Source organism: Rhizobium rhizogenes NBRC 13257, assembly GCF_000696095.1.
Taxonomy (GTDB): Bacteria; Pseudomonadota; Alphaproteobacteria; order Rhizobiales; family Rhizobiaceae; genus Rhizobium; species Rhizobium rhizogenes.
Window position 1 is genome coordinate 1 of the sequence record NZ_BAYX01000026.1, and the last position, 56363, is coordinate 56363.

A 56363-nucleotide genomic window follows, 5' to 3' on the forward strand; every position below is an offset into this window, starting at 1 on the left:
CACGGATCCTCCAATTTGTAACTCCAGAGCAGATAATCGCCTTCCTCGATCAGGCCGGCACGCGTGACGCCCTGTAGCGCAACGACGTGTTTCGACAGGCGTTGAAAGGCGGACCGGATGGTCGAGGAAGCGGAAAACAAGATGCCCAACGGACCGATATCGGCCGGCTTGAACGAGATGCCGAGCCGGGCGCCAAGCGTCGGCTCACGCAGGATTTCGGCGGCCTCTTCGAAGATGGCGACATAGCGCGCCAGTGGCACAAAAGCGTAGGGATCGTCGAGCTGCGACCGTAAAATCCCGTGGCAGGCGAGAAGAACGTCGGTTTTGCCGTGTTTTTCATCCAGTTCCTGAACCAGAGGGACAAGCACGGAGGCGCGAATTGCGGCAATCGCGGGAGGGCGCCTGCTGAAATCGGATGCACCTGCCATTCAATTCACCTTCATGGCGCCGCGTGGCGCGGTTTATCGAAACTATGGCGTATCCTGCAATTCTTGGACCAGACCAGAATCCCTAGCCTGAGCTGATAAAAGCTAAAAAGAGGGGTTCTCATGTCTGTCGAAACGAGCATGCCCAATCAACCATCAGGCCGGCTTCAGAAGAATTCGATCGGTCTTCTTCACATCGTCTTCTTCGTCGTCGCGGCGGCAGCGCCGCTGACGGCGGTGGTCGGCGCATCACCCGCCGCCTTCGCATTCGGCAACGGCGCGGGCGTCCCCGGCGCCTTTGTGCTGTCCGGATTGCTGTACCTGATCTTCAGCGTCGGCTTTACGGCCATGAGCCGCTATGTCGGCGGTGCAGGCGCCTTTTACACCTATATCGCACAGGGCATCGGCAAACCGGCCGGCGTCGGCGGGGCGATGATGGCGATCGTCACCTATAGCGCCGTCCAGATCGCGATCTACGCGCTGTTCGGCGTGTTTGTCGGCGGGGCTCTCGCGCCGCTCGGCATGACGCTGCCATGGTGGGTCTATTCCTTTGCGGCGATCGTCATCGTGACCCTGTGTGGACAGCGAAACATCGCCTTCAGTGGTCATATTCTCGGTGTCTGCATGATCGCCGAGATCGCCATCCTGCTGCTGCTCGATATCGGCATCGTCTTTTCCGGCGGCGGACCGGAAGGCATGGGTTTGACCTCCTTTGCGCCCGCCACCGTTCTCGGACCCGGTCTCGGCGTAGCGCTCGTCTTCGTCATAGGCTCCTTTATCGGCTTTGAAGCGACGGCGATCTTCGCCGAAGAGGCCGAGACGCCGGAGAAGACCATTCCGCGCGCGACCTATGTCGCGGTGCTGCTGATCACCGTCTTCTACGCATTCTCCACCTGGGCGATCGTGCAATATTACGGGCCATCGAAGGTTTCGGGAGCGGCCCAAGCCGGCCTCGACACCTTCTTCTTCAACGCCGCCGGGGCCGTGCTGGGCAATTGGTCGGTGCAGGTGATGAACATCCTGCTGATCACCAGCCTGTTTGCCTGCGTGCTGTCGTTCCACAACACCATCAACCGCTATTTCTTCGCACTTGGTCGCGAGGGGATCGTGCTCCAAGTCCTCGGCACGGTGCACGCCAAGCATGGGTCGCCCTATATTGCCGGTCTGGTTCAAAGTGCCATAGCCGCAGTCATCCTGGCGGGCTTCGTCATCGGCGAGCAGGATCCCTATGCGGTAGTCTTCTCGTGGATGGCGGCCCTGGCGACGATCGGCATTCTCGCCGTTCAGGTACTCGTCTGCGTGGCGATCATCCTCTTCTTCCGCAAGGCGAAGAGCGACTTGAGCCTCTGGAAGACCCTGATCGCTCCGGCGATCAGCCTGCTTGGCCTTCTCGGTGCACTCGGGCTCGTCAGCGCCAACCTGTCGCTGCTCTCCGGCTCGGAAAGCCTGATCGTCGCATCCTTCCCCTATCTCATTGCGCTTGTCGGCCTGTTGGGCGCTGCGTTCGCAGTCTGGCTGAAGTCCAGCCGCCCTACCCTCTACGCTTCGCTCGGGAAGGTCTTCGAATGATGCAGGCTCTTCTTCCCTCCTTCGATGATCGCGGGTTTCCCGCGGTCATCGCCACCACCGTGATCGCGATGCTCTTTGCAGCGTCCGTTCATTTCCACCTCCTCTGCGGCATCGTCTGCCTTCATGGCGAAGACGCGCTGATGCCTGCCGATATCTGCCACGTCGCCACGGCTGGCCGTTGAGTGCAGCCGTAGGCTGCCATCATCCCAACACCCAAGCCGTCATCGCCGCTTTATTCAGAAAGGACAGTTTCATGGACGCTCAGGTTTCCGTCACCCATCCACTCGATCCCTTGGGCCTCATCGAAATCGAGGAAGCGGTGCTGATCGTCAGGGGGGAGCGCAAGCTCGGACCGCAATGCCGCTTCCCGATCGTCCGGCTGGAAGAGCCGACGAAGGTGGATATCGCCGGTTGGAAATCCGGTGCGACGTTGCCGCGTCTCGCTTTCATTCTGATACTCGATACCCTGTCCGGCGAGGTCACTGAAGCGATTGTCGATCTCAGTCGCAAGCGGGTGCACAGCTTCGAGCGCCTACCGCTCGATCAAGCGCCCTACGGCCAGCCGCCTGTCATGATCGAGGAGTTCGTGCGCTGCGAGGAGATCGTTAAGAACGATCCGGCCTGGCGTGCGGCGGTCAAGCGCCGCGGCATTACCGAGGAAGACATCCCCCTCGTCCAAATCGATCCCTTTTCCTCGGGCTATTTCGGCCGTGACTTCGAGAAGGGCAAGCGCATCGTCCGTGCCGTCAGCTATTGGCGCGAGGATATTCGCGACAACGGCTACGCCCACCCGATCGAGGGCGTCGTCGCGGTGGTCGATCTGATCAGCAACAAGGTGGTCGACCTCGTCGATGACGAAAAAGCGCCTCCGGTTCCGAAGAAGAAGCGAAACTATGGCCGCGAAGCCTTTCCAGAGACGCGAAAGGACGTCAAGCCGCTCAACATCGTCCAGCCCGACGGCCCAAGCTTCAGCGTCGACGGCTGGAAGGTCGAATGGCAGAACTGGAGCTTCCGCGTTGGTTTCACGCCGCGCGAGGGGCTTGTGCTGCACGAACTGGCGATCAACGACAAGGGTCGGCTGCGGCCGGTCATTTTCCGCGCCAGTGTCACGGAAATGGTGGTCCCCTATGCCGATCCGACGGCGAACCATTATTGGAAGAGCGCTTTCGACGCCGGTGAATACGGTCTCGGCCGACTGGCGAACTCGCTGGAACTCGGCTGCGATTGCCTGGGGCAGATCCACTATTTCGACATTCCGGCGGCCGACGACCTCGGCCAGCCCTTCGTCATGAAGAATGCCGTCTGCATGCACGAGGAGGATTACGGCATCCTCTGGAAGCACTATGAGTTCCGCAACGACATTTTCGAAGTGCGCCGCTCGCGCCGCCTGGTGATCAGCTTCTTCGCCACGGTCGGCAATTACGACTATGGCTTCTACTGGTATCTCTATCAGGACGGCACAATCCAGCTCGAGGCCAAGCTGACCGGCATCATCCAGACGGCCGCGATCGCGCCCGGGGAGACCTATCCATGGGGCGGCATGGTCAGCGAGAACCTTGGCGGGCCAACCCATCAGCATTTTTTCAACGCACGCCTGCACATGGATGTCGACGGCGGCGGCAACACGGTGAGCGAGCACGAATTCGTGCCGCGTCCCTGGGGCAAGGACAACCCTTACGGCAACGTCTTCGATACGACGACGAAGGTGCTGGCCCGCGAACTGGATTCGCCTGCCGTCGCCGACGGTATCACCGGCAAATACTGGAAGATCAGCAATCCGAACGAGAAAAACAGCGTCGGCCGTGCTCCCGGCTACAAGGTCGCCGTCATGCCGAGCCCGCTGATGCTGGCACAGGAAGGCTCGACCGTGCGCGAGCGAGGCGGCTTTGCGACCAAGCACATCTGGGTCACGGCCTTCGATCCCAAGGAGAAATATGCAAGCGGCGACTATCCGAACGTCCATGCGGGCGGCGACGGACTGCCGAACTATGTGAAGCAGAACCGGCCGATCGAAAACGCGGATGTCGTCCTGTGGCACTCCTTCGGCCACACGCATGTCTGCAAGCCCGAGGACTTTCCCATCATGCCGGTCGAATATGCGGGCTTCACGCTGAAGCCGAACGGCTTTTTTGGCGAAAATATCGCGATGAACCTGCCGGCCGAGACAAACCATCACAGCATCGACAACCGACAGCCGTCATCTTCGGAAGAAAAAGGGAGCTGCTGCCACAGCAAATGACCGTGACTCGCGACAACAAGCCGACCCTGTATGCAGGGGTCGGCGCGATCTGCCAGCGAACGACAGATCAGCTCACGCGACCATGAGGTCGACCGAGTAACCTCAAGCCGCCTTTCGCGTGAACTCAATATAGGCTGCGGCCGTCCATGAGAAATCGAGGCCGCCGCAGCCTTCGCCGGTCAGTGGATCGAAATACTCCGCGAACCCCTGTCGCTCGACCACCTGAACCGTCGCGGCGCGCAGCCCTTCGGCCAGATCGACACGGCCATTGCGGCGAAGGCCGGCAATCAACAGCCAGTTTATCACGCCCCATACCGGGCCGCGCCAGTAGCGCTTGGCTTCAAACCCGGCAAAGGCTTGCGGTGTTGACGGAAAAGCCACCGCCAGACCACTCGCCCAGCTTTCCATCTCCGCGCAAGCAGCATCAAGAATGGCAGGCTCCAGATCAAGCGCCAGCAGCGGAATGAACCCGGCCTGGGTCGGAGCCTCCACATCCTCTTCAGATATGAGATCGCGCGAGACGAAGCGGCGCAGATGCGGGCGCCACTGTGCCAACAATGCCTTTCTCGACAGTGTATTCATCTGCCGCAGCTCGGCTGCCTCCTCAGTTCGGCCAAGCATAACGGCAAGCCGCTCCAGCTCCTCGCCGGATCTCAGGAGAATGGCGGTCGTCTGCACCTCAGCGATCTTGAAGGGGGCCGCCTTCCACTGGCGCTCGGGATCCCAACCGCAGGCCGCATAGGTGTCGACGAGGTGGATGAACCGCCGGTAGTCCTCGTCGCGCGGGCGCATGGCCTGATCCACATGGCCGGTATCCTTGCGCACGACAGCGGTCTCTGTCGTGGTTGGCACGCGTGCCAGCGCGATATCCCAGGCCGGAGAGTTGTCGCTGCCGCTTTCCCAAGGGTGCAGCAGCGCGACAAGCCCTGTTTGCTCGGGGTCGCGCGCCGCATACCACCATCGATGCCAGCACAGCGCCGCTTCGAACAACGGTGCGGACCGTTCGGTGGCGTTCACAAGGCCGCTATCAACCGCAGCGTCGTGGACGCGTTTCAACGCCATGCCGAAGACGGGTGGCTGAGTGATGCCGGATGTTGCGATAGTGTGCGACGTCCGCCAGACGTCCGGGCCAGGAAAATAGCTATCGCTCGGGGCGTGGAAAACGATATGGGGTATCATGCCATCCGCCCACTGCCCTTCCGCCAGCCGTTCGAGTTCGCGATAGGCGCGGGGCACATCGTAAGCTGCAAATCCCATCGCGACGAAGGCGGAATCCCAGTTCCACTGGAAGGGATAGAGCCGGTCGGTCGGCACCGTGTAGCCGCCGCGATCATTCGTCTTCAGGATGGCGCGGGCCTGGGCGATAAAATCCGTCATGTCGTCGTCCTATATGGAATTCTGGTCAGTTGGCGGCGGCGTTGAGCGCGACGCCGGTGTCCGCCGAGAGCCAGGTCAGACGACTTGGATCCGGCCTCAGCCCGATCCTGTCGCCGGCTCTGACCTTTTCGCCCGGCGGCAGGATCACCCGGACGGGTTGGCCGGCGATCGTTCCGGTCAGCAGCAGGTGCGAGCCCATCGGCTCGGAGACGCGCACATCGAGCGGCAGGCCTTCGGAGAGAGGCGCAAGCGCTACGTCCTCGCCACGCAGGCCAAGCACGATATCGCCGCTTGCCTGCGGCACGGCCTGCGCCTGGCTCCCAAGCTTCACCGCTCCGCCTTCGACCGGCAGCCGGATGAAATTCATTGGCGGATTTCCGATGAAGCCGCCGACGAAGCGGGTCGCCGGATGGCTGTAGATCTCGACAGGTGGCCCCACCTGCTCGATACGGCCGTTGTACAGGACCGCGATACGGTCTGAGAGACCCATGGCCTCCGTCTGATCATGCGTGACATAGACGGTGGTCGTCCCCGATGCCTGCAATACGGCCTTAAGCTCGGTCCGCATCTCCAGGCGCAGAAGCGCGTCGAGATTCGACAGCGGCTCATCCATCAGCAGTACCTGCGGCTCGACCGCCAATGCACGGGCCACGGCCACACGCTGCCGCTGGCCGCCGGACAGCTTATTCGGATAGCGGTCGAGATAGGGCTCGATATGGAGCAGCGCCGCCGCTTTTTCGACCTGCGTCTTCACCCTTGCAGCATCGGCCTTCTGCATGCGCAGGCCGAAGGCGACATTCTCGAAGACTGTCATGTGCGGGAATACGGCATAGTTCTGGAACACCATGGCAAGGCCACGATCCTTAGGTGCCAGGCCGTTCACGGCTTTGCCGCCGATCAAAATGTCGCCCGACGTCTCTGTTTCCAGCCCGGCGATGATGCGCAGCAAGGTCGTCTTGCCACAGCCCGACGGGCCGAGCAGTGATACGAATTCCCCATCGCCAATTTCGAGCGAGATTTCCTTCAGCGCATCGAAGGAGCCGAAGCTCTTCTTGATACGGTCGATTTTGATATTTGCCATGGTCAGATCCCGCTCATTTGCTGGAGATGCCCCAGATCGCGAACAGGTAGCGTCTGATCGCGAAGATGAAGACGACGGACGGAAGGATGAGAAGCAGCCCTCCCGCGAAACGATAGTGCAGCGGACTTTCCGCAAGCACTGTCAGGAGGTAGGCCGTCAAGGTCCTGTTGCGCACGGTCAGCACGGATGCCGCGAAGACCTCGTTCCAGGAGATGACGAAGGCAAAGACGGCGGTTGCCGCAAGCCCGGGAAGCGCAATCGGCGCAACGATGCGAAAGAAGGCCTCGATGCGCGAGCAGCCGAATACCCATGCCGCCTCTTCCAACTCCCGTGGGACGCCCATGAAGATGCCCTGGGTGACGAGCGCGGCAAAGGGCAGCGCCAGCACCGTATGCACCAGACCAACACCGACAACGGTGTCATAGAGCCCCATGCGAATGAAGGAGACGGTAAGAGGCAAGGCCAGGATCGCCAGCGGAAAGGCCCGCGTCAGCAGCACCAGCAATCGGAAGCTATCCTTGCCCCGGAACTGGTAGCGCGCAAGCGCATAGCCTGCCGGCGCACCGATCAGGATCGAGAGCACGACCGTGATGGCCGCCGCTCCGAGCGAATTCAGAAAGGCAGTTGCCACCCCCTCCGTCTTCAGGAAGAGCAGGAACGGGTCGATGGAGATACTGGATGGCAGGATCGATTTCGGCCATTTGTAGACGCCCGTCTTGCCTCCAAGCGCGCCGAGCGCCACCAGATAGATCGGCACCAGAACCCAGGCGCAAAGCACAACGATACCGCTCCAGAACAGGAGGGTACGCGCGCCGGTGAAGCTCGCTGTTCGTGACGCGCTCATGGCAGTCGCTCCGGATCGACCTTGACGGCCTTGAGATAGACGACGGTGGCGGCAAGCGAGATGACCATGATCAGCACGGCATAGGCTGCGGCGACGCCGTAGTTCTGGTTCTGGTTCTGCCAGGTATAGGCTTCGCCGACGAGAACGGGCATGTTGGTCCCTCCGAGCGCATAGACGACGGCGAACACTTCGAAGGCGAGCACCGTGCGCAGGATCAGTGCGGATTGCAGCGCCGGCCGGATCAGCGGCAGCGTGATCCGGCAGAACCGTGTCCAGCGGCTAGCGCCGAAGATCTCGGCCGCCTCGCGGAACTCCTTGGGCACCTGGTTGAGACCGGCGACGATGATAACCATGACGATCGCGGTGCCGCGCCATATCTCGGCGATGGCAATGCCGATGAACAGGGCGACCGGGGTCTGGTAGGTCAGCCAGTTCGCCTGCCGCGAGATGATGCCAAGCTCGAAAAGCAGGCTATTGAGATAGCCGCTGTTTTGCAGGATCGAGAGCCAGACCAGGCCGGCGGCCAGATCGGAAATGCCAAGCGGGATCGTCCAGATCCACAGGATCGTCTCCCGCCCTCCTCCAACCTTGGCAACCATGCTGCCCATGACGAGCGCCATGGCAACCTGGATCGGGACGACGACGATCGTCAGAAGGAACGTATTGCGGATAGCCGACGCGAAATTCAGATCGCCCGTCAGCGTCTGGAAGTTGGCGACCGAAAAGCTCCCGTCCTGCGAAACGGCAAGCCAGATCGTCTGCACAAGCGGAACGATGAACAGCAACGCCAGGAAGAGGACGGCCGGCGCGATCAGCAGATAGGGAACCACGGAGCGGTTTGCAGTCATAAGGATTACTCACGTTGGATCGTGGGCTCCGGCGACAACCGGAACCCACGGTGACCGGACGGCTTATTCGACCGGGCAAGCGCCATCGCTGGCTTTGTCCGGCGCCCAGCACGGCGCCTTGGTGACCGTCATGATCTTGGAAAGAGTGGCGGCCTGCTCGTTCAGCACCTGATCGATCGGCTCGTTACGGATGACGATCCGCTGGAACGTATCCATGTAGACCTTGTTGAACTCGCCGCCCTTGTCGCCGAGGCCGACCGGAAGCAGCGAGACGATGGCGTCCTTGGCATTCTGCGTCGCATCGACACCCCTCGCCAAAAGGGCGATGCCCGGATCGATAGTCTCGGGGAGTTTCGCATCCACCGTCGGGAAGAAGCCGACCTTTTCGGCCGCCGTGAGCTGGATGTCGGGCTGAATGAGATGCTCGATCACAGTCCGTGCACCCGCTTCGTTCGGTGCGCCCTGCGGGATGGCGAGACCGGCAACAACAGGCATATAGCCCCGTCCCTTCGGGCCGGCCGGTGCCGGGAAGACGACATACTGATCGGGATTGCTGCTGACGGCCTCTTTCAGACGCGCCAGATGATCCCAGGCGACCCAGACTTCCTCGGAGAGCAGCGGCTCCTGCATGAAGTTGTAGTTGGTCGAGTTCGGATTGACGACCGTCCAGAGCTGCTTGAAGCTCTCCCAGGCCTTGACCGCATCAGCGGACTTGAACGGCCGCACGACGCCGCCAGTGAAGGATGGGTAGAAATAGCCCTGGAAGAACCGGGGCATCAGCCCCTTGGGACCGGCGGGGAAACCGATGCGCGGCTGGCCGGTCGCCTCCTGCATCTTCTTGCCCCAGGCGATGAGCTGGTCGTAGGTCAGCGCATTGATATCGGCGCCTTCGGGAAGATATTGCAGCGCCTCCTTGTTTGCGGCCATCACATAGGTTGCCTGCATCCAGGGAATGTATTGCTGCTTGTCCGTCCCCAGCTTGCCGAGATCGATCACAGTCTTCGGCATGCCGGCGGCCGCTAGCTTGGCCGCCATATCATCAAGTGGCACGAACCCGCCCTTGGCGGCGATCGGCGACAGCTCGCCGTGCAAAGCGCCGACCAGGCTGATCGTGTGCTTGCCGGCCTGCCGCTCGGCTTCCATGCGAACGGCAAATTGCGGCGGCTCCTCGACCACGTATTCGACGGGCGTCTTCACATCCTTCAGGAGCTGTTCGCGCACCACCGTCGCCTCTTCGATCGGCCGCAACTGCGTGGACAGGAAAATCGTGTCCGCATAGGCAAGCGAGGTGGTCGCAAAGCTCGCGGCAACGACCAGGCCGTATAGATATGAGCGCTTCATTGGTTTCCTCCTCTTTGAAACGTCGGCCGCTTCGGCCGGGCATGCATTCGGCTGTCAGGGACGGCGGCGGTGGCTCTCTCTCGGAACGAATTCCACCGGATAGATTTCTTGAAGTGTCGCGGGGTCTTCGCCGGCGATCGCACGCAGCAGCAGCGATGCCAGCCGCTCGCCGACGTTCGCCCCGGTCATGTGCATGGTCGAAAGCGGCGGGTCGCTATAGGCACCCATCGGCACATCATCGTGCCCGATAAGGCTGACCGCATCCCCACCTTCTATTTCCCGAAGAGCGCTGAGAGCCCCGATCGCCATTTCATCGGTGCAGCATAGGATAGCCGTGGGCTTGTGAGCGCCCGACATCAGCGTCTTCGCGGCCCCATATCCGCCACGCTCGGTCGGATCGCCGACCGCGAAAAGATCCGCATTCAGACCGGCCTCGGAAAGCCCCGCTTCCCAGCCAGTCCGCCGCAAATGCGCGAAATTGTAGTCACCCGGCCCGGCGAGATGCCCAATGTGGACATGGCCCTCTTTCGCGAAACGAAGTGTGGCCTCGCGAAACCCCGCATGGCCGTCCCCATCGATGAAGGCATGCGGCGTCTGGGCCTCCGTCCGGCCATGCGTGACGAAAGGAATGCCGCGCGATTGCAGAAACTCGACGCGCTCGTCGTGCCGCTTCGTGCGGACGAGAACCATAGCGTCGACGCGGTGGCCATCGACGAAGCGACGGCACATGTCCAGCTCACTCTTGCCCCTCGGCACCGGCGCAATCACCAGATTGAGGCCCGCGACGGCGAGATGCTCGGCACAATCGGACAGCATGTCGATGAAGTATGGCGGGCTGATCTGGCCCGGAGCGCTCGGCAGCGGTACGGCGACCAGTTCGGCACGCTGGCGCCGCAACCGTCGCGCCGAAGCGTTCGGCTGATATCCCGCCAGGCGCGCCGCCTCTTCCACCCGCAGGCGTGTTGCCGGCGACACATCCGCATAGCCATCCAGCGCCCGCGAGACGGTCGTGATCGACAGGCCAAGAGAATTGGCAAGTTGTTTGAGGTTTGACATCGCTTCTCCCAAAACGTTTTGGAAATGAACCCCAAAACGTTTTGGGAGTCAAGACTTCGGATTGGCTCGATGGGTCATCCGGGCCATCCTCCACAGCGCAAAGACCGTCCGCACGGGAAGCAGATGAGGCGGCGGTTCGGAGGCTGCAATCGCCAAGCCCGGCATATCCATTTGACAGATATCCTACAAGTGAATATCTAGTTTCCGCACAATGATGAAGTGAGAACCCGCATGACCCTCAAGACGATGAAGCCCCTGACCCGCGCGCCTCTGTTGCATGTATCCGTGCAGGAGAGCCTGAGGGCCTACGTCGCCGACAACGCGTTGCAGCCCGGCGCCATGCTGCCGGCCGAGGGTGAGCTTGCCCATCAGCTCGGGGTTAGCCGCAACTCATTGCGGGAAGGCATCAAGGCGCTGGAATCGCTCGGTGTGCTGGAATCGCGGCGTGGTGTCGGCATTTTCGTCAAAGCCTTCTCCTTCGAGCCGCTGCTCGACAACCTCGCCTATGGGCTTGGCGGCGCGCTTCGTCAGATCGAGGAGGTCCTGGAGATCCGCCGCACGCTGGAAGTGGGCCTCATCGGCAAAACCCTGGAGATCATCGGCGAGGAGGATATTGCCGAACTCAGGGCGACTGTGAACCGCATGTGCGTACATGCCGAGAAGGGAGAGGCTTTCGCTGAGGACGATCAGCTTTTCCATCGCCTGCTCTTCCGCTGCCAGGACAACGAGACGCTCGTCCGGCTCATCGATGTCTTCTGGATGGCCTTCTACAAGGCCTCCGATTTCGTCAACCTCGACAATCTCGATCCGGTCGGCACCTGGAAGGATCACGCGGCAATCGTCGACGCAGTGGAGGCACGGGACCTTGCGGAAGCCAAGCTGCGGCTGGACCGCCATTACCAGGGCATTTCCAGGGTGATCGCCAATAACAAGACGAATTCAAATGTGGGAGGAACACAATGAATCGACTGTTCAGACTGTCATCGGCCATCGCGCTTGCCGCGATGACGGCAACGGTGACCATCCCGGCTATTTCCGCTTCGGCGTCGGCGGCAACATTGTCCGGCGGCTTCGATGTCGGACCCGGCGGTTTCCAGGGTAACTTCAATCCACTGGCGGCCACCGGCGGCTTCACCTGGCTCAGCATCTACTACGAGCCGCTGGTAAGCTATGACGAGAAGCTGCAGAAAGTCGTCGGCGTGCTCGCCTCGTCCTACGAGGTCAGCGCCGATCAGCGCAGCTACACCTTCACGCTCACTGACGCGAAATGGCATGACGGACAGGCGTTCACGGCAAAGGATGCGAAGTTCACCATAGAGCTCGCAAAGAACCCCAAGACCGGCTCCGTTCTCGCCGCCCGGCTGACGGCCGTCTCCTCGATCGAGACGCCGGACGACAAAACGCTGGTCGTCAAGCTGAGCACGCCATCGGCCAGCCTCATGGACACGATGACCAAGATCATGATGCTGCCGGAGCATGCGCTATCACAGATCCCCACCGACCAGCTTGCCAAGAATAGCTGGTGGTCCACGGCGCCGATCGGCACAGGCCCGTTCAAGTTCACCCGCTATGTGGCGGACCAATATGTCGAGCTTTCGGCCAATACCGACTATCGCGGCGGCAAGCCGGCGCTGGAGAAGCTGATCGACCGGTATTTCGCCGACCCGGCGGCGGCGATCTCAGCGCTGAGGGCTGGCGAAATCCAGTTCACCTATGTCGATTCCAACGATGTATCGACCTTCAAGGGCAACGCCGATTTCCGGGTGATCGAGGGTGAGTCCTTCGTGGTGAACTATCTCGGCTTCAACCATGATTCACCGATCTGGAAGGATCTGCGCGTCCGGCAGGCGGTCATGTATGCCATCAACCGCCCCGCCATCGTCCAAAGTCTCTATGGCGGCGCCGCCAAGCAGGCCAACTGCACCTATGTCGCCGACCATCTCGTGCCGAAGGATGTCGAGCCCTATGGCTATGATCCGGAAAAAGCCCGGCAATTGCTGAAAGAGGCCGGCTGGGACAAGATCAATGGCGACAAGCCGATCACCTTGCTGACCTACTACACCACGCCGCTCGCAGCCAATGTCATGGCCGCCCTGCAGGCCATGCTCACCCAGGTCGGCATCAATGTGACGCCGCGCGCAGTCGACACGCCGACCTTCAACAGCATCGTGCTCAATCCGAAGCCGGATGTCGCGCAGTTCCAGATGATCTACGCCGGCCTGCAGAACGGCCCAGATCCCAGCAGCATCAATGCCGGCCTCAACGAGAAGCAGATCCCGCCGGCCGGTGCCAATGTGGTGCGCGCCCGCATGCCGGATCTGACTACTGCACTCGACGCTGCCCTTGGCGAAACAGACCTCACCAAGCGCAACACCCGCTATCAGGACGTCTGCAAGGTCATCAATGGCGAGCTTCCCTGGGCAACGCTCTGGGTGGCAAATCGTTATGGCGTCGTCTCCTCCAAGGCGAAGGACTTCGTCTGGACGCCGGCACCAGGCGGCGGACCTTACCAGGCCCATCCGGAGAAATGGTCGCTCGCCGAATAGGCCTGGCACTCCCGCAGCGTGAGGGTGGCGCATTGAACCGCGCCACCCCAACAGGGGACGTTTTTCATGCTCAAATATAGTGCGCGGCGCCTTTTGATCGGTTTGGGAATGCTGCTCGCCGTGAGCCTGCTGACCTTCATCCTCCTGCGGCTTACCCCCGGCGATCCGGTCGATGCCTATGTCGATCCGAACGTGCCGATGTCACCGGCCGATCTTGTGGAATTGCGGGCCCGGCTCGGCCTCGATCGCCCATTGCCGGTGCAATATCTGGCATGGCTGAAGGAGGCCATCACTGGCAATCTCGGCTATTCGATCAAGAGATTCGACCAGCCGGTGCTCGATCTCGTGCTTTCGCGCATCGGTCCGACACTGCTCCTGATGGGATCGGCGATCGTGATCGCGGTTGTGGCCGGCGTGGCAATCGGGGTTGTCAGCGCCGTGCGCCGCAACTCGCTGCTGGACGTCTCGTTCTCCGTCCTCGCACTCGCCGGGATTTCAAGCCCGGCCTTCCTCAGCGCACTGATCGGGCTCTACATCTTCTCCGTCAGGCTCCACTGGATGCCGTCTGGCGGCATGCTGACACCGGGTGCGGATTTCTCCGTCGGCGATCTGCTGCGTCACCTCATTCTGCCGGCTTCGCTTATCGCCATCGCCCAGGCGGCTCTCATCACCCGTTACATGCGTGCCTCGCTCCTTGAAGTGCTCAATCAGGATTATGTCCGCACCGCGCGCGCCAAAGGCGTCTATGAATTCTGGGTCATCGCCAAGCACGCACTGCGCAATGCGCTTCTTCCCGTCGTCACCCTTATCGGCTCGACCATCGGCCTTGCGATCGGCGGCGCGATCTTCATCGAGAGCGTCTTCAACTGGCCGGGCATGGGGCTGCTATTGGTGGACGCCGTCGGCGCGCGCGACTATCCGGTCATCATGGGCGCAACACTGGTAATCGGCGCCTGCGTCATCGTCGTCAATCTCCTGACGGACATCACCTATGCGGTGATCGATCCGCGCATCAAGGTGGGTTGAGCGATGCTGGCCCGATCCCCCACCCGCAGCCCCGGCCCGCTCGCCCGCGCCTTCGAGCGCTTCCTGTTCAATCGGCTCGCCCTCTTCGGCGTCTGTTTGATCGTGCCCATGCTCGTGCTGATCCTCTCCTATCCGCTATGGTGGAGCTTCAAGCCGAACGACATCGACCTGCTCGCCATGAACAGCGGGCCAACCACCAAACACTGGTTCGGCACGGACGGCGTCGGGCGCGACGTTTTTGCCCGCGTGCTTGCCGGCGGGCGCATTTCGCTGCTCGTCGCCATCGGATCGACCGCGATTTCCGCCGTCATCGGCTTCCTGGTCGGCGCCATCTCCGCGCTTGCCGGCCGTTTCGCGGATGCGGTCACCATGCGTTTCGTCGATCTCGTCATGACGCTGCCGCCGGTGATCTTCCTTCTGGTGCTCGCCTCGATCGCCGGCACCGGCATCTGGCCGACGGTCCTCGTCATCTCGCTGCTCTCCTGGCCGCTGCTGGCGCGCATGATCCGCTCGCGCCTCCTTGAGCTGCGCGAACGCGACTTCGTGATCGCGGCGCGCGGCATGGGCGCCGGTCTCCCGCATCTGCTTCTGCGTCACGGCCTGCCGAACTCCATCGATATTCTCGTCGTCTTCGCAACGCTGCAGATCGCCAATTCCATTCTGCTTGAAGCCGGCCTTTCCTTCTTAGGGCTAGGCATCGCCCCGCCCGCCGCGAGCTGGGGCAACATGCTGAATGCCGCCCGCTCGACGGCCGTGTTCGAGCAATATCCCTGGCAATGGCTCTTCCCAGGCGGGGCGCTCGTCCTTGCCGTCCTTGCCATCAACTTCATTGGCGATGGTCTTCGCGATGCCTTCGACCCTCATACCGAGCGAAACTAACCACTGAGAGAAAACGAATATGAGTAAATTCAAGGGTGTTGTTCCCCCCGTCGTCACACCGCTGAAGGCGGATCTCACCGTCGACTACGCCTCCTATACGCGGGTGCTGGAACATCTGATCGAGGCCGGCTGCCACGGCCTCTTCGTGCTCGGCTCAACGAGCGAGGTGGTCTTCCACGACGAGAAAACTCGGCAGGAGATCATCGAACACTCGGCCAAGGTGATCAACGGCCGCGTGCCGCTGATCGTCGGTGTGATCGATCCGACCACCGACCGCGTCATCAACCATGCAGAGATCGCCAAGGCGGCAGGCGCCGATGCGGTCGTCGTCACCGCCCCCTTCTACACCGTCACCAGCCAATCGGAGATCCTCGATCATTTCCGCTATATCCGCGATGCGGTCGACGTGCCGCTGATCGCCTATGACATCCCGGTCTGCGTACATGTGAAGCTGCAACGCCAGACCACCGTCACGCTCGCCCGCGAAGGCGCGATCATCGGTGTCAAGGATTCCAGTGGGGATGACGGCAATTTCCGCTATCTGCTGCTCGATCTTGCCGACCGGAAGGATATCTTCCTGATGACAGGGTCGGAGATCGTCGTCGACAACGCGCTGTTGATGGGCGCGCATGGTGTGGTGCCCGGCATCGCCAATGTCGATCCGCACGGCTATGTCCGTCTTTGGAACGCCGCTCAACGCGGCGACTGGGTCGCGGCGCGCAAGGAGCAGGAGCGCCTCTGCCGGCTCTTCGAGATCGTTTGGGTGGCGCAGGGCCGTGTCAGCGGCGGCGCGTCCGGCATCGGCGCCTTCAAGGCGGCGATGAAGAGCCTGGGGATCATCGATACCGCGCTGATGCCGAGACCGCGCGCCGCCCTCAACGACGCCGAGACCGGCAAAATCAATGATATCCTGCGCGCCACCGGCCTGCTTGCCTGATGATCATGATGCACGAGAGCACTGAGACCATACTGGACATCAAAGGGCTGCGGACGGTCTTCCGTATCCACTCTGGTGCGGTGACCGCGGTCGACAATCTCGACCTTACCGTCGCGGCCGGCGAGACGCTGGCGCTGGTCGGGGAATCCGGCTCCGGCAAATCGGTGACCAGCCTCTCGGTGATCCGCCTGCTGGCGCGTGATATCGGCGCGATCGCGGCCGGCAGCATCCGCTTGAAGCGCAAGTCCGGCCAGGTGAGCGATCTCGTGCCACTGGATGAGAAGGAGATGCGCTCAATTCGCGGCGACGATATCGGCATGATCTTCCAGGAGCCAATGTCGAGCCTCAATCCAGTCTTTACCATCGGCGACCAGATTTCCGAGCCGATCCGCATCCATCGCAGGGCAAGCAACAGAACAGCGATGGATGCGGCTATCGGACTTCTCGATAGCGTGGGCATTCCCGATGCCAGACGCCGCGCCGGCCAATATCCGCATGAGCTTTCGGGCGGCATGCGCCAGCGCGCGACCATCGCCATGGCGCTTGCCTGCGACCCAACACTGCTGATCGCCGACGAGCCGACGACGGCGCTCGATGTCACCATACAGGCGCAGATCCTCGACCTGTTGCGAACACTGCAACGCGAGCGCGGCATGGCCATGCTGTTCGTCACGCACAATCTCGGCGTGGTCGCCGAAATCGCCCATCGGGTGGCGGTCATGTATGCCGGCCGGATTGTCGAGACCGGGCCGGTGGGCGAAGTTTTCCGCAATCCGAGGCACCCTTATACCGTCGGGTTGCTAGCCTCGATGCCAAGGCTCGGCGATGCCAGCCGCATGAAGCAGGCCGGCGAAAAGCTCGCTGCCATTCCGGGCATGGTGCCTACCCTCATGAACATGCCGGCCGGCTGCTCCTTCGCGCCGCGCTGCACGTTCGCGATCGACGCCTGTCGCGCCACCGTGCCTCCTCTCGCCGAGGTCAATCCGCATCATCAAAGCCGTTGTATCCGCTGGCAGGAGATCTAGATGAACGAGCCCCTGCTCTCCGTTCGCAATCTCGCGAAGCACTATACGACCCGCGGCACGAAGACCTCCGTCCTGCAGGATATCTCCTTCGAGATCGGCAGGGGCGAAGTGGTCGGCCTCGTCGGCGAATCCGGCAGCGGCAAGACGACGATCGGCCGGTCGGTCCTGCGCCTCATCGAACCCTCGGCAGGCAGCATCCGTTTCGACGGCATCGCCCTAACCACCCTCTCAGCATCGGCGATGCGGCGGATTCGGCCGCGCATGCAATACATTTTCCAGGACCCGTTCGCGAGCCTCTCGCCCCGCATGACGATCGGCGAAATCCTCACCGAGGGCCTGACGATCCAGGGTATCGGCACTTCGAAGGAGCAGCTAGATCGTGCTCAAAGCGCGCTCGAGCAAGTGGATCTGCCGGCCGATGCCATCCATCGCTACGTCCATGAATTTTCCGGCGGCCAGCGCCAGCGCATTGGCATTGCGAGGGCACTCACCCTCGCGCCGGATTTCCTGGTGGCCGACGAGCCGGTATCAGCCCTCGACGTGTCGATCCAGGCGCAGGTCATCAACCTCTTGCGCGATCTGCAGCAGCGCCTCGGCCTCACCATGCTCTTCATCTCGCATGATCTCGCCGTGGTCGAATATATCTGCGACCGGATCATCGTGCTCTATCTCGGACGCATCATGGAGATCGCGCCGAGCAGCGAGCTCTATGTCTCGCCGCAGCACCCCTATACGCGAGCCCTGCTTTCGGCGATCCCCTCGCCCGATCCGGATGCGCGGTGTGACCGGCAGATCCTCAAGGGCGATATTCCAAGCCCCGCCAACCCGCCCAGCGGCTGCGTCTTCCGCACCCGCTGTCCCAATGCGCTGCCGGCCTGCGCCAACGCCGTGCCGAAGCTGCGGGAAATCTCGCCCGGTCATTTCAAGTCCTGCTTCCGCGACGATCTCTCCGATTGAGGCGTTGCCTGCTCCCATTTCTGCCGTTTATGGTGATGGAGGCAGCATCGTGAGGGGGCAGCATTGAGCGGAAAAGGGATAACGATCAGGCACATCAGCGCCGACGAGTTCGACATTTTTCGACGGATTCGCCTGGAGGCCCTTCATGCCGAGCCGTCTTCTTTCGCGAGTAGCGCGCAGGACTGGGAGGTGCTGGCCGACGAGGAATGGCGCCGGCGGCTGAGCGATCCCGTTTTCGTGGCGTTTCGGGGCGATCAGCCTGTCGGCGTGATGGGGCTATTACTTCAGCGATCAAGCAAGATGGCGCATCGCGCCACGCTGATCATGGTCTATGTGCACAAAGATCTGCGGGGCGTAGGTCTTGCGAAGGATCTCCTCGGCACCGTGATCGCCTACGCACTGAACGAGGGCATTGTGCAGCTCGAACTGGTCGTCAGCGCGGAAAATCCAAAGGCAATCAGTTTCTATCGCCGGGAAGGCTTCTCTGAAATCGGCAGAATTCCCGGCGGGGTCCGCCATAACGGCCGGGAAATCGACGACATCATGATGGCGCGGCGGCTTACTAGATAATCAAGCAATCAGCCCCTTCATCGGGGCCACGAAGCCCGATCCCGGGAAGACATCGCGGGCCAATGTGGCGGGGGAAGCACCGAGCAAGTCGACGGCAATGCCCTTTATCACGGCACGCAGATCCGTCGTGGCGGCAAGATCGCGGCCGTCGCGCAGTTGCGCTTCCTTCAGGCCCGGCCAATCAGCGATGACGCGTCCTCCCTTGATCGCGCCGCCGGCGAGGAAGGCTGTCGTGCCGGTGCCATGATCGGTGCCCTCCGTGCCGTTGATCCGCGCGGTGCGCCCGAATTCCGTCGCGACGACGATCGCGGTATCCTTCCAGCTTGGCCCGAGCTCCTGCTCGAAGGCGGCCAGCGAGTTGTCGAGGCCGGTTAGCAGCCGCGTCAGGCGGCCAATTTCCCCTGCATGCGTATCCCATCCTTCGAAGGCGAGCGCTGCGACACGCGGTCCGTCGTCCTGCGCGAGCAGGCGTGCGGCCCCTCTTGCCATCTGCTCCATCCCAGCGGGGTCTCCCGGACCACCCCGGGCTTTAACGTCAACGCCAGCCGCAATCTTGCCCGTGGCAATGCCCTCGGCCAGTATGTTTGCAAAAAGAGGATCGGTATGGGTGTAGAGATCCATCAGGCGGGGCGGAAGGTCCGCACTGACGGGCTGCAGGCTCGACGGCGACCAGCCGAGAACGGGCGCATTGCCGCGAATGACCAGCGGCGCGTTCGCGCCAACTGCGAGCCCGCGGAGAGTGGCGCCCGGTGCGACCTTGTCGCCTTTCGGAAGACCTTCGAGCATACGGTTCAGCCAGCCGGAATCCACCCGGCCCGGCGTTTCATAGCCGGATTCCAGCACATCCTGACCGTCGAAATGCGAGCGGTCGCGATAGGACGTGGCGTTGGCATGGACGACGGCGGCCTGTCCCGCCCGATAAAGCCGGTTGAAATTGGGCATCGAGGGATGCAGGGCAAAGAAGTCGTCCAGCGGAAGGGCCGCATTAGGCCCGCTGATCGTCATCGCGATCGACTGGCGCAAGGATTCGTAGTCGGGATCGCCGATCGGCGGGACTGCAGTCAGACCATCAAGGGCGCCGCGCAGGATGATGGTGATGAAGCGTGGATCGCGACCGCCGGCGGCATGGGCAAAACGCGGGATAAAAGCCCAGGCGAACAAGGCGCCCGAAGCTCCAAGTACGGCACGGCGGGTGGGTGTTACGAGTTCACAGGTCATGATCAACGCCTCTGAAATTCGGGGGAAAGATAGGCAATCGCGAGACCCTGGCTGCGGGTTTCCGCGCGCGACACAGCCCGCAAGGTTTCGTCGGAAAGAAGCGGTCCGAGGCTATCGGAGACGAAGCGACGGGGATCGACCTGCGGGGGCGCCGCGTTGGCGATCGTGTTGGCGACATCCATTCGGGTGCTGAGCCCCTGGCCGGACGCCCAGGCGTCGACCGTGTCGGGAAATCCATTCGGGCCGGACGGCGCCCAGAACGGCTGGCCCATGGCGGCCAGGGCACCGACGATGACATTGGGTTTCGGCTTCTCGCCGCTGGCGCGCAAAAGCGCGATGACGAATTCGAGTGGCGACCGGATCTTGACCAGTTTCGGATCCCAGGCTTCGTCGGACCCCAGCAGCGCCAGATAGACCGCTGAGAGATCACCATCGGTTTTGCTGTATGTCGCGGAAAGCTTTTCAACGAGCGCCGGCGGCGGGACGTCCGAAACGAAGTGCCGAACGAGTTTCGTGGCAATATGCCTTGCCGTCGCCGGATGGCGCGAGAGATCATGCAACGCCTCCCTGCCCTGTCCGAAGCCATGATCGGCATAGGTAAGACCCAGGAGTGTCTGGTCGCCCGGCTCGTGGGCATTGGCATTGAAGGCGAAGGTACCGGACGCACCCAAGGGCGACTGACCGCGCACGACCGTCCAGCCGGTGATGATCCTTGCAAGCGTCGTGACATCGGCCTGCGTATAACCGCCATCCACGCCCAGCGTGTGGAGTTCAAGCGTCTCGCGGGCGAGATTCTCGTTCAGCCCGCGCTTTCCCTTCGCATTCGCCTTTGAATCCGGGCCAATCGACTGTCGGTTGTCGAGGAAGGTCAGCATGGCGGGATGGGTCTCGACGGCCAACAGCATGTCGGAGAAGCGCCTGAAGACATGAGGCCGGATGGCTTCCCGCTCGAATGCGCCGGCCAGGATATGAACCTCCTCGCCGCTCGATGTCGAAACCGCGAAATGGTTCGCCCAGAACATTGCCAGGCGTTCGCCGAAACCGATCAGCGGCTGACGGATAGTGCCGTTGAAGCGTGCCTCGGCTTCGGCCAGGAAAACCTGCTGCGGAAGATAGGCTGCAGCAGGTGGCGGTGGACTTGCCATGGCCTTCGGCATAGGTGCCGATTGGCCCGGCTGGCCTGCCTTCATGTCGCCACCCGACATTGCCGGTTGCGGACCCTGGCTGGTCGTCACCGGAGGCGCGGCGACTGCGACCGGCTGTGCCCTTGCTTGTTTGCGCTGCTCCTGAAAATCATAGAGAGCCACAAGAAGATCGGCCGTGGGTTTCAGCTCCACACCCACAGGCACCGGCACGAAACGTTCGGTGATCTCTTCCCGCAACGCGCCACGTGGGTCCGATGCTATGGCGGCGACGCCATTGCTGTCGGCGCCGAGCCCAAAGCGCGAAAGGGCTATTGCGGCATAAACCTCATTTGACGGTTGCGTCATGTCCTTGCCAACTCCTGCGTCAACTATCCGTTTAAACGCAGGCAACCGGCCGATCCGTCGGCCGGCAAATGTGATCATTTTGCGGCAGGGGGTTTCGGGACGCTGCGGCGGATCAGGCTTTCCGCGAGCGTACGGCGCTCGTCATAGGACAGCGTGGCGGCAAAATCGACGGCGCGCTGCTCGAGCTTTGCGCGCAGGGCGATATCGGCGTTGCGGGCTCTCGCCAGTGCCGCAGACAGCGCCTCGGCATCGAGGGTCGGCTGCCCCAAAAGGGAGGCCGCATCTATTTTCGCCTGCTGAGATTCCAGTACACTTGGCCGCTCCGCCTTGCGCGCATCATTGAGCGCCTGGCGGAAGGCTTTTTTCTGCCCGGAAGGAAGTTGCTCGCCGGCAAGCGGCAGCGTCTCGACGTGGGTCTGCGTGCTGCTGATCCAGGTCAGTCCACCACCTGCCAAAGCGCCGATCAGGAAGGTGTTCAGCACCAGCAGAGATAGGGCGAATATCCGAAAGCCGCGTTCGGTCATTGGGTGTCCTGCGCCGTATTCGCGTCGGTTCCGATATCACCGAAAACCGTTGTCGTTTGGTCCGTGGCGACCGTCGTGTCGGAAGTCACACTTGGTGCCAGAACCGCGATGGCAATACTTCCTGCCAGCGCGCCGGCAATGCCCACGCCGACAAGGCCGATACCGGCGGAGGAAAAGCGAAACCACCTGCGCATCCGGGACCTCCGGACAAGCTGCGTGAGAATCCTATCTCCGAGACCGTCATTCCTCGCCTTCAGCGCATAGGCGTCGAGCAGCTGATCCAGGCCGCCGGCAGCCGCGAGTGCGGACAATCCCGCAGGCGTCTTTGCGAACGTCTCGGCCAAGGCCCGCTCCTCTTCGGGCCATCGATCGATCGTGCCTCCATATGCCGCAGCCAGGGCGGCAAATCGATCGGCGTTCATGGCCGTCTCGACATATTCAATCATCGATCCGCTCCTTCAACAACAGCGTTTGCAGCGAGCGCCTTCCGCGCGCGAGCAGGCTTTCCAATGCATCCACACTGATCTCCATGATCGCCGCCGCCTCCGCGTTCGACATCGCCTGATAGTAAACCAAAATGATCGCCTCCCGCTGGCGCGGCGCGATCATCTGCATGGCCCACTCCACGCGCTTGCCCGGATCGTCTTCGCTCAACATGCCAGCATCCGGCGCGGGACCCTCATAGGGGACGTCGGGCGGATCCTCGGCGATCACATGCTTGCGGCGGCGCAGGCGGTCATAGCAAAGATTGATCGTCACACGATGGATCCAGGTGCTGAAGCGCGCATTGCGCTGCCGCCAGCCGCCGGCGTTGCGCCAGACACGCAGGAATGTTTCCTGCGCCACATCCTCGGCCTCATTGGCGTCACCGAGCATGCGTGTCGCCACAGCCAGAATGCGCGGCAACTGCCGTGATATCAGGGCGCGGGTTGCCTTGACATCGCCGGCCGCGACGCGGCCAAGCAAATCCTCGTCCGGATCACCATTTTTGGGTGAGCGATCCCCATTCATTGCCAATCGCCACCATCCGGATTTCGCGCGACGTCCCCATAGCACGCCTGCTCCTCGCCGATGACAAGGGCTTCGAGCCCATCGATCAGATCCGGTGACCTCAGGCTATGTGGTTGCGATGTCTCCGACAGGCCGGTCTTTTCCTTCGAAAGCGAATGGACGTATTTCGGCTTTAACGGCTGACCGACGAAAATCCGTCGGTCGCACTCTGTCAATTTTCAGGAAGGCGTAAGCCACGCCCTCAAGATCAAGACGCCGCTTGTTCGATCTCGCAAAAAGAAGCGAGGATGCGGACCCAGGAGCGGATGCCCTTATGAAAGCTCGAAAGGTCGTATTTCTCATTCGGGCTGTGAATACGATTGTCGAAACGGGCAAAGCCGACCAGAAGGGCGTCGCAGCCGAGGCGTCGTTTAAATTCGCCGATGATCGGGATGGAGCCGCCGGTACCGGCAAGAGCCGCCTCGCGCTGCCATTCGACGGTCAGAGCTTCCAGCGTCTTGCGCAGAAATGGGCTGTCGAGCGGCATGGTGGTAGCAGGCGCCAAGCCATACTCCTTGAAGCTGACCGAACAGTCCGATGGAATGCGCGCCCACACATGCGCCTGGAATGCGTCACGGATAGCGACGGGATCCTGCCCCTCGACCAGGCGGAAGGAGATCTTGGCGCTCGCCTTTGCCGGAATGACCGTCTTGAAGCCATCGCCGGTATAGCCGCCGCTCATGCCGTTGATCTCGCAGCTCGGCCTCGCCCAGACCTGCTCAAGGATCGAGCGGTCTTTTTCGCCCGCCGGGATCGAAAGGCCGATATCATGCAGGAAGCCGTCTTCATCGAAGGGCAGGCTCTTCCATTGCGCCTTAACGGCCTCGGGCAATTCCCGGACGCCGTCATAAAAGCCGGCAATCGCCACGCCGCCGTCCGGCGTCCGTAGGCTGGCAACGATCTCCGACAGGACCTGCAGCGCATTGCGGGCGGCATTGCCGAACATGCCGGAGTGAAGGTCTCGATCGGCGCAGGTGATTTCGATTTCCTGGCTGACGAGACCGCGCAGCATGGTCGTCACGGCCGGCGTGTCGTGGTCCCACATGTCGGTATCGCAGACCAAAACCGTGTCAGAGGCAAGTTCGGATGCGGTTCTGTCGAGGAAGGGAGCAAGGCTAGGGCTGCCGGCCTCTTCCTCCCCTTCGAAGAGAATGCTGACCTGGATCGGCAGCGTTCCGGTCACGGATTTCCACGCCCGGCAAGCCTCGACGAAGGTCATTAACTGCCCTTTGTCGTCGGAGGCGCCGCGCGCGACGATCGCCGTGTCTCCATTCTCCATGGGCTGCAGCACCGGTTCGAAAGGGTCGGTCTTCCAAAGCGGCAGCGGATCGACCGGCTGGACGTCGTAATGCCCATAAAACAGAACATGCGGCCCACCAGCCCGTTTTTCATGGCCGACAACCATCGGATGGCCGCTGGTGTCACGTACCGATGCATCGAAGCCAATCGTGGCCAGATCGCTTGAAAGCCATTCGGCTGCCCGACGGCAATCATCGCGGTAGGCAGGATCGGTGGAGACGCTGGGGATGCGGATGAGATCGAACAGCCGTTGCAGGCTCTGATCCATTGTCTGATCGACATGAGACAGCACGGCTTCGATCTGATCGTTAGTGGGCTTTGGCATTTGGGCATTCCTGGCTGTGGGAAAAGCGGCATTTGCAGGGTTTGGGAGACGATGCCGCCGGCTACGACTTCGGGGCATCGTAGCATCAACCGGCCCGTCATCAAGATGCAGGATCACGCCAGACCCTGCCTAAACAAGCTTTCTCCGCGAGATTTTTTCACGCTTCGACGCGGACATAAGATTCAGGCTATACAACTAACATGTTAGTCTGTATGTACTGACAACATATCCGGGAGGAATGGAACTTGTCGCAGAAATTTGGCCTATCAGTCGCGCTCACCACACCCTTCGACAGCAACGGCGATATCGCCATCGGCCCGATGATCAAGCAGGCCAAGCTGAGCCTTACATCTGGATGTTCCAGTGTCACGCTTTTCGGCACCACCGGCGAGGGATCCTCGATCGGCACGCAGGAGCGTGAAGAGGTGCTCGACGGCTTCCTGGATTTGGGGATCGCAGCAAACCACATCATCGTCGGCGTCATGGCGGATTCCGTCGAGGACGCTGCCGCCCAAACCGGATCGGCACTTTCCAAGGGCGTGCGCAATATCCTGCTGGCACCGCCCTTCTACTTCAAGAATGTCAGCGACGAGGGCCTGTTCCGCTGGTTTTCGGCAGTCTTTGCGCGGCTCGGAAACAAAGCGCGCGACATTATCGTCTACAACATTCCCTCCGTCACCATGGTGCCGCTCTCCGTGGCGCTGATCGGCCGTTTGCGCAGCGCCTTTCCGGGCGTTGTCACCGGCGTCAAAGATTCCTCCGGCGATTGGCCTTACACGGAGGCGCTTCTGAAGGCGCATAGCGACCTCATCATCCTGATCGGTGATGAACGCCATCTGGCCAAAGGCGTTCGGCTGGGCGGTCAGGGCGCGATTTCGGGGATGGCGAATTTCGTACCCCATGAAGTCCGGCTCATGGCTGAAGAGGGAAAGGATGACCCGCGCGTCGAGGATTTTGTCCTGGAATTGCTGAAATATCCGGTGACGGCGGCAGTCAAGGTCATGGTGGCGCAACTCTCCGGAGACGAAATCTGGCTTGCAGTTCGCCCGCCGCTGGTTTCAATATCCGGCGAAGGACGGAATCATCTGGCCGGCGCATTCAATGCGCTTTTCAGATCCAAAGCCGCTTAGGCAAACCGGACAGGGAGGGGGACGAATGGACGGCATGAACGAGCAGCCGACATTGCGGGAAAAAGCCTATGCGAGCTTTACCCAGCATCTGCTTGCCCGTGATGTACGTCCCGGTGAATTCGTCTCGCAGCGCAGGCTCGTGGAGCTGACCGGCCTGCCGCTCGGCGCCATCCGCGAGCTGATCCCGCGGCTGGAGGCCGAAGGCCTGATTAAGACCGTGCCGCAGCGCGGCCTGCAGATCGCCCATATCGATCTCGACCTTATCCGCGAAGCGTTTCAGCTCCGCATTTTTCTGGAGAAGGAAGCCGTCGCGCTCTTTACCCGTTCGGCTTCGGACGAAACCATTGCCGGGCTCCTGAAGCAGCACCGCGATATTGCCGATGCCATCCAGGCCGGCGATACGTCACAAGAGCTCGAACTCCATGCGCAATCGGTCGATTGGGGCATGCATGATGCCTTTATCGATGCACTCGGTAACACCATTATTTCGAATGCCTATCGCGTCAATTCGATCAAGATGCGGCTGATCAGCCAGGACCGGTTCCGGATCAACGGACATGTCGGACCGGTCATGGTCGAACATATCAAGGTGCTTGAGGCGATCCAAAGACGATCGGCGGAAGATGCCGTCGCATCGCTCGTTTCGCACATCAACGGGGCAAGAGACCGCGCATTGAAGATTTGAATGAAACAGGCCGCGAATGAGGAGATTTTCGGCCAAAGGAGGAGGAACAACATGTCATCGTCATTCATCAATCCCACGCGCCGCCATTTCATGGCGGGCACAGCAGCTTTAGGGGCAGCAAGCCTGCTCGGCGTCCGCTCCGCATCGGCGGCCGTGGACTGGAAGCGCTTTTCCGGAACGACGCTGGAAGTCAATCTGGTCAAAAGCCCGCGCAGCGAAATCATCATCAAGTACCTCAGCGAATTCGAGGCGCTGACCGGCATCAAGGTCAATGCCGAAGCAACGCCGGAACAGCAGCAGCGTCAGAAGACGACGATCGAGCTCAGCTCCGGAAAGCCGAGCTTCGACGTGGTGCATCTGAGCTATCATGTGCAGAAGCGCCAATTCGAAAAAGGCGGCTGGCTCGCCGACATCAGCGGTTTCCTGAAGGATCCGTCCCTGACGGATCCTTCGCTGACATTAGGCGACTTTGCAGAAGCCGGCATGAAATTCGCCAAGGATTCCGATGGCGTTCTGCGCTCCCTGCCCTTCTCGGTCGATTACTGGATCGTCTACTGGAACAAGACGCTCTTCGAAAAGAAGGGGCTTGCCTACCCTGAGACCTTCGAGGACATGGCCAAGGCCGCTGAAGCGCTGACGGATAAATCGACCAATACCTACGGCTTCGTTGCCCGCGGACTGAAGAATGCCAATACGCCGGTCTGGACCGCCTTCATGCTCGGCTATGGCATAACGCCGCTGTCTGCGGACGGCAAGTTGCGCACCACATCGCCGGAAGCAGTGGAGGCCGCCAAGCTCTATCAGCGCCTGATGACCAAGGCGGCACCTCCCGGAGTTTCCGGGTTCAACTGGGCCGAGTCCCAATCCGCGTTCCTGCAGGGCAAGATCGGCATGTGGTTCGATGGCGTCGGCTTTGCGCCGCCGATCGAAAACCCGGAAAAGTCTCGCGTCGTCGGCCAGGTCGGCTATAGCGTCATCCCCAAGGGACCTGCCGGACAAGCAGCCGCCACCTTCGGCGACGGCATCGGCGTGACTGCGGCAAGCCAGAAGAAGGAGGCCGCCTATCTCTTCTGCCAATGGGTGATCTCGCACGAGATGGGTGCGCGGCTGTTGCAGGCCGGCGCCGGCGTGCCGTTCCGCCAGTCCGTCCTTGAAGACATGAAAGTCCGCGAGGGCGTCAAGATGCCTGGGGCCTGGCTGGATGCCGTCGTCGGTTCCGGCAAGGTCTCGGCACTCGGCCTGCCCGTCATCATCCCGGTCACCGAATTCCGCGACATCTACGGCGTGGCGCTCACCAACATGATCGGCGGCGCGGATCCGGCAACCGAACTGAAGAATGCAACCGCACAGTTCGAGCCAGTGCTGGCGCGAAGCGAGGGGTGATGGCGTCCGTGAGCATCGAGAATACCACGGCGACCGCCGCGAAGAAGAGGAGCAAACCCAGAGGAGGGCTTGTTCCCAACTATTGGCCCTTCGTCATCCCCGCTCTGGTAGTCATCGCCGCGGTGATCGTTTTTCCGTGGATCTTTACCCTATGGATGAGCGTGAATAGCTGGACGCTCGGGCAATCCCAGAGCTTTGCGGGCCTTGCAAACTACGCCCGCCTGGCAACGGACATGCGGTTCTGGGAGGCGCTGTGGCATACGGTGCTTTATACCGGCCTCTCCGTCATCGCGCCGGTTTTCTTAGGGACCCTTGCCGCCCTGATATTCGATGCGCAATTCCCGTTGCGCGGTTTCCTGCGCGGCATTTTCGTCATGCCGATGATGGCGACGCCTGTCGCTATCGCGCTCGTCTGGACGATGATGCTTCATCCCCAGCTCGGCGTGCTCAACTATCTCCTGTCCTTCGTCGGCATCGGCCCGCAGGAATGGATCTACAATCAGGTCAGCGTCATCCCGTCGCTGGTGCTGGTGGAAACATGGCAATGGACACCGCTTGTCATGCTGATCGTGCTCGGTGGTCTCGCCGCTGTGCCACGCGAGCCTTATGAAAGTGCGGAGATCGACGGCGCCAATGTGTGGCAGAAGTTCCGCTATCTCACCCTGCCGATGATCGCGCCCTTCCTGATGATCGCCGTCATCATCCGCAGCATCGATGCGGTGAAAAGCTTCGACATCATCTATGCGATGACGCAGGGCGGGCCGGGAACTGCCTCCGAGACGATCAACATCTATCTCTACAACACCGCCTTTTCCTATTACGACATCGGCTACGGCTCGGCCATGGCGGTCGTCTTCTTCATCCTCATCGTCGCGCTCTCCTTCGTCCTGCTGATGGCGAGACAGCGCGCGAACTGGTCGGACACGGAGACACGATGATGAAACGCAAGACGCTCGACAAGATCGGTCTTCTCTTCGTGGCGCTGGTGATGATTTCGCCGGTAGTGCTGTTCTTCCTGTGGATGATCTCGCTTTCGCTGAAGTACGAGATCGATAACGGCGCCTATCCGCCGATTTTCATTCCCGAGCGCTTCGCCTGGTCGAACTACGTCAAGGTTTTCGAGGAGAACAACTTCTTCCTCTATTTCTGGAACTCCATTCTGGTGACTGGGGCCGCGACCTTGCTTGCTCTGCTGATCGGCGTTCCCGCCGGCTACGGTATTGCGCGGCTGAAGGCGGAGAGGTCGGCGGTCGTCATCATGATCGCCCGCATGACGCCCGGCCTCTCCTTCCTCATTCCGCTGTTCCTGCTCTTCCAATGGCTGAACCTTTTGGGAACGCTCTGGCCGCAGATCATCATTCATCTCGTCGTGACGGTCCCGATCGTCGTCTGGATCATGATCGGCTATTTCGAGACGACCCCGATGGAATTGGAGGAGGCGGCCAGCATCGATGGCGCGACGCCGTGGCAGGTCTTCCGGCTGGTGGCGCTCCCGATCGCCAAGCCGGGGATCGTCGTTGCTTTTATCCTCTCGGTCATCTTTTCGTGGAACAATTTCGTCTTCGGCATCGTGCTTGCCAGCCGCGAGACGCGCACCCTGCCGGTTGCCGTCTACAACATGCTGTCCTTCGAGCAGGTAAGCTGGGGGCCGCTGGCGGCCGCCGCGCTGATCGTCACGCTACCGGTGCTGGTTCTCACAATATTTGCCCAGAAGCAGATCGTTGCCGGCCTCACCGCCGGCGCCGTCAAGGGCGGCTGAACTCCCTTTCGAACAGGATCCAATCATGGCACCCGTGAACATACAAAACATCCAGAAGCGCTTCGGCCAGGTCAAGGTCATCCATGATATCAGCGTCGATATCGCCGATGGCGAATTCGTCGTTCTCGTCGGCCCGTCGGGCTGCGGCAAGTCGACATTGCTGCGCATGATCGCGGGGCTGGAGGAGGTGAGCGACGGCGAGATCCGTATCGGCGCTCGCGAGGTCAGTAACCTGCCGGCGCGCGATCGCGACATCGCCATGGTGTTCCAGAACTATGCCCTCTACCCGCATATGACGGTTGCCGAAAACCTGGGTTTTGCATTGAAGCTGCGGAAAGCCAGCCCTTCGGAGATTTCAGCGAAAGTGGAGAAGGCGGCCGGCATTCTCGGCCTTGAAGCGCTGCTCGACCGCTTTCCGCGCCAGCTTTCCGGCGGACAACGCCAGCGTGTAGCCATGGGTCGTGCCCTGGTGCGCGATCCCCAGGTCTTCCTGTTCGACGAGCCGCTCTCCAACCTTGATGCGAAGCTCCGCGTACAGATGCGCGCCGAGATCAAATCCATGCATCAGCGCGTCGGCACGACGACGATCTATGTGACGCATGACCAGGTCGAGGCGATGACGATGGCCGACAAGATCGTCGTGCTTCATGGCGGCCTGATCGAGCAGATCGGTGCGCCGCTCGACCTTTATGACCGCCCGGCCAATCTCTTCGTCGCCGGCTTCATCGGCTCGCCGGCAATGAATTTTATCGACGGAAAAATCGAAGAGGGCGTGTTCCGCAGCGACAAGGGGCTTATCCTGCCTCTGCCCGAGGGGCTGCCGATCTCGCGGTATGGCGGGCAACCGCTGGTCTACGGCATCCGGCCCGAACATATCCGCGCGGCAAGCGGCGGCATTTCGGGACGGGTCGAGATCGTCGAGGGCACGGGATCGGAGATTTACGCCAAGCTCGATTGCAGCGGCCAGGAAATATCCTGCCTCTTCCGCGAACGGCTCGATATTCGCTTCGGCGACACGGTCGGCATCGCGATCGATGCAGGTAGCGTGCATCTGTTCGACAAGGCGAACGGCAAGCGGCTTTGATGTCTTCTTCGATTTTCGATCCGCCGACAGGTGCGCCGAGACACGTCCTCTGCGTCGGCGCGGCTGTTCTCGACGCGCTGTTTCGTGTCCACACACTGCCGTCAGGACAAGGGAAAGTCCTGCCCCACGAGATGCTGCAGATCGCCGAGGGCATGGCGTCAAGTGCGGCCTTTGCGGTCGCGCGTCTTGGCGGCAAGGCAAGCCTATGGGGCGCGGTGGGCGACGACGAGACCGGCGAGCGGATTGTCCGCGACCTCGGGGAAGCCGGTATCATCACCGATGGCATGCTGCGCGTCGAGGGAGCGCGCTCGGCGCTGTCGACAATCCTGATCGATGACGATGGCGAGCGGTTGATCGTACCCTTTTACGATCCCAGACTGCATGAGACGGTGAAGCCGGTCACGCCGGACGATATCGCGGCTGTCGACGCCGTCCTGGTCGATGTCCGCTGGCCGGCGCTCGCGCTAAAGGTCCTGCAAGCGGCAAGAGATGCCGGCAAGCCCGCCATCCTCGACGGGGATGTCGCGCCCGATGGCACTATCGAACGACTGGCGCCCGCGGCAAGCCATATCGTATTTTCCGAACCGGCAGCACAACGGCTCACTGGCGCGAACGATGTCGCGGAAATGGTCCGGTATCTGAAACAGAGATTCAGCCACGCCTTCATCAGCGTGACCGCCGGCGCTGCTGGCAGCTACTGGTTTGACGATGAAAACGGCGAGATCGAGCATTGGCCGGCCCTTGCCATCAAGGCCGTCGATACGCTTGCGGCCGGCGATATCTTCCACGGTGCGTTTGCCCTTGCCATCGCGGAGGGCAAACCGCCGAAGGACGCGATCCGGCTTTCATCGATTGCCGCTGCGCTCAAATGCGAGGTGTTCGGCGGCCGTTCAGGCGCACCGACACGATCACAAGTTATCGCCCGGGCAGGTCATCAGCCAACTAGCTGACGCTTTCCATCGTCGCCTCCAGGAGCAGCCGAGTACCGTTGATGGCATCGGCCGGCTCAACATATTCGGCCTCGTTATGGCTGATACCATCGCGGCAGGGCACGAAAATCATCGCGGCAGGCGCCACCCGGGCGATGAACAGGGCATCATGAAATGCGCCGGAAATCATCCGCTTGCAGGGCAATTCAAGTGCCTTTGCCGCCGCCTCGATCCGATCTGTCATGACCTTTGAGAACGAGCCAGGCGGCATATCGAAAGATGTTGATATCTCGACGCTGCATCGCTGAGACGCTGCCGCCTCTTCGCAGGCCGCACGAACTCTTGCTTCGATGGCTGCCAGGGTCACCGCATCCGGATGCCGGATATCGACGGTAAAGGTCACCCGATCCGGAATGGCATTGATCGAACCCGGATGGGCCGAAAACCGCCCGACGGTCAGCCGTGCATCGTCGTCCTGTGGCATGACCGACATCTGCAGCCGGTTCAGCGCCGCAGTTGCCGCAACCATCGGATCACGCCGATAGGCAAGCGAGGTGGTGCCGGCATGGCCAGCACTTCCTGAGAAGGTCACGGTCAGCCATCGCGTGCCTTGAACGGCGGTGACGACACCGGCTGCCAGACCTTCACGCTCAAGCGAAGGCCCCTGCTCGATATGCAGTTCGAGATAAGCGGAGATCGGCGCGCCAAAGGCGCGCATCTTGGCTTCCGGCAGGGCCGCGAGCGTCGCCGCGAGCTCTTCCCCGAAACTTGCGCCATCACTTGCGGTCACAGACTGAAAATCGTCCGGATGTGCCGCACCGACAAAGGCCATCGACCCCATGACGCCGGGCGCAAAGCGGCTACCCTCTTCATTCGTCCAGGCAACGACTTCTATGGCGACCTCCGTCTCATGGCCCGCATCCTCCAAAGCCTCCAGCACTTCGAAAGCGGCAAGCGTGCCCAGCGCGCCGTCGAAGCGGCCGCCTGTCGGCTGGCTGTCGAGATGACTGCCGATCAGCATCGGCGGCAGTGCCGGATTGCGGCCCTCACGACGGATGAAGAGATTGGCGATCGCATCCTGAAAGATCTTAAAGCCACGCGCCGCTGAGAGATCAGCGAGAAGACGCCGCGCTGCCCGGTCTTCACTGCTCAATGCCTGCCGGTTGACCCCACCGGCCTTTGTCTTGCCAATTTCGGCGAATTCGCTCAAACGGCGAAGCAGACGCTCGCCGTTGACCTCAGGCCTGCCTCTCATCGGCGCAATCCGGCGATGAAGGCCTCGACCCTTTTCAGATCGACGGCATTCCACCAGACGCCATCATGTTTGAGCGAGCTTGCGACGATAACGCCATCGACGATATCGAGAATGTCATTGGCATTCTCCGGCGTGACACCGCTGCCAACAAGTGTCGGCAGACCCGCCGCTTCCTTGATCATCCGGATATAACCGAGATCGGCGGCATGGCCGGTGCGCTGGCCGGTCGCGATCACGGCATCCGCATCGAAGAAGACCAGATCCTTCACCTGCTCCTCGACCGGCCTGTCGGCAACGATTGCGTGCGCCCCGTGCTTGACATGGACATCGGCAAAAATCTTGATGCCGTTTGCCCGCAACTTGGCGCGAAAACGCATCGCGCGCGCCGCCTCGCCTTCGATGAAGCCTTCATTGGCGACATAGGCATTGGCCCATTGATTGACGCGCACGAAGCCAGCTCCGGACGCACTGGCGATGGACAAAGCCGGAATGGCGGCATTGGCCAGAACGTTGATACCGATCGGGCGACCCAGCTCCCGGCGGATGCGATCGGACACGACTGACATATAGGCTGCGGTCTCCGGCCCGATATCATCGGGCTTCGAGAACGGGATATCGCCGTGATTTTCGACGATGACACCGTCGCAGCCGCCATGCAGATAGGCTTTGGCGTCGTCGAGGCCGCGTTGATAGATCGCTTCCACCGCCTCGCCGTCGTAGCGCGGCGCGCCGGGCAGAGGTGCCAGATGGACGACGCCGATCACGACCTTCGTCCGGCCGAAGAGCGAGAGAAGTGCATCGCCGGACGCTTGGCCGACAGGCTTCTGGGAGGGTGTCATAGGCTTTCCGCCTCCATTGTGTTCATGAGTTTCGATAGCTCCACCCGGCTCGGGCAGGCTTCCAGTGTCCCAGGACGGCCGACTACCAAAGCGGCAGCCGCAACCGCCAGCCGCGCCGATTGCGCGAGCGGCCACCCCTTCGTCAGGAATCCGGCGAAACATCCGCAAAAGACGTCGCCGGCACCGCTGGTATCGACCACGGCCACCTTGACCGCTGGGATCAGATCGACAGTACCACCTTCCAGCAGGAGACATCCCTCGGCACCCAGCGTGACGATCGCCGCCTTTGCCCCGCGCCGAAGAAGATCCCGCGCGGCCCGCTCGGGATCAGGCTCGCTGGTGATCTCGAATGCCTCGCCTTGATTGACGATGACGATGTCGACCGCCGTAAGATCAGGTGCCGCGCCCGATAAGGGGCTCGGATTGAGGATCGTGGTCGCGCCCACAGTCTTCGCAGCCCGGAGGCACGCATCGGTGACCGTTGCCCTGAGATTGCCCTGCATGACCAGAAAGTCGCCACGAGCGATCAACGCGGCAAGACCTGTCTCCTGCAAGGGGTCGAAATCAGCCGCGCAGGCAACGCCGCTGACGATCAGGTTTTCACCGTCCCGGTTGACGACGATCGTCGATCTGTCGCTTGGCAACGGCTTTTCCGACAACCCGTCCAGATCGAACTCGCCTTTCAGCCGCTCCCTGATGAAGGCGGCGGCGGGATCACTTCCGAGCGGCGCAAAAAACCGGACATCAACACCGGTCCTCGCGGCGGCAACGGCCTGGTTCGCGCCCTTGCCGCCGACACCGTCCGAATGATCGCTCGCATTGAGTGTCTCACCCGGCACCGGAAAACGATCGACCCGAAATGTAGTATCGATGCAGACGTTGCCGACGACATGGACCGGCATGGCGCATCAATCCTTGGCGGTGGCGAAGGCGAGCATCTGTTCGAACAGTGTCTTGTAGCCACTCCAGGCAATGAAGCCTGGCGGCAGCCAGTGCGGCCCGACGTCCGATGTCCAGGCGATGGTGCGCCCCTTGCCATACCGCCCCGTGACCAGCAACGGCAGGGAGCCGTAATCGGAGGAAACCGTCGCCAGAACCTCCGCGTCGTCCTTGACGGTAACTTCGTTGAAACCGAGCAGAACCGGCCAGTCCTTGCCGAGCCCCGCCAGGATCGGGTGGCTCTCGTCGCCAGTGACGACAGGTGCAAACCCTTCCGGCACCTCGACCCGGTCATCGACGGACAAGCATTCTACCGGCAGGACATCCTCGACCGGCGTCTTGCGATAACGCGCACCACCATTGATGCCCTGGAAGCTGTAATAGCCGCCGAACATCAGCAGGCCGCCGCCACCCCGCACATAGTCGCGCAGCAGGCGCAGACGGTTCGGCGTCGTCTTCGAGTGGATCCAGGTATCGGGATGAAGAAGCAGCGTGTTTGCGCCGATATCCGACAGGACAACCGCATCATAGGCGGATAGCGCCTCGATGGTCTGCGGGAAATCACGCTGCGCCTCATGCGCCGGCATGAAGGTGACATCGAAGTCGCTGTTCTTCAGTGCGGCCAGCAATTCGTCAGCGCCGGTGTGATAGGTCACGGTCGGAAACTGATCGAAACCCTTGATATGGGTTGCCGTCGATACCCAGGATTCCCCGGCGAGAAGGATCTTCTTCTTGGACATGTATGCTCCTTGCGATGCAGATTTCTTGGCCGGTCAAGCGGCGGAAAAAACGGATTTCGGATTGTCGGTGAGCATGCGGTCGATTGCCGCCTGCTCGACACCATGGCGCAGCAGCCGCGGCACGAAATGCTTGAGGATGTAGCCGTAGCCAAAGCCGCCATAGCGCGTCAGCATGATCTTCAGGAAGACATCCTGCGACAGCAGCAGCCGGTCGACAAAGCCCATGTCGACCAGCGACTGGATGGCACGGGCATTCTCCTCGTCCGACGGCGATTGTGCGTCCTGATCGGCATAATAATAGTCCATGCCGATCATGTCGTATTCGAGAAACGCACCCCGCTCGGCCAGGCTCTTCTGATAGGTGAGATCGTTGTGGCTCGGGTTCATGTGGCAAAGGACAGTGTGCCTGAGATCGGCGCCCTCCTCCTCGACGACATCGAGCACCTTATGCGCCAGCCTCTCCCAGCCGGGAAGATGGATTGAAAGCGGCAGGCCGGTGATGCGGGAAGCGCGGGCAGAGGCGCGGAGTGACTTCAGCTCCTCGGCGGTAAAATCCTTGCTGACGCCCACCTCGCCGATGATACCGGCCATGATATCAGGCTGTTCGGCACCGCCGCCGACATCGTTGACGATGAACTCCGTGATGGCATCAAGGTCCATACCTTTAAGCCATTCGGGATGGGTATGTTCGAGATAGAACCCCGTCCCCATGATGATCTTCATGCCGGACATGCGTGAAATGCGCGCGAGTTTTTCCGGATCGCGGCCGATGCCGATATTGGTCGCTTCGATGACCGTATGGCCGCCGAGCGCCTGGAATTTCTTTAATTCGGCGAGCGCCAGATCGCTATCGTCCAGCGAGACATTGTCGCGGTTCATATAGGGATTCATCCGCAATTCGCCGACGATCTCGATATTGACCTTCTGCTCGGCAATCAGCCTTTCATCGGGATGGCAGGGGCATTTCCAGGTTCGTGCACCGTCGAGCAGGATATGCTCGTGCATGAGCGTGATGCCAAGATCATCGACCGAGACCGGTCCCAGGACCGTCATGGCGGTGCCGGATGCAATGCCGATCGGCGCCCGCTCCGGCGGTGAGGTTTCAAACAGATGATCCATGCTTCATCGGCTCCTGACGGCACCCTTGAAGATCCGGAAGTTCAGCCAGATCGCAATCAGGATGATGGCGCCGGTGACGATCGGCGTGAGAAACGGCGACATATGCGCAAGGATCAGCCCATTGGCGATGACGGCGACAGTCAGCGCACCGAGAACCGTACCCAGGATCGTACCACGCCCGCCGAACAGGCTGGTGCCGCCGAGAACCACCGCGGCGATGACGTCGAGCTCGAAACCCTGGCCGGAATTGGAGGATCCCGAGCCGAGCCGGGCTGCGAGAATGATGCCCGCCAGGGCCGCTGCCGTACCGGACAGCATATAGACGCAGAGGGTGACGAAGCGGGTGTTGACGCCGGCGCGGCGCACCGCCTCGGCATTGGCGCCGACGCCGGTCACATATCGGCCGAAAGGCGTCTGATTGAACACGATATAGGCGAGAACCAGGACAAGGAGCGCGATCAGCGCCGGCACGGGCACGCCCAGAAACCACGCCCTGCCGATTGCCGTAAACGGGCTCTCCGCATCCACCGGGATGGAATAGCCGGCGGTAATCAGCAATGCCAGACCGCGCACGACCGAAAGCCCCGCAAGCGTGACGATGAAGGCCGGAATGCGCTCATAGGCGATGAAGAAGCCCTGCAAGGCACCAACGGCTGCGCCGAGAAGCAACATCAACACGACAACGAGCGGCCAGGCGATACCCGCCTGCAGCGCTGCCGCCGAAAGGGTGGCCGCCAGGGCAAGCACCGATCCGACGGAAAGGTCTATTCCGCCCGTGGTAATGACGAATGTCATCGAGGCAGCGACGATCAGCAGGGGTGCGGACTGTCGAACGACATTCAACAGATTGGGAGCCGTCAGGAAGGCACCGGTAAAGATGGAAAAGAAGACGCAAACGACGAGGAAGAACAGGGCGATCGAAATGATGCTGCCATTGCTCATGATCTTGTCGCGCCATCTGGTCTTGTGGATGCGCGAATGCGGTGCCGCCGCAACGGGCGCATGTGCCGTAGAAGAGGATGTCGTCATGCCTGAGCTCCCTGGTCGTGGCGATGGCCGGCCGAGCGTGCCTGGAATTTACGACCGACGATCAGATTGACGACTTCCTCGATGCTCGTGTCTTCAATCCTGCGTTCCGCGACATTGCGCCCTTCGTACATGACCTGGATGCGGTCACAGACGAGGAACAGATCCTGGAGGCGGTGGGTAATGAGAATGACGCTGACGCCGCGGGCGCTGACCGTCTTGATAAGGTCGAGCACCGCCTCGACTTCGGCAACCGCAAGAGCCGCCGTCGGCTCATCCATGATCAGAACGGAAGGGTTGAACGACGCCGCCCGGCCGATCGCGATCGATTGACGCTGGCCGCCGGACAGGTTTTCCACCTTCAGCCGCGTATCGGCGATGACGATGCCGAGCCGGTCGAGCATGTCACGTGCCTCGTCATGCATCTTCCTGTTGTCGAGAAACGGAAGCCCGAGCACGTGGCGCCGGGGCTCGCGGCCGAGAAAGATATTGCCGGCCACATCGACGCTGTCGCAGAGCGAGAGGTCCTGGTAGACCATCTCGATACGAGCTGCGCGTGAATCGGCGGGGGATGCGAAGCTCACCGTCTTGCCATCGATTTCGATAGACCCGGAATCGGGAATGACCGCCCCGGACAGGACCTTGCTCAAGGTCGACTTGCCGGCACCATTGTCACCGACGAGGCCGAGAACCTCGCCAGGCTTCAGGGTCAGCGATACATTGTCGAGTGTCTGGATCGTCTGGTAGCGTTTGGAGATACCGGTCATCTTGACGCGGTAGATGTCGTCGTTCATGGCGTTTCCACCTGAAAAGAGTATGCTATGCGGATGTCGCGAGAACCGTGGCCGCTCAATGGCCACGGTCGCATATGCGGGCTGCTTACTTGAACATGTCCCGGAACTTGTCGACATTGTCCTTGGTGACGATCGTCACCGGAACATTGATGATCTTGTCGATCGTCCCACCCTTTTTGACCTTGTCAAGCGCCTCGACGGCAGCCTTGCCTTCGCCGGCCGGATCCTGCTGGATGACCGCGGTGACCCAGCCCTGGTCGATGCCCTCGATCGCCTGCTTGGTCAGATCCCAGCCGAACACCTTGATGTCGCCAGTGCGGCCCTGGCTTGTCACGGCCGAAACCGCACCGAGCAATGCCGGCTCGCCGGTCGCATAGAGCGTCGTCATATCGGGATTGGCCGTCATCAGGTTTTCGGCAGCACTGAGCGCGACATCCTGGACATTCTGGCCGTCGACCGTGTCGAGAAAGGTTACCTTCTCGCCGCTGTCGGCAACGGTCTTCTTAAAGCCGTCAAGACGCTGGTTCTGGATGAAGGAGTTGAGCGCGCCGACGACGCCGATCTTGGCCGAGCCGCCCATCTTGCTCTTGACGTAATCAGCATAAAACTTGCCGATATCACCGCCCGCCTTGGTGTTGTCGACACCGACGAAGGCGATATTGTCGCCATCGGGGATCTGCGCATCGATGGCGATGACCGGAATGCCAGCCTTCTTGGCCGCCGTGATCGCCGGCTTCACGCCGTTCACGTCGATCGCGACCAAAATGATGCCGTCGACCTTCTGGGTGATGTAATTCTCGATGGCGTCGTTTTGCGCGCTCGGCACGTTGTTGGCGTTGAAAATGACAAGATCGGCACCGACAGCCTTAGCTGCGGCCTTCGCCCCGTCATTGATCTGATTGAAGAAGAGAGCCTGCTGGTTGATGGTCACCAGCGCGAAAGTTTCGGCGGAAGCGGATGCAGAGCCGAAAGCAAACGTCAAAGCTGCGGCTGCAGCGCAACCCGCTGCAAATCTGGAAAGGCGCATATGTGTTCCCCTTGCGGAAAGGCCCGTGATCGGGCTCATTGGCATTATTAGCGAGGGGCATAATTCAAGAGACTTGAATGGTTGTCAAGTCTCTTGAATTAGACTTGACGTAGCGCATGCCGGAAAGGCGCGGAGACTCCGGATCGATCCTATCGGATGATCAGAATGTTGCCGGCGTATTGACCCAGAAAATGCTGGCGCGGGTCGTTCCGACGTTTCGGTACCAATGCGGCAGTTCGGATCTGAACACGAAAGAATCGCCGATCGAAAGCCTAAAGGTCTTTTCGCCGACCATCAGCTCAATCGAGCCGGCAAGCAGATAGCCGACCTCTTCGCCGGCATGCTGTATCGGCCCTGCACTCTCCCCGCCCGGCTCGATGTGGTGAATGTTGCACTGAAGCAAATGACCCGGCGAATAGGGGATGATCCGCTCAAGCGAGATCCCCTCGCCGCGCCGCAGCGGATCGAGCCCGATCAAGGGGCGCGTTCCAGCCCGAAAGACGATCCCTTCCTCACCGTCGGCCTCCTCGAACATCCAGCCGATATTCGTGCCCAGCACCTCTACCAGCCGATGCAGCATCGGCAACGAGGGCGACGCCTTGCCGTTTTCAATCTTCGACAGAAGGCTCTCCGAACAATCCGCCGCCATCGCCAGCGCCTTCAACGTCATCCCAAGCATCTGCCTGGCCAGCCGCAGCCGCGTGCCGAGACGACCATGATTGGCGGCTGACGGACGATCATCGGTGCCTGGCTGGCTTGGCTGGATGTCGATTTTCATGGGGGTTCATTTGTCCGGAATGATTATGGCCGGATAGGAGATTATCGGAAACTAAGCGGGCCTGTCCACAATCGATATTTCATAATACTTACCCAGTTTCCTGACGCAGCAGGAGATTCACAATGATACAAATTCGAAACGTACGTACCCGAGATATCGAACCACGTCTTCCCGATATGCTCACGTATCCCGCGCTGCCAAAAGCTCTATTAGGGGCGATGTCACGTTGTTCGCTTAATCCCCGTCAAGGTGTTTGCCGATGAACTTACGCAGTTGCGCCGGTCACGGCTTTCCAATGCGCCATTGCGCGGATGCGATGAATGTGGGTGGTGAGGGCTGAGCGTTTCTGGTGCGCCGGGACGAAAAGATTTCTGATTGTTGAAAAGACCGAGATGAAACATTGCAAGCCGCCGACGGATCGAAATCCCTGCATCATCCGCTCCCGTTTTCGCAGCGGCACATGAGAATTCTCGGCCCGGTTGTTCAGATGGGATGGTTGCCGCCCTCCCCAGACGGCATCGCAATGTGCCAGGTTGGTGGTGTTGAAAGCCACGAAGCGGAAAGGACGGCAATATAAAGGATATTATGATTGGGGTGGATCTGGCAAAGAATGTTTTTCAGGTCCACGGTGCGTCAATGACGGGGCAGGTTTAAGCAGTTGGGTGCATAGAAATATCCGTCAGGGTGCAGGCTGCGACCGTCGTCCATCCACGGATTGTAGAAATGAATTAAGGTGGCTGATCGCCCCATTAGTTTGTCTAAAAAGCTGGCGTGACTGTAATGGTCGCCTGGAACCGACCAGAGTTCCGGAATTGAATAAATAGTCTTAACCCCCGCCTTCGATCCGCCCTTCAGCGTGAGGTAATCAAGGAGTTCACCGCTGGTTACCCGATGCCATTTCGTGACATTTATGCCTACGGTGCAGACACCCGCATAATTCAATCCAGCTTTGAATAAAAGGATTGCCAGAACCACGATCCCGGCCAAGCTGAGCCCCAATAAAGCTTTTGAAAACATCTCGACCTAGCATAGCAACTAATAGCCTTTGAACGGTAGAGATGCTTATGAAAAAAAGCAGCTTAAGACTGTAGAAAGTGCCATTGTTTATTAACAATGAACGAACGCTCAATCGTCGTAAATTGATGTGACATGGGACCCTCTGCGTGTGAAATTTAATTCAAATAGAATTCGATGATGTCTGCAGAAAAGCTCTTGAAATCTTCCAAGTCTTTTGGATTTTCATTTCGTCTGTACAAGTCTATCGACGCCAAAAAGGCGTTATCGATAAGGAAATTGTATGAGCATACCCGACCTTCCGGGAGACATTTAAGAAACTCCGCTTGTCGAAGTTCTTGTATTTTATTTCCACGTCTTGTAATTGCGCCGCCGTCAATTGGATTTAGCCATGCTTGATCGTTATTATCCTGCGAAAAATTGGAGAGTTTCTTATTCAATTTTCCAGGTATACTAAGACGGACATTGTAGATGTGAAGACTTTTGCCATCACCCACTCCAACAAATTGGCACCACGGCTTTCCGCGAGCTATGGCGTTGCAATCGATCGGGATGTCAAAAGAAACGTATTCCAGAGGGAGAGAAGCGACTTGTTCATAGCGCGAGAAGTATTTCTCAAGTGCCTTTGATTTTTGGTCTGATGATGTGCCAATTGAGACCGTTTGATCCGGCTCGGCAAGGGTGATTGACAGGGCCCCTTCTGCGCGAAAATTGAACCTCACGCCATTCATCGTCCCATCGAAAACTCCGATGTGCGAGCCCAAATCGCGTAGCTTTGCAATGCTCGCCGCTGTAACTTTCCAACTGAATAATGCGAACGGAGCTGTCAAAACGATGATCGCAATAATTGCCCAACCTCTCAAATTTATCTCCGTATAAAATCAGAAAGAATGGCCTGCTGCCGGTCTATCGGACACGAGGTTGAGCTAACCCCACCTTGGTTCCAAAGTCATTGGGGCTGAGATAGCCCAGTGTCGAGTGGCGCCGCTTTGGATTGTAGAAGCGCTCGATGTAATCGCACACATCCGCTTTGGCGTCATTCCTCGTGCGATAAACCTTCCGTGCCGTTCTCTCCGTTTTCAGTGATGAGAAGAAGCTCTCCATGGCGGCATTGTCCCAGACATTTCCAGAGCGGCTCATCTAGCAGGTAATTCCGTGGTCTCCCATGAGGCGCTGGAACTGCTCGCTGGTATACTGGGCAGATTCAACCGGTCGTCGCAACACCTTGAATTAGGAGGTTACGATGCATTCCAAAAATCGACGCTCGGCGCGATGCACTCGAAGCAAATTGGCTTCACCTGCCCTTTTCCAGGAAAGGACTGGCTGCGACTGACCAGCTTCACCGCTTCAAGCTTATACTCGCGGCTGAATATTCGTCTTTGCATTCATGCTCTCCGGTTTCAGGAAAAACACCTTAACTCGATGTCCATGAAACCGGCAGCAGGCCAAATACCTTGGTCTTGATGCGAGTCAAACCCGCGATCCGCCAATTGAATTGTGAGGCGTGATAAATACTAACCAAGACAATTTAGTATATATTGTTTATAATCAATATCTTATCGATGAAATCGATACGATTGGAAATTTTCATATTTGAAACTATTGCGTATCTGAACTATGCGATAGTTTCAATTCCCTTGAAATTTCAAAAACGGTGATGTAACTTTCCCGTATCTGAAATACGCAAAAGCTACATATATGCCCCTTCATCTCGTCGGCGAAAACATTGATAAAATGCGTGGTCACCGCCAAGCGGAGGCCGGTAAGCTCGTGCAGCTCATGCGCGGCATCTATGTCGACGCCGACGACGATATAGACCAGACAATACGGACCCATGCTGTACGCATCGCCAAATATCTCTATCCGAATGCCTACCTGTCGGCCGCCAGCGCCGTCCTGCTCGGCCCGATGCGCGATGGCCGCCTATTCCTGACTGGCCGCCGTGCGCAGCGACAGCGCATCAGGACGCTCGAAATCATTCAGAACAAAGCGCCTGACCACCCTTCCATCGCGCAGGCGGCGATCGGCGACGACATGGGCGAGTTCCGCGTGGACGTGTCTTCGCTGCGCCAGCGTTTTCTGGAAGCCTTCCGCATCCGTAGTGAACATGCGGCCTCGTTCAACGAGGACATGAAAGAGGCAATCGCCGCGCGGCTGATCGAAGAATACGGGAGTGCGCAGAACGCAGCCGATGCAGTCTTCAAGCTTGCTCGCGACAATGACTGGCTTGACGAAGGGAGTGCTGCAGAACGTTTCCTCAAACGGAAGCCGGCGGCCGCCGTCGCCGTTGCCAACCAGGCCGCGCTCGACCTGATCGTGGCATGGCACGGCGTGCCGATCGGCAACCTGGCGCATGATGGCTTCGAATGGCGATGGAAGGCGTCCGATCCGGACGGCCCACCGCTTGTGCGCCAGACTACGCCGGGCAGATTGCCGCCCTTCATTGAAGCGCTACTCCCGGAAGGCTGGCTCAACAGGGTGCTGAACAGCCCGGACGAGCGGGCGGAACTGCGTACCGGTAAGCGGTACATGTCAAACATCGCAATTGTGGAGCGGGCAAGCGAACTGGCGGCCTTACCACCCGATATTCTGCTGACAAGGCTGAGCAGCTTCACGGCAAATCACCTGTTCACAGGGACCTATGCAGGTCCCGGCCGCGGTGACATCCAGGACACGTTCGAACAGAACCTGGCAAGGATCTTTGCGACTGGCACCACACCACGACTGTCGGGCGTACAGATCAAGGCGCCAATGTTCCTCGATGCGGACGGCACCCTGATACCGAGCATGAACAAGCCGTTCACGCATATTCTGAAGCCCGCCAGCACGGCAGGATTCGAGGCGCTGCCGGCAATCGAATGGCAATCCATGGAGCTTGGCCGAGCGGCTGGATTCATTGTGCCCGCCATTGCGCTCGTCGTTATGCCAGATGGCATGCCGCATGCGCTTGCGGTTGAGCGCTTCGATATCCGCACCAGCCTTGACGATGTCCGCCGTCTGGCACTCGAGGACATGACATCCGTTCTGGGCGTGCGCGCGGAAGACAAATACACGGGCACCATGGAGCGGATAGCAGCCGCCCTGCGCCCGCTCTCCACCGACGCCGGCGCTGATCTGCTGCTGGTCTTGCGGCGGGCACTGTTCGCGTGGCTGATCGCGGATGGCGATATGCATTTGAAGAACATGGCTGTCCTGAAAATCGTAGAGCCAGGCAGGGAGGATTTTAGCTCTGTCCGCATGGCGCCGCTCTACGACGTGGTAACGACGCGGGTGTTTCCGAACCTGCAGAACGACCACATGGCGCTCAAAATGAGCGGCAAGGACGAACGGCTAAAGAGAGCGGATTTCAGGCGATTTGCGGCGACGGCGGGTATTCCCGCGGCGCTGGCAGATACGGCAGTTGATGATCTGGTCGCGGCGCTTGCGCACGGCCTGGACACTCTCGCTCTGCCGACGCCGCTGACGGACGGTTCAGTTGGCGCTGAACGGGCGGCGCTGATGCGGGAAGTTGTCCGCGAGCGTCTGGCCACGTTTGAATAGCGTGGAGCTATTGCAGTTCGGCTGTAAGCTCCAGATCGCCCGCAGTCATTCCGCACGCAGCACTGATCCATTGAGAATTAAGCACCCGCAGCAGGCCAACCCGCACGCCGCGCGAGCTTGTGTGAAAAAGCGCCAAGGATGACCCCGTGGATATGGGGCATAAGTTTTAAAATATACTCAATTTGCTGGAGAAAGAAGCGGTCATGTCCGGCGTCGCTCAGAGCCGATCCACACAACGCCGCTGATGGCGCTGTTGATGATGTCACGGATGAGCCGAGTGATCGTGTCTGCGGCAGCTGGGATGGCTGGGCCACCATCACGAATATTGGAGACGCAGTTTCGGGTTGCGTCCCGGTTACCTGTCTGGGGACCGATAGTGATGTAGGCACCGAGGCTATCGGAAGCAGAAAGACCGGGTCTTTCTCCGATTAACATGATCGAGATTTTTGGCCGGAGAGCGTCACCTATTTGATCAGCGATCGCCACCCGAGCCTGAGAGGCATCTAGCCAGCCTATTGTCTGAGAAGACGCAAAGCATCCGCGTGAAGCTTTGCCGTAGCGGTCGCAAGAACTCGACCATCCGAATGAATGGACAGTGGATTTCCCTGCCAATCCGTAATGCAGCCTCCCGCGCCCTCGACCACCGGGACGAGAGCCATGTAGTCGTAAGGCTGCAAACCGGTTTCCAGCGCGATGTCGCAATATCCTGACGCCAGGAGACCGTAAATATAGCAATCGCCGCCGAACCTCCGCATTCTCGCTGCCCGTGACACTGTCTCGTAAGCATTGATTTCAGAACCGCTGAACATGTCAGGTGAGGTTGTGTAGAAACGCGCCTCCGAAAGGCTTTCGCAACCGCTTGCAATGGCGGGCTTGCCGGCAAACAGCGTTTGGCCGGCCTTCGCCTGCCATCGCTCGCCGGTAGCGGGCACATCGATCAGGCCGCAGAAGGACGTCTCCCGATATGTCAGCGATATGAGCGTGCCGAAGAGCGGGAAGCCCGTGATGAAGCTCTTGGTGCCATCGATCGGGTCGAGCACCCAGGTGAAGTCGTCGCCTTCCTTAACGCCCATTTCTTCGCCGTAGATTCCATGGGTCGGAAACCGAGCCTCGATCATGTCACGGATCAGCTTCTCGATCGTTCGATCGGCGATCGTGACCGGACTCTCGTCCAGCTTCGAGATGACATCGAGCGGTGTACGGAAATACGAGAGCGCAAGCGGTCTTGCCGCATCCGCAAGTTCATTTGCAAACGCGATGAAGGTATCGACTTCGCAGGTGGGAATATCGAGAAGGGACATTATAGGGCTTTCAGATGAAGCGGCCAACGCGGATCCTGGATGATCGAGCGGGCGCGCATGTGTTTCCAGATTCCGTACTTGTAGAAGTCGAAATCCAGCGTCGAAATCCTGTTCTGGACCATCGCCCAGGTGCTCCATTTGATGTCGGCCAGCGCCTTATGAACCATGAAGCGGGCGTGCTGGCCCTTGTCGTAACGGCCGAAGTATTCCTCGATAATAGTGCAGTCGATGTCCTCGGAGAAGAACATCTCGCCGCTCCAAATGGCGAGATCATAGAGCCGTTCATTGTTTGAGGCATACTCGAAGTCGATCAGTTTGATCGATTTGTCCGTGCCGATCAGATAATTGCCCGGCATCGGATCGTTGAAGCAGGGCACGAGGTCGAGGCCCGAAGCCTCAAGCGCTGCTCGTGCCTGGGTGTAGGACCGATACAGATAGTCGTGATCCAGTGGCCAGTAGCCTCCGAGGTCGCGGACCTGTTGGTAGTGCTCCTCGATCATGTCGAAGACGGTCTTCGTCAGCGGCAGCGCTGGAGCCGCATGGAATTGCTTGTAGACTCGTACTGCCTCCATGCGGATGGCTGGATCCGTGAAGTCCTTATGGGTCGACACGCGCCGGTCGTCGATGAATTCCGCGATCTCGATCTCGAGGTGATCGAGGTAATCGAAGGTCCGCGGCCCTATGCCGATGGTCTCGGCTTGCTTGCTGGCCGCCGCGGCGGCCTTCCGGTCGATAAACATTTCCGTTCCTCGCCCTGGGATCTTCAGGAAGTAACCGCGTGGATCACCTTCGACCTCGATCCGGAAGTTGGTATTGCTGATGCCGCCCGAAACCGGCCGGTAGCGAAGGCGACGCCCTTTCCAGGGCTCCACCTGCACGATTGCGGCTTCGACCGCATGCTCGGCGTCCGTCCTTGCCATCCCCAGTTCGTTCATGTCTTTCGTTCCCTGCATATTCTTGTTGTCTAGATTGCCCGCAGACGGCTTTCGAAATCCGGATGTCCCAGAAGCATGCGGCAGCGCAGGAAGCGCCAGCCAGCATATTTCAGGAACTCCACACCGCTGGGCGGGGATCGCAGCTCAAGCACGAGGCTGCGCAATGCCCAATAGAGATCATCCGCTGCCGCATAGGCGCGGCAGCGATTGAAAGTCTTCTGCGAGAATCCGCCGTCGTGTATTTCCAGAAGCGGCTTCATCTGGCTGTCGAATTGGTAGAGCTCGTTCATCTGGACGCCGAGCTGGTAATAGGGATCCATATCGCCGGCCATGTCGAAGTCGACGAGCTGCATCGCACCGTCCGGTCCGAGCATGACGTTCGAGGAGTGCGGATCGCCATGAGCGGGCTTGTAATCCACACCAGACGCTTCGATGGCATCGCGGATCGGCGTCATCCAGCCCAACATCCAGTCTGCGTCGCCGGGAAGCTCCCCACCGCCTGCCTTCACGATCGGCCAGAGTTGCGCGATGCCGGCGAACACCGACCACCGTCGACCGAACGGATTCCCGCCGGCGACGGCAGTCTGCATTCCGATCAGCCGCCTGGCCGTGTCCGGATCCATGAGATCATCGATCTTGGCCGTGCGCCAATCGTCGCCGAGGCGGCGAGACAGTGTTCCGCGGGTTAAGGGGTCGAAGTGGAGTGGCTCCGGAGAAATGCCCAGTGAATGAAGCTGCCTGGCTGCAGCGAAAGCCGTTTCGGCGTCGACGATGTCGGCGACCTCATCAATACCAAGGCGCAGAAAGTATTCGGGCTCACCCCCTGACGCCGAAACATCGAAGCTTCTCGACTCGACCGCGTTGTAAGAAGGTGAAGCAACTGCCGGCATCGAAGGCCGATAGGTTGGCGTGCCGCCATTCAGGACCGGGAAGGCTGACAGCGCCATCTCTACCCTGGCTTCGATTGGATTGTCCGGCGTTCCGACTGCTTTCATTCGGCTGCCTCGCTGAATTGTGCTGCCTGCACTCCCTCGCTGGCGAGTCTGTAGAGCATGTCGGCCAGGATCTGGGTGCCAAGTGCCTGGTCCTCGGGCGACGTGTACTCCGTCGGATGGTGGATCACGCCATCCCTGCTCTGAACTGCAAGTACGATCGACGGGCAGGCATTCGATAGGGCGACGGCATCGTGACCGCCGATCGTATCGAGGTGACGGGATGTCTGGCCGCGATTAGCCGCAGCGTCCTCCGCCAGCCTGATGAGGCCTGGCGCAAAGCTGCCCGCCTTGCGGCGATCAATCGACCGCACCTCGTGGGTAACACCGGCCTTCAGCGAGGCCTCGTCAATCTTCATCTTCATCTTGTGCTCAGCTTCGGCCAGAACCTCTGGCGAGCCGGAGCGCAGTTCTATGAACAGAACGGCTTCCGCAGGCACCACATTGGGCGAATTCGGGAAAATCTCGAGACGGCCAACGGACGTATGGAGGTCGAGGCCATGCTCGTTTGCGATATTTTTTAGATCGGCAATCAGATAGGCAGCCGCCAGAACCGCATCCTTGCGCTGCGCCATCGGCGTCGCACCGGTATGGGCCTGCCGTCCGAGGAACGCCAGACGGTACTTGGTTGCACCCCAGTAGCGTGTAAAAATGCCGAAGCGTTCACCTGCGTTGAACAGGTGGCTGTCGCCCTCGATGTGCAGTTCAACGAGCAGGTCCGGTATCTCCACCTTGTCCTTGCCTGCATATCCAATCGCCTCGAGCGACTGGCGCACGGTGATACCGTCGCCGTCCGCGCGGTCGAGCGCCCAGTCAAGTTCGGCCGCGCCGGCGAAGACGCTGCTTCCCAGCAAGCTCGGCTGGAAACGTGCGCCTTCCTCGTTCGTCCAGTTAACGACCTGAAAGTTGCAGGCTGACAACTTGTTCTCGGCCTTCAGCCTTTCCGAAACGGACAGAATAGCCTCGCAGGCGGCGATGACGCCGAAAGCTCCGTCGAAACGACCGCCGTTCGGCTGGCTGTCGATGTGCGAGCCTACCATGACGACAGGTGCGTTCGAACCGGCCAGCGTCACTTTGCCGAACTGGTTGCCGATCGCGTCGACGGCCAACTCGAAGCCGTTTTGCGAGAACCACTGCCCGAGCCAGTCGCGGGCTTGGCCATCCTCCTTGGAGAGCGTCAGGCGGGTCATGGCGCCGTCAGGACCGCCGCCGAATTTCGAGACGTCCTCCATCATTGTCTGGAGACGCTTGGCGTTGATCGGAGCTTGAGAAGGAGAAGAGACGTCAGGCATGTATAATTTCCACGTTGGATTGATTGAAGTGATCAGAAAATTCCTTGGCGATTACGCCGCTGGTCACAACGGCATCGATCTCGTTGAGGGCAAGCGTATGGATGGAGCCAAGGCGACCGAATTTCGAACTGTCGGCCACGATGACCGAACGCTTGGCCTGGGTCCTCGCAATACGACGCAGGATGGCTTCATCCTCGCCAAAGTCCATAAAGCCGCGCTCAATATGGATGGCGCTGATCGCGATGATGGCCAAGTCGAAGAAGTGCTCTTTCAACGCTGCAATCGTCTCGTGCCCGTAGGTGGCCTGGTACTCGGGACGCAGGCGTCCGCCAAGAACCCGCACGCTGGCCTGCGGGACGTTGAAGAAATGGGAGGCGACCGCCAACGAGTTGCTGACGACGGTGATGTCCGTCCGAGCTTCCAGATGCTTCAGGCATGCGATAGTGGTCGTGCCGGTATCGATGAAGACTTTCATCCCATCTTCAACGAGCGCTGCGGCCGCCTCTCCAATGCGGGCCTTTTCACGGGCGCTGACGCGAAGACGCTCCGGAAACGGCTGGTCGCTTTCCTGCTGATCGATGACCGCGCCGCCATAGACCCGGCGCGCGTAGCCTCGCGTCTCAAGCTCCTTGAGGTCACGCCGGATAGATTCCTGGCTGACGTGGAGCTGATCGGCAAGGTCCTTCACGTTGACACGCTGGCTCTGCTTCAGCATATCGAGGATGACCTTTAGTCTATGTTCCGTGAAACTCATGGATGTCCCTTGAATCAAGAAGTTCACTCCGGCCTCGATGTGTCTGGACCGGAACTGTGGCTATGCCGGAGAGAGCTGGCGCGCAGCAGTCTCGGTCACAGGTGCCTCGATGAGATGGCAGGCCGCGAAGTTTGCGCTGCCGCGCACCGTCAGGCTGGGGTGCAAAGCTCCGCATTTTTCCATCGCACGAGGACAACGAGATTTGAAGGTGCAACCTGCTGGGATATTGATCGGGCTTGGCGGCTCGCCCTCGAGCAAGCAGTCTTCAGGCTGATACCGTCGCTCTTCAAGGGTGGGCATCGCACTGAGAAGAGCCATCGTGTAGGGATGACCGGGATCGAAGAACAGCCGCTCGTTATCGGCAAGCTCGAACAGCTCGCCGAGATACATGACCGCCACGCGGTTGCACACCTTCCGGACCATCGCCAGATCGTGGGAGATGTAGATGTAGGTCAGATTGTACTCGCGCTGCAGCCTTTGAAAGAGATCTAGCAGCTTGAACTGCTCAGTTTGATCCAGCGCCGAAAGGGTCTCGTCCATGATCAGGATTTCCGGCTCGAGCACGAGCGCACGGGCAACGTTGATACGTTGTCGTTGCCCCGCGCTGAGGCCGAGCGGCAGTTCTCCATAGAGGTCGGCCGGCAGCCCTACCTCACTCATGACTTTCAAAACACGCTCTCGAATTTTTGCTGCATCGCGCCATCCATGTGTGCGGAGAGGATTAGCAAGCATCTTGCCGATCGAGGTTCGAGGCGGAAGTGAGCCAAATGGATCTTGAAGGACCATCTGCAGCTTGTTCCGGAAGGAGAGAAGAGTCTTTCCCTTCAGCGCGCCGATATCTGTATCGCCGTGCAGCACCTGCCCCCCACTTGGCATTTCCAGCCGTGACAGGAGCCGCATGAGTGTGGACTTGCCGCAACCCGACTCGCCTACGATCGCAAAACTGTCGCCGCGTCTGATATCGAACGAGACGTTGCGCACAGCGCGAACCAAGTTGACGCCGCCGAAGCTGTTCTTCTTCTTAACCTTGTAGGTCTGCGACACATCGCGAAGGCTAAGCACGACTTCCTGCAGCTCACCGGGCGTCGTCGCCACGGCGCCGTCGACCCAGATTTTCGGGGTCTGCCCAACGAGCTCCTTCGTGTACGGATAAATCGGATGACTGATCAGCTTCTCGGTGGTCTGTTCCTCTACGATCCGGCCCGCTTCCATCACCAGAATGCGCGAACACGCCTCCCGTGCCACCGGCAGGGACGAAGAGACGAACAATACAGCCGTGTTGAAGCTGTCGGTCAATTCCTTCATCAGCCGGATGACCTGGGCGGCCACAGTGACATCGAGCGGCTGCGTGACATTGTCCGCGACGAGCAGCGCCGGATTGGTGATCAGCGCATCGACGATCAGAGCCCGCTGCATCATGCCGCCGGAAAATTGCGACGGATAGTCGTGGAAACGACTGCGTGCGGAAGGAATCCGGACCGCTTCCAACAGCTCGATCACCCGCTTTTCGGCATCCGCCCTTGATGTACCTGGAATAACGGCCCGCATCTTTTCAACGATTTGAGCCCCGACCGGAAGTGTAGGATCGAGAGCTCCCATCGGATCAGCCCCGACATAGGATACCCGACGCCGCAGGACGCGCATCTCGCCCTCGTTCATGGCATAGATATCGCGGCCCTCGATCAGGACCTCGCCCGAGGTTCGTATCAGAGGCGCTTCCAGCCAGTTCACCACTGCTTTCGAGAGGACGGTCTTGCCCGCCCCGCTCGCTCCGACGATGCCAACAATCTCGCGAGGCGCAAGCGATAGGGAAACATTGTTCAGAATGATCCGTGGTGCGCTGGCTCGCCCCACCGCGACGGTCAGATTTTTGAGTTCCAACAGGGACGACGTCGTCATTCCGCACCTCCATGAATGTTGTTGCGCGCGCGTTCGAGCGAAGCACCAACGAGGTTGATGCTGGTCAATGTCAGGCCCAGAAAAATCCCGGGCATCGTAGCGATCCACCAGGCGTTCAAGAGATACTTGCGGCCGTCGGCTATGATGTTGCCGAAGGTGGGTGTCGGCGGTTGGACGCCGAGTCCGAGGAAGCCAAGGACTGACTCAAAGATCATCATTCGCGCAATATCGAGCACGGATGTGAAAAGAACCGGCGGCAGGAGCAAGGGAGCGAGCAGAGAGAGGATGATGCGGACGTCTGTCGAACCACTCAGCTTCGCTGCCCGCACGTACTCCCGCTGGCGCTCCGTCATAACGATGCTGCGCATGATGCGGGCGTAGGTCGGCCAGCTCGATACGCCCAGAACGAGGATGATGGCTGGAATCGTCGGTCGGGAAACCCCGAGCACCGCAATTGCGAGGATGATCATGGGAATCGACAATTGTGCGTCTGTCAGACGCATGATGACGGTATCCGTCCGTCCGCCGAAATAGCCTGCGATTGTTCCAAGAGCACAGCCGATAAGCAGCGTCACGGCGACTGAGCTTACACCGATCAGGAAGGAGTACCGTAGGCCGACCAGCGACCGGACGAGCATGTCGCGACCGATCTGGTCGGTACCCAGCGGATGGATCCAGCTCCACTTGTCGCCGATGAACAGCGGGCCGAACAGACGTGCTTTCACGTCCATCTTCGTAGGATCGATACCACTCAGCTCCGGATAGGTCGCTGTTGCGACTGCAAGGAGGATGAATATTATCAGCCCGATCTTGAAACCGGGTGTCGCCGTCGCACGGCGGATGATGCGGCTCGCGACCGAACGCGACACTGCTTTTTGGGGAACGGGGGTGCTGGTTGAAGTCATGACGGCCATCAGTATTCGAGCCTCGGGTCGATGAGGGTTGCAACGAGATCAACTGCGATGTTGATCAGCACGAAGATCGCGCTGGTGACGATTGCAATGCCCTGAATGAGTGGAAAATCGCGCTGCAGCACCGCGTTGATGGTCAACAGGCCAAGACCTGGGTAGTCGAAGATGTACTCGACGATGATGACTCCGCCGAGGAGACCGGAGAACTGGACGCCAAGCAGGTTGAGCAGGGGTACAGAGGCGTTGCGAAGCACATGGTTGGCGATGATCCGTGTTCTGCTCAAGCCCCGGACACGGCCGACCAAAGCATAAGATTCCATCATCTGCGTTGACACTGAGGTCGCCAGCGTCCGGATCAGGACCGGAGACAATTCCACAGCGAGTACGATGGCCGGCAGGATCGTGTAGCTGAAACCACCATAGCCGATTGCCGGCAGCCAGCCGAGTTTCACCGAGAGCAACAGCGCCAGGACGATACCCAGCCAGAAGTTTGGCAGGGAGATAAATATCGAGGAGATGTAAAACGCCAGTTTGTCAGGCCAACGTCCAATCGCAAGGCCACCCGCGATACCGATGATCGACGAGAAAACGAGGGCAATGACCAGGGTGACGGCGGCCAACTGGAGCGTCATTGGAAGTGCGTCGACGATGAGATCGAGTACCTTTGCGCGTTCGCCACGCGTCGTGTCGTTAAAGGACGAGCCGCCCGTCGCTGCGCCATTCGCTGGGCGCACGAAAGACTGACCGAGATCGCCCCGGACCACACCACCCATATAGCGTCCGAACTGTACGATGATCGGGTCGCGTAGACCCATGTCCTTGGCGATCTTTTCGATCAACTCTTCGGGTGCCATGCCACCCGCCATCAGACGCACAGGATCGCCCGGAACGACACGCAGCAGGGTGAAGATCAGCAATGAAACGACGAAGATGATACCAACGCCCTGGATCAGCCGCCGCACTAGAAAACTCAACGCGAACATCAATCCGCTCCACTTCAAAAGTCGGGGAAGGCCGCACGCCACCTGGCGGCGTGCGGTTGTCGGGTCAGGCGGTCTGCGACGCGTCGATCGAGCCATCCGGATAGATGTAAATGCCCTCGAATTCCTTCTGCATGGCGTGGATCATGACGGAGGTGAAGAGCGAGAGGGCCGGCATCTTTGAGGCGATGAGCGGCATCGTCTCTGTCTGCAGGATCTTCTTGCGCTCTTCGAGCGTTGGGGCACTGCGCTCCTTGTCGAGGCTGGCATCAATCTCTTTGTCCTCGATGCCGCAGATACGGTGCGAGGTCGAGTAGAAGTGTGTGCGAAGGATCAGATCCGGCTCTGGCGAACCGGTCGACCAACCACAATCGACCATGTGGCCAGGGCCGCCGCCCGGACGATGGTACAACTGCTCGTTCCAGGCTGCGGGCTCTAGCACGGTCAGGCTGACGTTAAAGCCCTGATCGTTGAGCATCTGGGTGATGACTTCACCGTATTCCTTGGTCTTCGGGTAGAAGCCGACCGAGGTTATATACTCGAGCGGCGGCAATCCCTGGCCCTTGGGGAAGCCGGCTTCCGCCAGCAGTGCCTGGCACTTGTCTGGATCGAACTTCGGATAATTGTCGAGATCTTCGTAGCCGAACTTGACCGGCGAGACAAAATTGGATGACGCGTGGCCAGCGGCGCCGAGAAGTTCAAGCACCTGATCACGGTCGATCGCGTGGCAGGCAGCAAGACGTAGGCGGGGATCGTTGAAGGGCGCTTTGGAGCAACGAAACCAGAGATACTTGTTTTCGACCGAAACGACCGTATTGACATGGATATTGGGCTTATCCTTGATTGAATCGACCTGCTCGGGCTCGAGACGCTCGACGATCGATGCTTCACCGTTCATCAGCGACAGCATGCGGGTGGTGGAATCGCCGGTGAAGGTGAAGTTGATGCCAGGAATTGCTGGCTTGCCTTTGAAGTAGGTATCAGACGCTAGCATGACTGTCGTATTGCCGCGCTGTTCGACGAACTTGAACGGGCCGGTACCGTTCAGGCGCTGGGACAGAACGCCGCCGGAACCGCCTGCGATGTCCTTGGCGGACATAATCGGCAGGAATGCCGCGAGGAAGATGAAGAGATGGGCCGGATATCCACCCTTCGTTGTATCGACAATGACCGTATAATCGTCCGGCGTTGTGATCTCCAGTGTCTCGGTCGGACCAGGATACCATTGCGCTGGGCGATCCGCTCTGGAGCCGTACTCGAATGTCGCCTTGACGTCTTCTGCCTTGAATGGTTTGCCGTCATGGAAGATGATGCCCTGCCGGAGCTTGATCTGCAGCTTGTGCGGATCGAGAAGCTTGATCTCTGTGGCAAGCTCGTAGTTTGTTGCGCCCGGATCTTCGAGCTTCATCGGCGTCCGTGTCAGGAAGCCCATGACATAGCCCTCAATGTTCTTCTGCGACAAGGTCGTATGGGCCGTCGGATCCCAGTTGCCTGTGATGTTTTCAGCCGACAGGAAGGTCATCGTCTTCCTGGTCGCCGCGTAGGCTGACGAGATGAAGAAGTCCGGATTGATCTGTGTAAACCCGGCAACGGCCGCAGCGCCCGCGGCTCCCTGCAGAAAGCGGCGACGATTGATTTCTGAACACATGAAGTTCCCCTTCTTATAATTCACAAAACCGTCAAAACGGTCAAAACGGTCACAAGCAAACGTCGTGCCAGTTACAATTTCGCTGGTTTACAGTGAACTTTGTCCACAAAGATCTGTGGTTTCTGACCTGTTTGTGGCTTTCTGTCTAAGTTTTCGGCATAGACTGGATGCTTTAGCGCCAGGAGGACTTGCGGGGGCAATGCATCCGCGCGGATCCGGGCTCAGTGACCCATCATGAAACTCATCCCCTCACCTACCTGCAGCGTCCCCTTCCCGACAAAATGCTTGTCATCGTCGAACCGCCTTGCTCCGTCTCCGGCAGAAGGCTTGCTGTTGTGACGTATCGCTCGTTTCAGAGGCCGTCGAGGGAGTGCCACCGAAATCGCTGAGATCGTGGGGTTGTTGCTGTCCCCGATGTTTCCCGTTCAGAAGGGAGATCGATTACTTGGCGCAACACTTTTGTCTCTCGATGCGGTCGACAATGAAAATGAACCGCAGCTCGCTCTTGCCCTGTGACGCAATGAGCCCGGACGCATACGTCCTGCCAACCGGAAAACCCGTCAGTCAAAGACTGCCGCCGATCGTTTCGCTATGCGTCCGGGTCGACGTAAAGCATCCACAATTGATCTTTGCTTCACGGAGGCGCCAATTCCTGACACATTTGTGCGAAGGCGGTTCACGCCATCGTGGAAATCGCTTCGTGGATTGACCAGCATGGAGGAATGCAACATGCGCGCGCCGGCAGGTTCCGTTACAGGGCTTTGCTCTGCCTCTGCAACCATGTTCGCAGTGGGGATGGCGTTCCTGGGGTACTGGGGTGTTTATGAGCCCGGCCACTGGCGCGGCTCCGATTTTGTCGTCGTGATTTTGGCGCTCGTCGGATTTGCGGCGCTTGGCTCGGTACCCTGGATTGTGACGACCCCTGTTGCAGAAGAAGGCGAAGAGAAGGTCGTAGCCGCCAGGCGAGCATTGGCGGTGGGAGTA

The 56363-nt window shown here is 60.1% G+C and carries 54 protein-coding genes and 2 pseudogenes (1 of these 56 running past the window's edge); 20 read left to right on the plus strand and 36 right to left on the minus strand.

All coding sequences use genetic code 11. From position 1 onward, the window contains the following. A partial coding sequence (locus RRH01S_RS31305) for an AraC family transcriptional regulator ligand-binding domain-containing protein (RefSeq protein ID WP_042477263.1) occupies window positions 1–428 on the minus strand: 428 nt, incomplete at its 3' end. Window positions 429–548: 120 nt separating this feature from the next. Between RRH01S_RS31305 and RRH01S_RS31310 the strand changes: the two genes are divergently transcribed. The 3 genes from RRH01S_RS31310 (at window position 549) to RRH01S_RS31320 (ending at window position 4233) form a co-directional block, all read left to right on the plus strand. Then, entirely contained in the window at window positions 549–1994 is a 1446-nt protein-coding gene (locus RRH01S_RS31310) for an APC family permease (RefSeq protein ID WP_015917987.1), read from the plus strand. Then, window positions 1991–2176, plus strand: a complete 186-nt coding sequence (locus RRH01S_RS31315) for a hypothetical protein (protein WP_034515889.1) — start codon at window positions 1991–1993, stop codon at window positions 2174–2176. Before RRH01S_RS31310 ends, RRH01S_RS31315 begins: the two co-directional genes overlap by 4 nt. A 71-nt stretch (window positions 2177–2247) precedes the next feature. Continuing rightward, window positions 2248–4233 (plus strand): primary-amine oxidase, encoded by a 1986-nt coding sequence (locus RRH01S_RS31320; protein WP_042477266.1) that lies wholly within the window; start codon window positions 2248–2250, stop codon window positions 4231–4233. A 102-nt stretch (window positions 4234–4335) separates the two neighbouring features. Here the strand turns inward: RRH01S_RS31320 and RRH01S_RS31325 are convergent, their stop codons facing one another. From RRH01S_RS31325 to RRH01S_RS31350, 6 genes are all read right to left on the minus strand, one after another. After that, entirely contained in the window at window positions 4336–5610 is a 1275-nt protein-coding gene (locus tag RRH01S_RS31325) for an MGH1-like glycoside hydrolase domain-containing protein (RefSeq protein ID WP_015917989.1), read from the minus strand. Window positions 5611–5635: 25 nt separating this feature from the next. Next, window positions 5636–6691 carry an ABC transporter ATP-binding protein gene (locus tag RRH01S_RS31330; protein WP_015917990.1) on the minus strand — a complete coding sequence of 352 codons (1056 nt, stop codon included), beginning with the start codon at window positions 6689–6691 and terminating at the stop codon, window positions 5636–5638. Window positions 6692–6704: 13 nt separating this feature from the next. Then, complete coding sequence (locus RRH01S_RS31335) at window positions 6705–7535, minus strand: carbohydrate ABC transporter permease (RefSeq protein WP_015917991.1); 831 nt, start codon at window positions 7533–7535, stop codon at window positions 6705–6707. After that, the gene (locus tag RRH01S_RS31340) at window positions 7532–8383 is read right to left on the minus strand and encodes a carbohydrate ABC transporter permease (protein WP_015917992.1); all 852 of its coding nucleotides are present in this window, start codon (window positions 8381–8383) and stop codon (window positions 7532–7534) included. The genes RRH01S_RS31335 and RRH01S_RS31340 overlap by 4 nt, the downstream gene beginning before the upstream one ends. 63 nt (window positions 8384–8446) lie before the next feature. Next, window positions 8447–9724, minus strand: a complete 1278-nt coding sequence (locus tag RRH01S_RS31345) for an ABC transporter substrate-binding protein (protein WP_015917993.1) — start codon at window positions 9722–9724, stop codon at window positions 8447–8449. A 54-nt stretch (window positions 9725–9778) separates the two neighbouring features. After that, the gene (locus tag RRH01S_RS31350) at window positions 9779–10780 is read right to left on the minus strand and encodes a LacI family DNA-binding transcriptional regulator (RefSeq protein WP_015917994.1); all 1002 of its coding nucleotides are present in this window, start codon (window positions 10778–10780) and stop codon (window positions 9779–9781) included. Between the two features lie 231 nt (window positions 10781–11011). On the opposite strand from RRH01S_RS31350, the gene RRH01S_RS31355 reads away from it, so the two are divergent. From RRH01S_RS31355 to RRH01S_RS31390, 8 genes are all read left to right on the plus strand, one after another. Further along, the gene (locus RRH01S_RS31355; RefSeq protein ID WP_015917995.1) at window positions 11012–11743 is read left to right on the plus strand and encodes a FadR/GntR family transcriptional regulator; all 732 of its coding nucleotides are present in this window, start codon (window positions 11012–11014) and stop codon (window positions 11741–11743) included. Then, on the plus strand, window positions 11740–13326 hold the full coding sequence (locus RRH01S_RS31360) for an ABC transporter substrate-binding protein (RefSeq protein ID WP_015917996.1): 1587 nt from the start codon (window positions 11740–11742) through the stop codon (window positions 13324–13326). The genes RRH01S_RS31355 and RRH01S_RS31360 overlap by 4 nt, the downstream gene beginning before the upstream one ends. 66 nt (window positions 13327–13392) lie before the next feature. Then, window positions 13393–14352, plus strand: coding sequence for an ABC transporter permease (locus RRH01S_RS31365; RefSeq protein WP_015917997.1), 960 nt, complete (start codon window positions 13393–13395; stop codon window positions 14350–14352). A gap of 3 nt (window positions 14353–14355) precedes the next feature. After that, on the plus strand, window positions 14356–15231 hold the full coding sequence (locus tag RRH01S_RS31370) for an ABC transporter permease (RefSeq protein ID WP_015917998.1): 876 nt from the start codon (window positions 14356–14358) through the stop codon (window positions 15229–15231). A 19-nt stretch (window positions 15232–15250) separates the two neighbouring features. Next, complete coding sequence (locus tag RRH01S_RS31375; protein ID WP_015917999.1) at window positions 15251–16168, plus strand: dihydrodipicolinate synthase family protein; 918 nt, start codon at window positions 15251–15253, stop codon at window positions 16166–16168. Next, a complete protein-coding gene (locus tag RRH01S_RS31380; RefSeq protein WP_374188776.1) occupies window positions 16168–17193 on the plus strand; it encodes an ABC transporter ATP-binding protein in 1026 nt (341 codons plus the stop codon). Before RRH01S_RS31375 ends, RRH01S_RS31380 begins: the two co-directional genes overlap by 1 nt. Continuing rightward, on the plus strand, window positions 17194–18150 hold the full coding sequence (locus RRH01S_RS31385; protein ID WP_042477269.1) for an ABC transporter ATP-binding protein: 957 nt from the start codon (window positions 17194–17196) through the stop codon (window positions 18148–18150). Window positions 18151–18213: 63 nt separating this feature from the next. Beyond that, on the plus strand, window positions 18214–18720 hold the full coding sequence (locus RRH01S_RS31390; protein ID WP_015918002.1) for a GNAT family N-acetyltransferase: 507 nt from the start codon (window positions 18214–18216) through the stop codon (window positions 18718–18720). Here RRH01S_RS31390 and RRH01S_RS31395 read toward each other — a convergent pair whose 3' ends face one another. The 6 genes from RRH01S_RS31395 to RRH01S_RS31425 all read right to left on the minus strand — a co-directional run bounded on the left by RRH01S_RS31395 (window position 18721) and on the right by RRH01S_RS31425 (window position 24626). Beyond that, on the minus strand, window positions 18721–19938 hold the full coding sequence (locus RRH01S_RS31395) for a DUF1501 domain-containing protein (protein ID WP_034515877.1): 1218 nt from the start codon (window positions 19936–19938) through the stop codon (window positions 18721–18723). Between the two features lie 2 nt (window positions 19939–19940). Beyond that, complete coding sequence (locus tag RRH01S_RS31400; protein ID WP_015918004.1) at window positions 19941–21428, minus strand: DUF1800 domain-containing protein; 1488 nt, start codon at window positions 21426–21428, stop codon at window positions 19941–19943. Window positions 21429–21502: 74 nt separating this feature from the next. Further along, window positions 21503–21952, minus strand: coding sequence for a periplasmic heavy metal sensor (locus RRH01S_RS31405; protein WP_015918005.1), 450 nt, complete (start codon window positions 21950–21952; stop codon window positions 21503–21505). Beyond that, window positions 21949–22398: a hypothetical protein gene (locus RRH01S_RS31410; RefSeq protein WP_015918006.1), complete on the minus strand. Its 450-nt coding sequence runs from the start codon at window positions 22396–22398 to the stop codon at window positions 21949–21951. Before RRH01S_RS31410 ends, RRH01S_RS31405 begins: the two co-directional genes overlap by 4 nt. Next, complete coding sequence (locus RRH01S_RS31415; protein ID WP_015918007.1) at window positions 22391–22963, minus strand: RNA polymerase sigma factor; 573 nt, start codon at window positions 22961–22963, stop codon at window positions 22391–22393. The genes RRH01S_RS31410 and RRH01S_RS31415 overlap by 8 nt, the downstream gene beginning before the upstream one ends. A 247-nt stretch (window positions 22964–23210) precedes the next feature. After that, window positions 23211–24626 (minus strand): dipeptidase, encoded by a 1416-nt coding sequence (locus RRH01S_RS31425; protein WP_042477272.1) that lies wholly within the window; start codon window positions 24624–24626, stop codon window positions 23211–23213. Window positions 24627–24871: 245 nt separating this feature from the next. On the opposite strand from RRH01S_RS31425, the gene RRH01S_RS31430 reads away from it, so the two are divergent. From RRH01S_RS31430 to RRH01S_RS31460, 7 genes are read left to right on the plus strand one after another with little or no spacing between them, the layout of a single operon-like run. After that, entirely contained in the window at window positions 24872–25756 is an 885-nt protein-coding gene (locus RRH01S_RS31430; protein WP_037219560.1) for a dihydrodipicolinate synthase family protein, read from the plus strand. A gap of 25 nt (window positions 25757–25781) precedes the next feature. After that, on the plus strand, window positions 25782–26441 hold the full coding sequence (locus RRH01S_RS31435; RefSeq protein WP_007699582.1) for a GntR family transcriptional regulator: 660 nt from the start codon (window positions 25782–25784) through the stop codon (window positions 26439–26441). Window positions 26442–26492: 51 nt separating this feature from the next. Beyond that, window positions 26493–27824 carry an ABC transporter substrate-binding protein gene (locus RRH01S_RS31440; protein WP_015918012.1) on the plus strand — a complete coding sequence of 444 codons (1332 nt, stop codon included), beginning with the start codon at window positions 26493–26495 and terminating at the stop codon, window positions 27822–27824. Continuing rightward, a complete protein-coding gene (locus tag RRH01S_RS31445; RefSeq protein WP_034515874.1) occupies window positions 27824–28762 on the plus strand; it encodes a carbohydrate ABC transporter permease in 939 nt (312 codons plus the stop codon). Before RRH01S_RS31440 ends, RRH01S_RS31445 begins: the two co-directional genes overlap by 1 nt. Next, window positions 28762–29583, plus strand: coding sequence for a carbohydrate ABC transporter permease (locus RRH01S_RS31450; RefSeq protein ID WP_034515871.1), 822 nt, complete (start codon window positions 28762–28764; stop codon window positions 29581–29583). Before RRH01S_RS31445 ends, RRH01S_RS31450 begins: the two co-directional genes overlap by 1 nt. 25 nt (window positions 29584–29608) lie before the next feature. Beyond that, window positions 29609–30667: an ABC transporter ATP-binding protein gene (locus RRH01S_RS31455; protein WP_037219557.1), complete on the plus strand. Its 1059-nt coding sequence runs from the start codon at window positions 29609–29611 to the stop codon at window positions 30665–30667. After that, window positions 30667–31617: a sugar kinase gene (locus RRH01S_RS31460; protein ID WP_174010832.1), complete on the plus strand. Its 951-nt coding sequence runs from the start codon at window positions 30667–30669 to the stop codon at window positions 31615–31617. Before RRH01S_RS31455 ends, RRH01S_RS31460 begins: the two co-directional genes overlap by 1 nt. On the opposite strand, the gene RRH01S_RS31465 is transcribed toward RRH01S_RS31460, so the two are convergent. From RRH01S_RS31465 to RRH01S_RS33815, 13 genes and pseudogenes are all read right to left on the minus strand, one after another. Continuing rightward, the gene (locus tag RRH01S_RS31465) at window positions 31610–32851 is read right to left on the minus strand and encodes a Zn-dependent hydrolase (protein ID WP_037219551.1); all 1242 of its coding nucleotides are present in this window, start codon (window positions 32849–32851) and stop codon (window positions 31610–31612) included. The two genes, RRH01S_RS31460 and RRH01S_RS31465, sit on opposite strands and share 8 nt — an antisense overlap. Then, window positions 32848–33690, minus strand: coding sequence for a BtpA/SgcQ family protein (locus tag RRH01S_RS31470; RefSeq protein WP_042477281.1), 843 nt, complete (start codon window positions 33688–33690; stop codon window positions 32848–32850). The genes RRH01S_RS31465 and RRH01S_RS31470 overlap by 4 nt, the downstream gene beginning before the upstream one ends. Beyond that, the gene (locus tag RRH01S_RS31475) at window positions 33687–34592 is read right to left on the minus strand and encodes a ribokinase (protein ID WP_037219548.1); all 906 of its coding nucleotides are present in this window, start codon (window positions 34590–34592) and stop codon (window positions 33687–33689) included. Before RRH01S_RS31475 ends, RRH01S_RS31470 begins: the two co-directional genes overlap by 4 nt. Before the next feature lie 6 nt (window positions 34593–34598). After that, window positions 34599–35369: a glutamine amidotransferase gene (locus RRH01S_RS31480; protein ID WP_015918020.1), complete on the minus strand. Its 771-nt coding sequence runs from the start codon at window positions 35367–35369 to the stop codon at window positions 34599–34601. A gap of 33 nt (window positions 35370–35402) precedes the next feature. Beyond that, window positions 35403–36488 carry a phosphotriesterase family protein gene (locus RRH01S_RS31485; protein ID WP_015918021.1) on the minus strand — a complete coding sequence of 362 codons (1086 nt, stop codon included), beginning with the start codon at window positions 36486–36488 and terminating at the stop codon, window positions 35403–35405. Window positions 36489–36491: 3 nt separating this feature from the next. Further along, window positions 36492–37517, minus strand: coding sequence for an ABC transporter permease (locus RRH01S_RS31490; protein ID WP_034515867.1), 1026 nt, complete (start codon window positions 37515–37517; stop codon window positions 36492–36494). Further along, complete coding sequence (locus RRH01S_RS31495) at window positions 37514–38308, minus strand: ATP-binding cassette domain-containing protein (protein WP_037219545.1); 795 nt, start codon at window positions 38306–38308, stop codon at window positions 37514–37516. The genes RRH01S_RS31490 and RRH01S_RS31495 overlap by 4 nt, the downstream gene beginning before the upstream one ends. 85 nt (window positions 38309–38393) lie before the next feature. After that, window positions 38394–39335 (minus strand): ABC transporter substrate-binding protein, encoded by a 942-nt coding sequence (locus tag RRH01S_RS31500; RefSeq protein ID WP_015918024.1) that lies wholly within the window; start codon window positions 39333–39335, stop codon window positions 38394–38396. Between the two features lie 160 nt (window positions 39336–39495). Then, entirely contained in the window at window positions 39496–40113 is a 618-nt protein-coding gene (locus tag RRH01S_RS31505; protein ID WP_042477284.1) for a cupin domain-containing protein, read from the minus strand. A gap of 265 nt (window positions 40114–40378) precedes the next feature. Further along, window positions 40379–40615: pseudogene (locus tag RRH01S_RS33810) on the minus strand (DDE-type integrase/transposase/recombinase); the annotation flags it as partial. 131 nt (window positions 40616–40746) lie between these two features. Continuing rightward, entirely contained in the window at window positions 40747–41130 is a 384-nt protein-coding gene (locus tag RRH01S_RS34265) for a hypothetical protein (protein WP_131596082.1), read from the minus strand. A gap of 155 nt (window positions 41131–41285) precedes the next feature. Further along, window positions 41286–41990: a hypothetical protein gene (locus RRH01S_RS31510; protein ID WP_042477287.1), complete on the minus strand. Its 705-nt coding sequence runs from the start codon at window positions 41988–41990 to the stop codon at window positions 41286–41288. A 43-nt stretch (window positions 41991–42033) separates the two neighbouring features. Beyond that, a pseudogene (locus RRH01S_RS33815) lies at window positions 42034–42327 on the minus strand (integrase core domain-containing protein); the annotation flags it as partial. Window positions 42328–42825: 498 nt separating this feature from the next. Between RRH01S_RS33815 and RRH01S_RS31515 the strand changes: the two are divergent. Then, window positions 42826–44667 (plus strand): type II toxin-antitoxin system HipA family toxin, encoded by a 1842-nt coding sequence (locus tag RRH01S_RS31515; RefSeq protein WP_042477290.1) that lies wholly within the window; start codon window positions 42826–42828, stop codon window positions 44665–44667. 201 nt (window positions 44668–44868) lie between these two features. Here the strand turns inward: RRH01S_RS31515 and RRH01S_RS33820 are convergent, their stop codons facing one another. From RRH01S_RS33820 to RRH01S_RS31560, 10 genes are all read right to left on the minus strand, one after another. Further along, window positions 44869–45279: an ethanolamine ammonia-lyase light chain EutC gene (locus RRH01S_RS33820; RefSeq protein ID WP_306464984.1), complete on the minus strand. Its 411-nt coding sequence runs from the start codon at window positions 45277–45279 to the stop codon at window positions 44869–44871. Continuing rightward, the gene (hisN, locus tag RRH01S_RS31520; RefSeq protein WP_042477293.1) at window positions 45180–45968 is read right to left on the minus strand and encodes a histidinol-phosphatase; all 789 of its coding nucleotides are present in this window, start codon (window positions 45966–45968) and stop codon (window positions 45180–45182) included. The genes RRH01S_RS33820 and hisN overlap by 100 nt, the downstream gene beginning before the upstream one ends. Further along, on the minus strand, window positions 45968–46903 hold the full coding sequence (locus RRH01S_RS31525) for a choline/ethanolamine kinase family protein (RefSeq protein ID WP_007689565.1): 936 nt from the start codon (window positions 46901–46903) through the stop codon (window positions 45968–45970). The genes hisN and RRH01S_RS31525 overlap by 1 nt, the downstream gene beginning before the upstream one ends. Before the next feature lie 29 nt (window positions 46904–46932). Beyond that, window positions 46933–47898, minus strand: a complete 966-nt coding sequence (locus RRH01S_RS31530) for a phosphotransferase (RefSeq protein ID WP_015918029.1) — start codon at window positions 47896–47898, stop codon at window positions 46933–46935. Beyond that, complete coding sequence (locus tag RRH01S_RS31535) at window positions 47895–49187, minus strand: Zn-dependent hydrolase (protein ID WP_034515865.1); 1293 nt, start codon at window positions 49185–49187, stop codon at window positions 47895–47897. Before RRH01S_RS31535 ends, RRH01S_RS31530 begins: the two co-directional genes overlap by 4 nt. After that, window positions 49180–49941, minus strand: coding sequence for a DeoR/GlpR family DNA-binding transcription regulator (locus RRH01S_RS31540; protein ID WP_015918031.1), 762 nt, complete (start codon window positions 49939–49941; stop codon window positions 49180–49182). Before RRH01S_RS31540 ends, RRH01S_RS31535 begins: the two co-directional genes overlap by 8 nt. 60 nt (window positions 49942–50001) lie before the next feature. Then, window positions 50002–51840, minus strand: a complete 1839-nt coding sequence (locus tag RRH01S_RS31545; RefSeq protein WP_015918032.1) for an ABC transporter ATP-binding protein — start codon at window positions 51838–51840, stop codon at window positions 50002–50004. Then, entirely contained in the window at window positions 51837–52754 is a 918-nt protein-coding gene (locus RRH01S_RS31550) for an ABC transporter permease (protein WP_034515864.1), read from the minus strand. The genes RRH01S_RS31545 and RRH01S_RS31550 overlap by 4 nt, the downstream gene beginning before the upstream one ends. Further along, window positions 52754–53734 (minus strand): ABC transporter permease, encoded by a 981-nt coding sequence (locus tag RRH01S_RS31555; RefSeq protein WP_015918034.1) that lies wholly within the window; start codon window positions 53732–53734, stop codon window positions 52754–52756. The genes RRH01S_RS31550 and RRH01S_RS31555 overlap by 1 nt, the downstream gene beginning before the upstream one ends. 64 nt (window positions 53735–53798) lie before the next feature. After that, a complete protein-coding gene (locus tag RRH01S_RS31560) occupies window positions 53799–55379 on the minus strand; it encodes an ABC transporter substrate-binding protein (protein WP_034515863.1) in 1581 nt (526 codons plus the stop codon). Window positions 55380–56108: 729 nt separating this feature from the next. On the opposite strand from RRH01S_RS31560, the gene RRH01S_RS31565 reads away from it, so the two are divergent. After that, window positions 56109–56363 carry the 5' portion of a hypothetical protein gene (locus RRH01S_RS31565; protein ID WP_007689557.1) on the plus strand. The gene runs 42 nt beyond the window's last position, so 255 of the gene's 297 nt are visible here — the first part of the coding sequence; its start codon is at window positions 56109–56111; the stop codon falls past the right edge of the window.

Excerpts from the sequence above, each read along its gene's own strand:
- RRH01S_RS31500 (WP_015918024.1), bottom strand. The coding sequence starts at position 39,335 with ATGCGCCTTTCCAGATTTGCAGCGGGTTGCGCTGCAGCCGCAGCTTTG.
- RRH01S_RS31440 (WP_015918012.1), top strand. The coding sequence starts at position 26,493 with ATGTCATCGTCATTCATCAATCCCACGCGCCGCCATTTCATGGCGGGC.
- RRH01S_RS31350 (WP_015917994.1), bottom strand. The coding sequence starts at position 10,780 with ATGTCAAACCTCAAACAACTTGCCAATTCTCTTGGCCTGTCGATCACG.
- RRH01S_RS31540 (WP_015918031.1), bottom strand. The coding sequence starts at position 49,941 with ATGAGTTTCACGGAACATAGACTAAAGGTCATCCTCGATATGCTGAAG.
- RRH01S_RS31375 (WP_015917999.1), top strand. The coding sequence starts at position 15,251 with ATGAGTAAATTCAAGGGTGTTGTTCCCCCCGTCGTCACACCGCTGAAG.
- RRH01S_RS31335 (WP_015917991.1), bottom strand. The coding sequence starts at position 7,535 with ATGAGCGCGTCACGAACAGCGAGCTTCACCGGCGCGCGTACCCTCCTG.
- RRH01S_RS31475 (WP_037219548.1), bottom strand. The coding sequence starts at position 34,592 with ATGCCGGTCCATGTCGTCGGCAACGTCTGCATCGATACTACATTTCGG.
- RRH01S_RS31505 (WP_042477284.1), bottom strand. The coding sequence starts at position 40,113 with ATGAAAATCGACATCCAGCCAAGCCAGCCAGGCACCGATGATCGTCCG.
- RRH01S_RS31535 (WP_034515865.1), bottom strand. The coding sequence starts at position 49,187 with ATGCCTGACGTCTCTTCTCCTTCTCAAGCTCCGATCAACGCCAAGCGT.
- RRH01S_RS31320 (WP_042477266.1), top strand. The coding sequence starts at position 2,248 with ATGGACGCTCAGGTTTCCGTCACCCATCCACTCGATCCCTTGGGCCTC.
- RRH01S_RS31425 (WP_042477272.1), bottom strand. The coding sequence starts at position 24,626 with ATGCCAAAGCCCACTAACGATCAGATCGAAGCCGTGCTGTCTCATGTC.
- RRH01S_RS31355 (WP_015917995.1), top strand. The coding sequence starts at position 11,012 with ATGACCCTCAAGACGATGAAGCCCCTGACCCGCGCGCCTCTGTTGCAT.
- RRH01S_RS31495 (WP_037219545.1), bottom strand. The coding sequence starts at position 38,308 with ATGAACGACGACATCTACCGCGTCAAGATGACCGGTATCTCCAAACGC.
- RRH01S_RS31380 (WP_374188776.1), top strand. The coding sequence starts at position 16,168 with ATGATCATGATGCACGAGAGCACTGAGACCATACTGGACATCAAAGGG.
- RRH01S_RS31395 (WP_034515877.1), bottom strand. The coding sequence starts at position 19,938 with ATGACCTGTGAACTCGTAACACCCACCCGCCGTGCCGTACTTGGAGCT.
- RRH01S_RS31490 (WP_034515867.1), bottom strand. The coding sequence starts at position 37,517 with ATGACGACATCCTCTTCTACGGCACATGCGCCCGTTGCGGCGGCACCG.
- RRH01S_RS31560 (WP_034515863.1), bottom strand. The coding sequence starts at position 55,379 with ATGTGTTCAGAAATCAATCGTCGCCGCTTTCTGCAGGGAGCCGCGGGC.
- RRH01S_RS31465 (WP_037219551.1), bottom strand. The coding sequence starts at position 32,851 with ATGAGAGGCAGGCCTGAGGTCAACGGCGAGCGTCTGCTTCGCCGTTTG.
- RRH01S_RS31515 (WP_042477290.1), top strand. The coding sequence starts at position 42,826 with ATGCCCCTTCATCTCGTCGGCGAAAACATTGATAAAATGCGTGGTCAC.
- RRH01S_RS31315 (WP_034515889.1), top strand. The coding sequence starts at position 1,991 with ATGATGCAGGCTCTTCTTCCCTCCTTCGATGATCGCGGGTTTCCCGCG.
- RRH01S_RS31370 (WP_015917998.1), top strand. The coding sequence starts at position 14,356 with ATGCTGGCCCGATCCCCCACCCGCAGCCCCGGCCCGCTCGCCCGCGCC.
- hisN (WP_042477293.1), bottom strand. The coding sequence starts at position 45,968 with ATGTCCCTTCTCGATATTCCCACCTGCGAAGTCGATACCTTCATCGCG.
- RRH01S_RS31435 (WP_007699582.1), top strand. The coding sequence starts at position 25,782 with ATGGACGGCATGAACGAGCAGCCGACATTGCGGGAAAAAGCCTATGCG.
- RRH01S_RS31310 (WP_015917987.1), top strand. The coding sequence starts at position 549 with ATGTCTGTCGAAACGAGCATGCCCAATCAACCATCAGGCCGGCTTCAG.
- RRH01S_RS31545 (WP_015918032.1), bottom strand. The coding sequence starts at position 51,840 with ATGACGACGTCGTCCCTGTTGGAACTCAAAAATCTGACCGTCGCGGTG.
- RRH01S_RS34265 (WP_131596082.1), bottom strand. The coding sequence starts at position 41,130 with ATGTTTTCAAAAGCTTTATTGGGGCTCAGCTTGGCCGGGATCGTGGTT.
- RRH01S_RS31480 (WP_015918020.1), bottom strand. The coding sequence starts at position 35,369 with ATGTCCAAGAAGAAGATCCTTCTCGCCGGGGAATCCTGGGTATCGACG.
- RRH01S_RS31360 (WP_015917996.1), top strand. The coding sequence starts at position 11,740 with ATGAATCGACTGTTCAGACTGTCATCGGCCATCGCGCTTGCCGCGATG.
- RRH01S_RS31385 (WP_042477269.1), top strand. The coding sequence starts at position 17,194 with ATGAACGAGCCCCTGCTCTCCGTTCGCAATCTCGCGAAGCACTATACG.
- RRH01S_RS31450 (WP_034515871.1), top strand. The coding sequence starts at position 28,762 with ATGAAACGCAAGACGCTCGACAAGATCGGTCTTCTCTTCGTGGCGCTG.
- RRH01S_RS31340 (WP_015917992.1), bottom strand. The coding sequence starts at position 8,383 with ATGACTGCAAACCGCTCCGTGGTTCCCTATCTGCTGATCGCGCCGGCC.
- RRH01S_RS31445 (WP_034515874.1), top strand. The coding sequence starts at position 27,824 with ATGGCGTCCGTGAGCATCGAGAATACCACGGCGACCGCCGCGAAGAAG.
- RRH01S_RS31400 (WP_015918004.1), bottom strand. The coding sequence starts at position 21,428 with ATGACGCAACCGTCAAATGAGGTTTATGCCGCAATAGCCCTTTCGCGC.
- RRH01S_RS31530 (WP_015918029.1), bottom strand. The coding sequence starts at position 47,898 with ATGAAAGCAGTCGGAACGCCGGACAATCCAATCGAAGCCAGGGTAGAG.
- RRH01S_RS31330 (WP_015917990.1), bottom strand. The coding sequence starts at position 6,691 with ATGGCAAATATCAAAATCGACCGTATCAAGAAGAGCTTCGGCTCCTTC.
- RRH01S_RS31410 (WP_015918006.1), bottom strand. The coding sequence starts at position 22,398 with ATGATTGAATATGTCGAGACGGCCATGAACGCCGATCGATTTGCCGCC.
- RRH01S_RS31525 (WP_007689565.1), bottom strand. The coding sequence starts at position 46,903 with ATGAACGAACTGGGGATGGCAAGGACGGACGCCGAGCATGCGGTCGAA.
- RRH01S_RS31470 (WP_042477281.1), bottom strand. The coding sequence starts at position 33,690 with ATGACACCCTCCCAGAAGCCTGTCGGCCAAGCGTCCGGCGATGCACTT.
- RRH01S_RS31415 (WP_015918007.1), bottom strand. The coding sequence starts at position 22,963 with ATGAATGGGGATCGCTCACCCAAAAATGGTGATCCGGACGAGGATTTG.
- RRH01S_RS31555 (WP_015918034.1), bottom strand. The coding sequence starts at position 53,734 with ATGTTCGCGTTGAGTTTTCTAGTGCGGCGGCTGATCCAGGGCGTTGGT.
- RRH01S_RS31345 (WP_015917993.1), bottom strand. The coding sequence starts at position 9,724 with ATGAAGCGCTCATATCTATACGGCCTGGTCGTTGCCGCGAGCTTTGCG.
- RRH01S_RS31485 (WP_015918021.1), bottom strand. The coding sequence starts at position 36,488 with ATGGATCATCTGTTTGAAACCTCACCGCCGGAGCGGGCGCCGATCGGC.
- RRH01S_RS31460 (WP_174010832.1), top strand. The coding sequence starts at position 30,667 with ATGTCTTCTTCGATTTTCGATCCGCCGACAGGTGCGCCGAGACACGTC.
- RRH01S_RS31365 (WP_015917997.1), top strand. The coding sequence starts at position 13,393 with ATGCTCAAATATAGTGCGCGGCGCCTTTTGATCGGTTTGGGAATGCTG.
- RRH01S_RS31405 (WP_015918005.1), bottom strand. The coding sequence starts at position 21,952 with ATGACCGAACGCGGCTTTCGGATATTCGCCCTATCTCTGCTGGTGCTG.
- RRH01S_RS31455 (WP_037219557.1), top strand. The coding sequence starts at position 29,609 with ATGGCACCCGTGAACATACAAAACATCCAGAAGCGCTTCGGCCAGGTC.
- RRH01S_RS31325 (WP_015917989.1), bottom strand. The coding sequence starts at position 5,610 with ATGACGGATTTTATCGCCCAGGCCCGCGCCATCCTGAAGACGAATGAT.
- RRH01S_RS31550 (WP_034515864.1), bottom strand. The coding sequence starts at position 52,754 with ATGGCCGTCATGACTTCAACCAGCACCCCCGTTCCCCAAAAAGCAGTG.